General features: G+C 42.1%; 47 protein-coding genes (2 of these 47 running past the window's edge). 43 read left to right on the forward strand and 4 right to left on the reverse strand.

All coding sequences use genetic code 11. The features are described from left to right. From I2432_RS04355 to I2432_RS04365, 3 genes are all read left to right on the forward strand, one after another. Window positions 1-179: the 3' end of an ABC transporter permease gene (locus I2432_RS04355; protein WP_206159007.1), read on the forward strand. Its footprint begins 898 nt before the window's first position; the window shows 179 of its 1077 coding nt (coding positions 899-1077); its start codon lies beyond the left edge, outside the window; its stop codon occupies window positions 177-179. A gap of 9 nt (window positions 180-188) precedes the next feature. Further along, window positions 189-878: an ABC transporter ATP-binding protein gene (locus I2432_RS04360; protein WP_206159008.1), complete on the forward strand. Its 690-nt coding sequence runs from the start codon at window positions 189-191 to the stop codon at window positions 876-878. 339 nt (window positions 879-1217) lie between these two features. After that, window positions 1218-2366, forward strand: coding sequence for an albumin-binding GA domain-containing protein (locus I2432_RS04365; RefSeq protein WP_206159009.1), 1149 nt, complete (start codon window positions 1218-1220; stop codon window positions 2364-2366). A gap of 161 nt (window positions 2367-2527) precedes the next feature. On the opposite strand, the gene I2432_RS04370 is transcribed toward I2432_RS04365, so the two are convergent. Further along, window positions 2528-3103, reverse strand: a complete 576-nt coding sequence (locus tag I2432_RS04370) for a TetR/AcrR family transcriptional regulator (protein WP_249093370.1) — start codon at window positions 3101-3103, stop codon at window positions 2528-2530. Window positions 3104-3189: 86 nt separating this feature from the next. Between I2432_RS04370 and I2432_RS04375 the strand changes: the two genes are divergently transcribed. From I2432_RS04375 to addA, 16 genes are all read left to right on the forward strand, one after another. Beyond that, entirely contained in the window at window positions 3190-5160 is a 1971-nt protein-coding gene (locus I2432_RS04375; RefSeq protein WP_206159011.1) for a Cna B-type domain-containing protein, read from the forward strand. A 16-nt stretch (window positions 5161-5176) separates the two neighbouring features. Then, a complete protein-coding gene (locus I2432_RS04380) occupies window positions 5177-6607 on the forward strand; it encodes an isopeptide-forming domain-containing fimbrial protein (RefSeq protein WP_206159012.1) in 1431 nt (476 codons plus the stop codon). Window positions 6608-6686: 79 nt separating this feature from the next. Continuing rightward, window positions 6687-7496, forward strand: a complete 810-nt coding sequence (locus tag I2432_RS04385; RefSeq protein WP_115250853.1) for a class C sortase — start codon at window positions 6687-6689, stop codon at window positions 7494-7496. Between the two features lie 311 nt (window positions 7497-7807). Continuing rightward, entirely contained in the window at window positions 7808-8986 is a 1179-nt protein-coding gene (locus I2432_RS04390; protein ID WP_249093389.1) for an IdeS/Mac family cysteine endopeptidase, read from the forward strand. Window positions 8987-9564: 578 nt separating this feature from the next. Further along, window positions 9565-10665 (forward strand): LPXTG cell wall anchor domain-containing protein, encoded by a 1101-nt coding sequence (locus tag I2432_RS04395; RefSeq protein WP_206159013.1) that lies wholly within the window; start codon window positions 9565-9567, stop codon window positions 10663-10665. Between the two features lie 466 nt (window positions 10666-11131). After that, a complete protein-coding gene (locus tag I2432_RS04400; RefSeq protein WP_206159014.1) occupies window positions 11132-14854 on the forward strand; it encodes a pullulanase in 3723 nt (1240 codons plus the stop codon). Window positions 14855-15092: 238 nt separating this feature from the next. Further along, window positions 15093-15599 (forward strand): RNA polymerase sigma factor, encoded by a 507-nt coding sequence (locus I2432_RS04405; protein ID WP_229297579.1) that lies wholly within the window; start codon window positions 15093-15095, stop codon window positions 15597-15599. Continuing rightward, window positions 15589-16224 carry a zf-HC2 domain-containing protein gene (locus I2432_RS04410; RefSeq protein ID WP_206159015.1) on the forward strand — a complete coding sequence of 212 codons (636 nt, stop codon included), beginning with the start codon at window positions 15589-15591 and terminating at the stop codon, window positions 16222-16224. The genes I2432_RS04405 and I2432_RS04410 overlap by 11 nt, the downstream gene beginning before the upstream one ends. A gap of 127 nt (window positions 16225-16351) precedes the next feature. Beyond that, window positions 16352-17047 carry a polyphosphate polymerase domain-containing protein gene (locus tag I2432_RS04415; protein WP_206159016.1) on the forward strand — a complete coding sequence of 232 codons (696 nt, stop codon included), beginning with the start codon at window positions 16352-16354 and terminating at the stop codon, window positions 17045-17047. Between the two features lie 13 nt (window positions 17048-17060). Then, entirely contained in the window at window positions 17061-17738 is a 678-nt protein-coding gene (locus I2432_RS04420; RefSeq protein WP_206159017.1) for a DUF4956 domain-containing protein, read from the forward strand. 5 nt (window positions 17739-17743) lie between these two features. Beyond that, window positions 17744-19177 carry a CotH kinase family protein gene (locus I2432_RS04425; protein ID WP_206159018.1) on the forward strand — a complete coding sequence of 478 codons (1434 nt, stop codon included), beginning with the start codon at window positions 17744-17746 and terminating at the stop codon, window positions 19175-19177. Window positions 19178-19183: 6 nt separating this feature from the next. After that, a complete protein-coding gene (locus I2432_RS04430; protein WP_206159019.1) occupies window positions 19184-21325 on the forward strand; it encodes a hypothetical protein in 2142 nt (713 codons plus the stop codon). Next, window positions 21326-21448 carry a hypothetical protein gene (locus tag I2432_RS10415; RefSeq protein ID WP_256605726.1) on the forward strand — a complete coding sequence of 41 codons (123 nt, stop codon included), beginning with the start codon at window positions 21326-21328 and terminating at the stop codon, window positions 21446-21448. It begins immediately after the preceding gene. Window positions 21449-21471: 23 nt separating this feature from the next. Then, the gene (locus I2432_RS04435) at window positions 21472-22866 is read left to right on the forward strand and encodes a glycosyltransferase family 2 protein (protein ID WP_428843969.1); all 1395 of its coding nucleotides are present in this window, start codon (window positions 21472-21474) and stop codon (window positions 22864-22866) included. A 208-nt stretch (window positions 22867-23074) separates the two neighbouring features. Then, on the forward strand, window positions 23075-26296 hold the full coding sequence (rexB, locus tag I2432_RS04440; RefSeq protein WP_206159021.1) for an ATP-dependent nuclease subunit B: 3222 nt from the start codon (window positions 23075-23077) through the stop codon (window positions 26294-26296). Further along, window positions 26286-29927, forward strand: a complete 3642-nt coding sequence (addA, locus tag I2432_RS04445; protein WP_206159022.1) for a helicase-exonuclease AddAB subunit AddA — start codon at window positions 26286-26288, stop codon at window positions 29925-29927. Before rexB ends, addA begins: the two co-directional genes overlap by 11 nt. 188 nt (window positions 29928-30115) lie before the next feature. Here the strand turns inward: addA and I2432_RS04450 are convergent, their stop codons facing one another. Further along, window positions 30116-31069 carry an IS30 family transposase gene (locus tag I2432_RS04450; RefSeq protein ID WP_206158876.1) on the reverse strand — a complete coding sequence of 318 codons (954 nt, stop codon included), beginning with the start codon at window positions 31067-31069 and terminating at the stop codon, window positions 30116-30118. Between the two features lie 205 nt (window positions 31070-31274). Here I2432_RS04450 and I2432_RS04455 point away from each other — a divergent pair, with 205 nt between their 5' ends. The 3 genes from I2432_RS04455 (at window position 31275) to rpsU (ending at window position 33612) form a co-directional block, all read left to right on the forward strand. Beyond that, the gene (locus I2432_RS04455; protein WP_043038906.1) at window positions 31275-32390 is read left to right on the forward strand and encodes an aminotransferase; all 1116 of its coding nucleotides are present in this window, start codon (window positions 31275-31277) and stop codon (window positions 32388-32390) included. Window positions 32391-32457: 67 nt separating this feature from the next. Further along, window positions 32458-33270 (forward strand): transporter substrate-binding domain-containing protein, encoded by an 813-nt coding sequence (locus I2432_RS04460; protein ID WP_206159023.1) that lies wholly within the window; start codon window positions 32458-32460, stop codon window positions 33268-33270. Between the two features lie 165 nt (window positions 33271-33435). After that, window positions 33436-33612, forward strand: a complete 177-nt coding sequence (rpsU, locus tag I2432_RS04465) for a 30S ribosomal protein S21 (RefSeq protein ID WP_000048058.1) — start codon at window positions 33436-33438, stop codon at window positions 33610-33612. Window positions 33613-33837: 225 nt separating this feature from the next. Here rpsU and mscL read toward each other — a convergent pair whose 3' ends face one another. Then, window positions 33838-34212, reverse strand: a complete 375-nt coding sequence (gene mscL / locus I2432_RS04470; RefSeq protein ID WP_037578608.1) for a large conductance mechanosensitive channel protein MscL — start codon at window positions 34210-34212, stop codon at window positions 33838-33840. 246 nt (window positions 34213-34458) lie between these two features. Between mscL and dnaG the strand changes: the two genes are divergently transcribed. The 19 genes from dnaG to I2432_RS04565 all read left to right on the forward strand — a co-directional run bounded on the left by dnaG (window position 34459) and on the right by I2432_RS04565 (window position 56534). Beyond that, on the forward strand, window positions 34459-36273 hold the full coding sequence (dnaG, locus tag I2432_RS04475; RefSeq protein ID WP_206159076.1) for a DNA primase: 1815 nt from the start codon (window positions 34459-34461) through the stop codon (window positions 36271-36273). An 8-nt stretch (window positions 36274-36281) separates the two neighbouring features. Then, a complete protein-coding gene (rpoD, locus tag I2432_RS04480; RefSeq protein WP_012678079.1) occupies window positions 36282-37391 on the forward strand; it encodes an RNA polymerase sigma factor RpoD in 1110 nt (369 codons plus the stop codon). A gap of 398 nt (window positions 37392-37789) precedes the next feature. After that, window positions 37790-38128, forward strand: a complete 339-nt coding sequence (locus tag I2432_RS04485; protein WP_042670527.1) for a metal-sulfur cluster assembly factor — start codon at window positions 37790-37792, stop codon at window positions 38126-38128. A 140-nt stretch (window positions 38129-38268) separates the two neighbouring features. Continuing rightward, window positions 38269-39117, forward strand: coding sequence for a dTDP-4-dehydrorhamnose reductase (gene rfbD / locus I2432_RS04490; RefSeq protein ID WP_206159024.1), 849 nt, complete (start codon window positions 38269-38271; stop codon window positions 39115-39117). 124 nt (window positions 39118-39241) lie between these two features. Beyond that, entirely contained in the window at window positions 39242-40396 is a 1155-nt protein-coding gene (gene cps2T / locus I2432_RS04495; protein WP_165622540.1) for a beta 1-4 rhamnosyltransferase Cps2T, read from the forward strand. After that, window positions 40386-41321, forward strand: a complete 936-nt coding sequence (locus I2432_RS04500) for a glycosyltransferase family 2 protein (protein WP_206159025.1) — start codon at window positions 40386-40388, stop codon at window positions 41319-41321. Before cps2T ends, I2432_RS04500 begins: the two co-directional genes overlap by 11 nt. Beyond that, on the forward strand, window positions 41321-42124 hold the full coding sequence (locus tag I2432_RS04505) for an ABC transporter permease (protein WP_012678074.1): 804 nt from the start codon (window positions 41321-41323) through the stop codon (window positions 42122-42124). The genes I2432_RS04500 and I2432_RS04505 overlap by 1 nt, the downstream gene beginning before the upstream one ends. Further along, window positions 42124-43332 (forward strand): ABC transporter ATP-binding protein, encoded by a 1209-nt coding sequence (locus I2432_RS04510; protein WP_206159026.1) that lies wholly within the window; start codon window positions 42124-42126, stop codon window positions 43330-43332. The genes I2432_RS04505 and I2432_RS04510 overlap by 1 nt, the downstream gene beginning before the upstream one ends. A 20-nt stretch (window positions 43333-43352) precedes the next feature. Beyond that, window positions 43353-44360, forward strand: coding sequence for a glycosyltransferase family 2 protein (locus tag I2432_RS04515; RefSeq protein ID WP_206159027.1), 1008 nt, complete (start codon window positions 43353-43355; stop codon window positions 44358-44360). Continuing rightward, complete coding sequence (locus tag I2432_RS04520; protein ID WP_206159028.1) at window positions 44357-46102, forward strand: rhamnan synthesis F family protein; 1746 nt, start codon at window positions 44357-44359, stop codon at window positions 46100-46102. The genes I2432_RS04515 and I2432_RS04520 overlap by 4 nt, the downstream gene beginning before the upstream one ends. Before the next feature lie 29 nt (window positions 46103-46131). Then, window positions 46132-46821: a glycosyltransferase family 2 protein gene (locus tag I2432_RS04525; protein WP_012515476.1), complete on the forward strand. Its 690-nt coding sequence runs from the start codon at window positions 46132-46134 to the stop codon at window positions 46819-46821. Window positions 46822-46825: 4 nt separating this feature from the next. Continuing rightward, window positions 46826-47182, forward strand: a complete 357-nt coding sequence (locus tag I2432_RS04530; RefSeq protein WP_014622762.1) for a DUF2304 domain-containing protein — start codon at window positions 46826-46828, stop codon at window positions 47180-47182. After that, window positions 47166-48407: a lipopolysaccharide biosynthesis protein gene (locus tag I2432_RS04535; RefSeq protein WP_206159029.1), complete on the forward strand. Its 1242-nt coding sequence runs from the start codon at window positions 47166-47168 to the stop codon at window positions 48405-48407. Before I2432_RS04530 ends, I2432_RS04535 begins: the two co-directional genes overlap by 17 nt. Window positions 48408-48410: 3 nt before the next feature. Further along, a complete protein-coding gene (locus I2432_RS04540) occupies window positions 48411-49895 on the forward strand; it encodes a DUF2142 domain-containing protein (RefSeq protein WP_206159030.1) in 1485 nt (494 codons plus the stop codon). 13 nt (window positions 49896-49908) lie between these two features. Beyond that, a complete protein-coding gene (locus tag I2432_RS04545) occupies window positions 49909-51072 on the forward strand; it encodes a glycosyltransferase family 4 protein (protein ID WP_206159031.1) in 1164 nt (387 codons plus the stop codon). Window positions 51073-51160: 88 nt separating this feature from the next. Continuing rightward, complete coding sequence (locus I2432_RS04550) at window positions 51161-53521, forward strand: LTA synthase family protein (protein WP_282957534.1); 2361 nt, start codon at window positions 51161-51163, stop codon at window positions 53519-53521. 67 nt (window positions 53522-53588) lie between these two features. Continuing rightward, window positions 53589-54608, forward strand: coding sequence for a UDP-glucose 4-epimerase GalE (gene galE / locus I2432_RS04555; protein WP_115250875.1), 1020 nt, complete (start codon window positions 53589-53591; stop codon window positions 54606-54608). Between the two features lie 169 nt (window positions 54609-54777). Beyond that, window positions 54778-56001, forward strand: a complete 1224-nt coding sequence (gene pepT / locus I2432_RS04560) for a peptidase T (RefSeq protein WP_206159032.1) — start codon at window positions 54778-54780, stop codon at window positions 55999-56001. A 44-nt stretch (window positions 56002-56045) separates the two neighbouring features. Further along, a complete protein-coding gene (locus I2432_RS04565) occupies window positions 56046-56534 on the forward strand; it encodes an EbsA family protein (RefSeq protein ID WP_012678063.1) in 489 nt (162 codons plus the stop codon). On the opposite strand, the gene I2432_RS04570 is transcribed toward I2432_RS04565, so the two are convergent. Beyond that, window positions 56521-56718 (reverse strand): ferredoxin, encoded by a 198-nt coding sequence (locus tag I2432_RS04570; protein WP_206159033.1) that lies wholly within the window; start codon window positions 56716-56718, stop codon window positions 56521-56523. The two genes, I2432_RS04565 and I2432_RS04570, sit on opposite strands and share 14 nt — an antisense overlap. A 48-nt stretch (window positions 56719-56766) precedes the next feature. Between I2432_RS04570 and I2432_RS04575 the strand changes: the two genes are divergently transcribed. Together I2432_RS04575 and cmk are read left to right on the forward strand one after the other, a co-directional pair. Further along, window positions 56767-57276, forward strand: a complete 510-nt coding sequence (locus I2432_RS04575) for an SAG1386/EF1546 family surface-associated protein (protein WP_042670543.1) — start codon at window positions 56767-56769, stop codon at window positions 57274-57276. 14 nt (window positions 57277-57290) lie between these two features. Beyond that, a protein-coding gene (gene cmk / locus I2432_RS04580) for a (d)CMP kinase (protein WP_012515488.1) crosses the window boundary here: on the forward strand, window positions 57291-57671 show its 5' portion. Its footprint extends 300 nt past the window's final position; only the first 381 of its 681 coding nucleotides appear in the window; it begins with the start codon at window positions 57291-57293; its stop codon lies beyond the right edge, outside the window.

Genomic DNA, 57671 nt, shown 5'->3' on the forward strand with positions numbered 1-57671 from the left:
GTCTTGGCCTACTAGGCACCTGGCTAAGCTCGCTTGTCTTACCAGCAACAGTTCCCTTTCAAAGCAATTGGTACCTATATGCGCTTATCTTAGCTGCTATGGTAATCTTTGCAGTATTAGGCACCTTCTTTTCAGTCTTTACGATTGTCAGGATTGACCCTCTAGAGGCTATCGGTTAGGAGAAGAACATGACAGTATTAGCATTTAAACAGGTCACAAAGTCCTTTAAGGACGGTGATCAGACCATTGAAGCCCTAAAAAAGACGGATTTTTCCATTGAAGCAGGCGAATTTGTAGCCCTCATAGGTCCCTCAGGCTCAGGCAAATCAACCTTTCTGACCATTGCAGGTGGTCTGCAAACACCAAGTTCAGGACAATTTTTAGTCAATGGCAAGGATTACACCAACCTATCTGAAAAGGAACGATCAAGGCTACGCTTTAAGGATATTGGCTTTATCCTGCAGACTTCTAATTTGATTCCATTTTTAACCGTCAAGCAGCAGCTAGAATTGGTTGATAAATTGACCAAGAACAAGCAAAAAGCAAAGCGTCAGCAGCTCTTTGAGGACTTAGGAATCGCTAAGCTGGCTAATAAGTTGCCCCAAGATTTATCCGGTGGCGAGCGCCAGCGCGTTGCGATCGCCAGAGCCCTATACCATGATCCTGTGATCATTTTAGCAGATGAGCCGACTGCCAGCCTGGATACTGAAAAAGCCTTCGAGGTCGTTGAGCTTCTAGCTAAGGAAAGCAAGGAAAAAAATAAGGCAATCATCATGGTGACACATGATAACCGCATGATTGACTATTGTGATAAGGTCTATCGCATGCAGGACGGCCAATTGAGTCAAGACAGTCATCATACCCACCCTCAAAACTAATCAGATAAGAAAGTTCCTGCTGTAAGCGATATAGCAGGATTTTTTAGCTGCTCTAAGTCATCTCAAAAATGCCTTTTATTGGAATTTAATATTTTCTGTATTTTTAATTTATAGGAAAATAAAGAAACCTGCTGATAGCTGATCAAAACACTTGCTATACCTAAGATGACAAGTAATTTGCTAAAGTAATGGTTGACATATAATTGTAAAAAAACAGAAATAAATAAAAACCGGTTTAATATTGATTTAATTGGCAATAACGTTTACAATAGAGGTATAATTATCTGCCGTTGATAATTAGGAGACATCATGTCTAGATAAAAACAAAAGGGGAATAAAATGGCAAAAAAAGAAATGAAGTTTTACCTTCGTAAATCAGCCTTTGGGCTAGCTTCAGTATCAGCAGCCCTCTTGGTTGGTGCGGCAGCTGTTTCAGCAGATTCTGTTGAGTCAGCTGGGCCTGTAGCAGTTGCTGTTACAGATAGTTTAGATATTGAAGCTGCAGCTACAAAGGCAGAGGCAGACCTAGCTACTGCCAAAGCAGACCTAGCAGCAGCAGAAGCAGCAATCACAGCTGCAAAGGCTGAATACGACACAGCTCAAGCAGACCTAGCTACCGCTGATGCTACTATAGCAAGCCTTGAGCAAAAAATGGCTGAGTTAGAAAGCAAAATTCAAGAGACTCAGAAAAAGTTAGACTATGAAAACATGCCATCAGGTGGAGGTTTACATAGTGATGATGAAGATGATACAGTAGCTAGACAGCTTATGTCAGAAAAAGAGGCTCTTAAGGCTGAACTTCAAAAGACTAAAGAAGCGTTAGATACAGCTAAAAGAGCTTATGCTGGTATCGAAGAAAGAAAACAAGTAGCAGCAGCTAAGCTAGATGCAGCTAACAAGGCTTTTGCTGGAGTTGAAGAAAAGCATGCTCAAGCAATGGCTGCATTTGCAGAAGCATTCGCAGCATACAAGGAAGCTGTTAAGGCTGAATTGAAGGCAGCAGGTGCTAGCGACTTCTACACCAAGAAGATTGACTCTGCAAACACTGTTGCTGGTGTTAACACACTCAGAGAGATGATCTTAGACTCAATTGCTAAGCCAGAGATTGAACCTGAGGTTAAACCTGAGCCTAAGCCAGAACCAAAACCTGAGCCTAAGCCAGAACCAAAACCTGAGCCTAAGCCAGAACCAAAACCTGAGCCTAAGCCAGAGCCAAAACCTGAGCCTAAGCCAGAGCCAAAACCAGAACCTAAGCCTGAGCCTAAGCCAGAACCAAAACCAGAACCTAAGCCAAAACCTCAACCTAAACCAGCTCCAGCTCCAAAACCTGAAGCTAAGAAGGAAGAGAAGAAAGCAGCGCCTAAGCAAGACACCAACAAATTGCCATCAACAGGTGAAGCTACAAATCCATTCTTCACCGCGGCAGCTCTTGCAGTTATGGCAGGTGCAGGCGTGGCTGCAGTGTCAACAAGACGCAAAGAAAACTAAGCCTTATCCCCCAGTGGTAAAGCTTGAGCGAGAACAATTTGTTCTCGCTTTTTTAGTGTCTTAAAAGCACCTATGCTTGCTATAGGTGCTTGAAAAGATCTGTTTAACGATTGCTATCAGCTGTAGAGAATAAAAAGGAGAGACTAAGCCTTGCTCACAAACTACTTAGACCGAAGGAGCTTTAGGACCTCTATGATTTGCTGAGGGGATTCCTTACAGCCGCAACTGATCCACTTAATGATGATAACCTCAATAGAAGCAATATATAGCTCAAAAACATATTTTTGAGTGATTTCAGGATAATCTTGCGATTCTGCACAATCCATGAGATTGGAATAAGAAATAATATCCCTAATATAATGATTAAAAATTTTATAAATGTTAGGGTAATGCAGGATTAAGCTTTGCATGACCTCCTGATTGTCAGAGAGGTAGTTTAGGATTTTTAAAGTAACATCTGTATCAAGTGATGGGGATTGGTAAATAATAGAGGTGATATCATCTAGGTAAACCCCGATCATTTCTCTATCTAAGTCCTTCTTAGAGTTGAAATAATGGTAAAAGGTTGTTCGACTAATATTAGAAGCCTTGCTAATATCTGATACAGTAATGCTGTCTTTATCCTTGTATTGTAGTAATCGACAGTAGTTTTTAATTATTTTTTTACAAGTTTGTTTATTTTTATCCATTGTATCATTAACTCCTAAAAATTGAACATTAATGTTAATTTTGTACATAATATTTTTCGCTAACATTATACAATGATGGACGTGATTTGTAAAATTAAATTTTGCAAATCAATAATATAACAGGAGGATTTTGTTTGAAACAACTGACAAAAATTGTTGGTGTGGTCTTATTGCTGGTCTTTACCCTTAGTGCTAGCCTACACAAGGTTCAGGCAACTAATCTTAGTGACAATATCACATCGTTGACGGTTGCTTCTTCATCACTCCGAGATGGAGAGAGAACGACGGTAAAGGTCGCGTTTGATGACAAAAAACAGAAAATCAAAGCAGGAGACACGATAGAGGTCACTTGGCCCACAAGTGGTAATATCTATATTCAGGGCTTTACCAAAACCATACCACTCATGATTAATAGCATTAATGTGGGTACTCTAGACGTCACACTAGACAAGGCTGTTTTCACATTTAACAAAAACATTGAAACAATGCAAAATGTAACTGGTTGGGGAGAGTTTGAGATTACTGTCAGAAATGTGACACAAACCACCACTGAAACAACAGGGACAACCACTGTAACAGTCGGAAATCACACTGCAACCATCAATGTTACCAAGCCTGAGGCGGGCACTGGCACCAGCTCATTTTATTATAAGACTGGTGATATGCAGCCTAATGACACTGACCATGTGAGATGGTTCTTGTTGATTAATAACAACAAGGAGTGGGTGGCAGATACTGTTACAGTTGAAGACGACATTCAGGGCGGTCAGACCTTGGATATGACTAGCTTTGACATCACCGTATCTGGTTATCGTAATGAGCGTTTTGTTGGGGAAAAGGCGCTGGAGGAATTTCGACAAAAATTTCCATATTCGACTATTACAGCAGATGATAAGACTGGTCATATACATGTCAGCCTAGCTAAAGACGACGCTTCGAAAAACACTGTTAACGTTGCCTACAAAACTAAGATAACAGATTATGACCAAAAAGAATTTGCTAACAACAGTCAAATTTGGTACCAGATTTTGTACAAGGATCAGGTATTGGGTCAAGAGTCAAACCACCAAGTAGCCAATGTCAATGCCAACAGTGGGGTTGATGGCAGTCGCTATACCAGCTTTACTGTCAAGAAAATTTGGAATGACAAGGAAAATCAAGATGGTAAGCGTCCAAAGACTATTACTGTTCAGCTTTACGCCAATGATCAGAAAGTTAATGATAAGACCATTGAATTGAGTGATACTAATAGCTGGCAAGCAAGTTTTGGTAAGCTGGATAAGTATGACAGTCAGAACCAAAAAATTACCTACAGTGTCAAGGAAGTGACGGTTCCTGCTGGCTACCAATCGCAGGTTGAGGGTGATAGTGGAGTAGGCTTTACCATTACCAATACCTATACGCCAGAGGTCATTAGCATTACCGGTCAAAAAACTTGGGACGACAAGGAAAACCAAGACGGTAAACGTCCTAAGGAGATTACGGTTCGTTTATTGGCAAATGACGCTGCAACTGACAAGGTAGCAACTGCTTCAGAGCAAACCGGCTGGAAGTATACATTTACCAATCTACCGAAATACAAAGATGGTAAACAGATCACCTATACAATCCAAGAGGATCCTGTGGCAGATTACACCACAACCATTCAGGGCTTTGATATTACCAATCATCATGAGGTAGCCTTGACCAGCCTAAAGGTCATCAAGGCTTGGAATGATAAGGACGATTACTATCATAAACGTCCCAAGGAGATTACCATCTTGCTAAAGGCAGATGGCAAGGTGATTCGTGAACATCAGATGACACCGGATCAGCAAGGAAAATGGGAATACACCTTTGACCAGTTGCCGGTCTATCAGGCAGGCAAGAAAATCAGCTACAGCATTGAGGAAAAGCAGGTTGCTGGCTATCAAGCCCCTGTCTATGAGGTTGATGAAGGCTTGAAGCAGGTCACTGTAACCAACACCCTTAATCCAAGCTACAAGCTGCCTGACACCGGAGGACAAGGAGTGAAATGGTACCTGTTAATCGGTGGCGGTTTTATCATCGTCGCAATCCTTGTACTGATCAGCCTTTATCAAAAACACAAGCGCCATAACATGTAATAGAGGAGAGAGAGCCATGAAAACAATCAAATTAATCTTGACGAGCTTGCTTGTCACCTTCCTAACAATGCTGTCAGGAAAGGCATTTGCTGATACAGCAAGCTATACCATCACTGTTGAGGGAGCTACAGCAGGTCACACCTATGAGGCTTACCAGATTTTCAAGGGAGACTTGTTTGACAGTACCCTATCAAACATCACATGGGGAAGTGGTGTTACGCAGTTTTCATTTAATAACTCAACTGACGCTGCTAAGATTGCAGAAGGCTTGAAGGAAGCAAATGCAGTTGACTTTGCCAAGGAAGCAGGCAAGCACTTGACGACAGCAGCTGGGCAAGGTGAGCAGACAATCAACGTTAGCGAAGCCGGCTACTACCTCATCAAGGATAAAAATGATTCTCAAACAGGCAAGCATGATGCCTACACCTCATTTGTCTTAAAGGTTGTTAAAAATACCAGCTTCAAACCAAAATCTGCTATCCCAACAGTCCTTAAAAAGGTCAAGGACCGTAACGACAAGACAGGTCTTGAGACAGACTGGCAAGATTCAGCTGACTATGACAAAAATGACAAGGTGCCATTCCAGCTAACTGCAATTCTACCGTCAAATTACGACGTCTTTCAAGAATATTACCTTGAATTTGTAGATACCTTATCAAAAGGGCTAAGCTACAACAAAGACGCCAAGGTCTATGTGGTTAATGGAGATACTCGTCAAGATATTACTAATTCATTTACAGTTAGTGAAGATGGTTCATCTTTTAAAATCAATAACCTAAAGGCTGTTCAGGGAGTAACAGCTACCAGTAAAATCGTTGTCGAATACACCGCTACCCTCAATGACCAAGCGGCCATCGGCAAAAAAGGAAATCCAAATGAAGTTGCTTTGAAATACTCAAACGATCCAAACCATCTTGGAAAAGGAGAGGAGTCTCCAAAAGGGGAAACACCAAAAGACAAGGTTATCGTTTTCACCTATAAAACTATCATCAATAAGGTTGATCAAGATCAAAAAGCCCTAAAAGGTGCAGGCTTTACCCTTTATAAGCTGGTCAAAACTGCTGACAAGGAAGAATACCAAAAGGTTCAAGAAATTAAAGCAGGAGATACAACTAGCTTTGAGTTTGTTGGACTTGACGCTGGTGATTACAAGCTCAGCGAAACAACAACACCTGGCGGTTACAACACTATTGCAGATGTCATGTTCAGCATTGTAGCGCAGCATGAAACCGAGTCAGACGATCCTCAGTTGACTAGTCTAACCGTTGACAAAGCAACTGGCTTCACTGCTGATACAGAAGCTGGTACCGTATCCGCAACTATTGTTAATAAAAAAGGGTCTATCCTCCCTTCGACAGGAAGTATCGGAACAACCATGCTCTATGTGTTTGGAGTAATGCTGATGACAATATCAACGCTGTTTATCTTTCGTCAGAAACAGCAATAAGATCGTGTGAGTAGGTAAAAGAAGTGAGTAGACGTCTTACCAAGACCTATTCACCTCTTTTTTTGATAGAGGCTATAGAATGAAGAAAAGTGTCATTTTTTGGAGTGTGATTTTGATGGTAGGCTGTCTGATTGTCCTTTACCCCACCCTTAGTAACTACTGGAATGCACAGCACCAATCACAGCTTATCGCTGACTATGTCTCAAGCACGCAAGCCTTGAGCCATAAGGATAGTCAGCTCATGCTAGAAGCAGCCAATCAGTACAATCAGCAGCTAAAGGTCGCCCATGACCCTGATTTAACCTTGACCGATAGTGAGACAGAAGCCTATCAGCAGCAGCTGGATATCACAAATACAGGTATCATGGGCTATATAGAGATTCCAAAGGTGCATGAGCGGCTGCCGATTTATCATGGCACCGATGAGGAGATCCTACAGGTGGCTATAGGCCATCTTGCAGGCACCTCTTTGCCTGTGGGTGGCAAGGGGACCCATGCTGTCATCTCAGGACATCGAGGGCTTCCCTCTGCCAAGCTATTTACCAATATTGACAAGCTGAGGGTTAACGACACCTTCACCATCACCAGTCTTAATAGGACTCTGACCTATCAGGTGGATCATATCGCTACCGTTTTGCCTGATGATGTCAGCCTGTTAAGGATAGAGGAGGGAAAGGATCTGGTAACCTTGGTAACCTGTACCCCCTATGGTGTCAACACGCACCGGCTCTTAGTCAGAGGGCATCGTATCAAAACAGCGACACCAACCGCTACAAGAGGATCTCAAAAGCCTAGCAAGCTCAACCTCTGGCTCTTGCTGGTCAGTGCCATAGGGCTATCTCTCATACTGGTAGGCACTTGGCGCTGGCGTAGGAGGTCTAAAGCATGAGCTGCTTAGCTAAGCTTAATCATTACCCCTTGATAGGTTACTGAGGATCTATCAGGGGCTTTTTTAGTGCTAAAGCATGTGAATGTTGTTAAAAATACAGAAATCGTTTTTTTTTCTTAGTTTCCGAAAACGCTTTAAAAGAGCGAGAAATTGAAGCTTTCAAAAGTGACATCTGAGCGTGACATGATAAAATAGACCTATAAAACCTAATAAAATGATAAAAGGAGGAGAAAACAAAATAAATAATTAGAGGTTTATTTAATTAATTGTTTTTGGAAGCGTTTTATATGTTTTATATCAGAAAGGATAGCATGATGAAAAAACAATCATTCACACACTCACGTAAACCTAAATTCGGCATGAGAAAATTATCTATTGGCCTAGCCTCATGTATGCTAGGAATGATGTTCCTAACAACAGGCCATGTTAACGCTGATGATGTTGATTCCGAGGGAGGAACTCTTATGCTTGTTCCTGAACAGCGAGGTAATTGGTACTCCTATAGATCAGATATAGAGGATTTTCAAGCTGATAAGACTAAGGAACATGTTATGTATACCAAATGGTTAGATGGTGTTACTGTTGATGATAGTCAGTTTAAAAAGCTTACAGATAAGGACGGAACAGAATATTGGGCAACACCTTTGTTAAACGGTTTGGGTTATTATGATATCAACAAAGATTTTAATGAAGACAGTGATAAATGTAGTGGTGCTGTAGCAGCTAATATGTTTCACTATTGGTTTGATAGGAATAGAGGCAACATTGATCGTTTCTTGAAACAATTTCCAGAAGAAAATGGCGTTATTAAGATCGCGGGCGAGACTATAAGATTGTCAGAGTTTTTAGAAACTTATCATAGTAATGACAATGGCGATGTTACTTATCGAGATAAAAGTCCATTTTTTGACTACATTAGTAAGAATTTTAGAGGGCCTGTTTGGACAGATAAGTTATTAGATGCTTGGATTAATGGCTATGGTTACAATCACAAATGGGGAAGAAATATTGAAGATGCCTCAAAAAATACTAGCGGTATTAATTTCTTTAAAAAAGTCTTTAACGAAAAGTTGTTGACAGATGTCCATCAAATTTTTAATCATGATACTTTGTCATATTGGTTGCGTGATGGTCTTTATACCGGTAAAGCGATTGGCTTGTCTTATGGACCTGCAGGTTTGCGTCATTCGTTAGGTCATATTATCTCTATCTGGGGAGCTGACTTTGATGAACAGCATCGTGTTGTAGCTATTTATGTAACAGATTCGGATGATAAACAGTTAACTGTAGGAGAGAGTGGACCAAGAATTGGTTTGAAACGATACAGAGTATTTAGTGATGATCAAGGTCGCGCTCGTCTAACAGCTTATGCTAAAGACAATACAGATGGTGAAGCCAAAGATAATGCAGGTGGCGAAGTTAGAGAAGTTTATACTTTAGATATGGGTAGACAAGGCTGGGAAAATTACTTTAATAGTAAACCACAATGATTTACAACAAATATGATTACTCCAGATAAAGCACACAGCAATAGACTCAATCAGTAGTAAAGGGCTGGAAGTGGGAGTGTTTGTCTCTCCAACCTCTATCTCAGCTGATAGTCCTCCTACATAATAATCATGACTACCTATCAAACAGGTGATTTGAACAAGGGTTATAAGCCTCAAATCATCAGCCAGCGTCTTTAGGCGCTGGCTTTCGTGTTAGTGTTATGTGATTTTTAGTTCGTCTCATACTTTACGGAGCGTAATGGGTCAAAGGTCATATAAATCATTAACCTCTTGACAGATTACTGATGACCTATCAAGGCTTTTTAAATGCTAAATTATGTGAATGTTGTTAAAAATAAAGAAATTGTTTTTTTTCTTAGTTTCCGAAAACACTTAAAAAGAGCAAGGATTTGAAGCTTTCAAAAGTGATATCTGAGTATTACATGATAAAATTGAATTATAAAAATTAATAAAGTTATAAAATAAGGAGGAAATAGAAATAAACGATTAGAATTTTACTTAATTTATTGTTTTTAGAAGTGTTTTATGTAAAAAAGGAAAGGACAATAAAGAAAACAATGCTAGCAAACCAAATGAGGTACAAGCATAGACTTAGTAAGCAGAAGCTACCTATCAGCATGGTTTCCTGCTTGCTAGGAGTAGGGGTACTTGCCTCTACGACTTCTGTCTCAGCTGATAATATTCCGACTATTACTATTAAATCGGGAGCAGGTACAACAATTGACCCTCGACTACCGAAAACCCTCCTTTCTAAGCCCGAAGAGAAACCAGAGGAAACACCTAAACTTCCAGATGAAAAAGGTTACGGTAATGATATTAGAGATCTTGAAAAACCTGAGGACTTACCTAAACTTCCAGATGAAAAAGGCTACGGTAATGATATCAGAAAACCTGAGGATACTCCAAAGCCGCCTAATGAAAAGGGGCAAGGTGACGATCTAAAGAAAGAGGAAGATCTTAAAAAGCAACGTAAAGAGCTTACAGAGCAGCTTCGTGGCTTAAAGACTGTTGAGGAAGTTTTAGAGTTCTTGAGAAAGCCAATTCCTGGATTCGTAACAGATGAGGATTGGAACTTCTTGGTATCATTTGTGGAAAAAGGCCCAGAAAATAAAACTTTTGAAGTAGATAAATTAAAATTACTAGAAATTTACTCAACCTCAAAAGGTCACAGAGTTTGGTTGGGTTATCTTATTCTGGAAGAGCCTAAACCAGAACCAATGCCTAAGCCAGAGCCAATGCCTAAACCAGAAGCTAAACCAATGCCAGAGGCTAAGCCAAAACCAGAGGCTAAGCCAAAACCAGAGGCTAAGCCAAAACCAGAGGCTAAGCCAAAACCAGAGGTTAAACCTAAACCAGAGGTTAAACCTAAACCAGAAGCTAAACCAATGCCAGAGGCTAAGCCAAAACCAGAGGCTAAGCCAAAACCAGAGGTTAAACCTAAACCAGAGGTTAAACCTAAACCAGAGGTTAAACCAATGCCTAAGCCAATGCCTAAGCCAGAAGTACAGAAAGGAGATAAACCAGCGGTACCTAAAGCAATGGAACACAAGCTTCCGTCAACAGGAGAAGCAACAGCTCCATTCTTTACAGCAGCAGCCCTTGCCGTATTGGCAAGCCTAGGTGTAGCTGTGGTATCACGCAAACGCAAGAAACATTAAATTTTTATTCCCTCTTTGTAATGATTGATGTTAGCCTAATTATCACATACATTACAGTAAAAGCAGCTTACTCCCAGCCGGAGCTAAGCTGTTTTTTGCTTATAGGGATCAAAAGGTTATAAGTTGACGTTTTTTTTAAAATAGGTTTGTTTTGCAGGAGCGAAACAACAAACCATCAGTTCATGATAGATGACACCTCAAGCGTTAGACACCAGATCTAATGCTTGGGGTGTTTGTTATTAAGCTCATTCATCTGTTACTAAGGCTCTTTAGGTTACTTTTCTGCTTTGCAGTGGGCTGGTCTTAGTGAGGGGAGCAGGTATTTATCAGTAAGGAAATCGCTTGCACTGTTTCTTGTCTGATTTTCTTATAAATAACATTATTTGCAATAAAGAAAACGATTGCACTATTATGGTTTCTTTTGTATACTTAAGGTGTTAATAACTATCAGGATAAGGACGGAGGAATGATGAAAAGATTAAGGGAAAATCAAGCGCTGTTTGAAGAGCGTCAATTATTTGGCATTCGTAAGCTTAAGCTTGGAGTGGCTTCGGTAGCTATTGCAACCGCTTTTTCTTTGGGGACAGCTAGCGGGCATACTACAGTAGCTGCTGAGAGTCTGACGAGTATTGAGCCTATTGATGGTGCGGTCATGGTCAAGTCAGGGGCTGCCGACCAAGAGCAAGGCTTAAAGGAACTGCCAGAAGCTACTGACATTACTGATGCTACTGGAACTTCTGATGTGACTAAGGTGTCAGCTGTTGTCAATGCTGATACTGTCAAGGAAGTTCAGCCAGTAGCTGTACCTCTTGTAGAGGATCAGGCGCATGAGGAAACTACAGACCAGTCTCAGCCTTCATCATCGATAGTGCCTGTTACGACAGACAGCTCTCTAGAGGCACCAGAAGCTACAAGCTCAGAGGAGCCGATAGCAGAGCAGACCCTGCGGCTGCATTTCAAGACCCTGCCAGCTCAAGACCTATCCTCGCTTGGTCTTTGGGTGTGGGACGATGTTGAGACACCATCTGATCAGCTGGGAGGCTGGCCGACTGGGGCTACCAATTTTAGTTTAGCTAAGACAGATGACTATGGCTATTACATGGACGTTAAGCTTTCAGCCAATCAAGCCAATAAGGTTAGCTTTTTGATCAATAACACTAAGGGAGACAATCTGACGGGCGATCGGACCATAGACTTGCTCAGCCCTAAGATGAATGAGGTCTGGATTGATGGTCAGGAGCTGTCTTATTACCCGCCGCTGGCTCAGGGCTATATCCGTATCAACTATTATCGAAGTGATGGCGATTATGATCAAAAGGCGCTCTGGCTTTGGGGAAGTGCTGATGCTTCAATGACCAGTCAGCAGGGAACTTGGCCAGATGGTATTGATTTTAAGCAGGTTGGTCGATATGGTGCTTATATAGACGTCAAGCTAGCTGACTTTAATGAGCTGGGCTTTCTCCTGCTAGATGAGCGTCAGACGGGTGACGCTGTTAAAATTCAACCCAAAGATTATATCTTTAAACATTTAAAGACGCACACGCAAATTTTCTTGAAAGACGAGGATCCAACCATTTACACGAACCCTTATTTTGTTAATCATGTCAGACTGATCGGCGCTAAACAGGTCAGCCCAAGCAGTATTGAGGTGAGCTTTACGACCCTAGCAGATGTGGATAAGGAAAGCCTTTTAAAAGAGCTTAAGGTTAGCACTGACAGTAAGGAAGCAGTTGCTATTACTGATATCACCTTAGATGAAAAGACTCATAAGGCTGTCATCACAGGTGATTTTAGTCAAGCAATGGCCACTTATACGGTGACCTTTCATCATGAGAGCTTCCAGGCTAGGCCAAATTGGCAATACAAGGATAGCCTGTATGCTTATGACGGTGAGCTAGGAGCGCGTGTGAGAGAAGCAGGTGCTAAGGTTGATCTGACGATTTGGTCACCAAGTGCTGATAAGGTGTCACTTGTTTTGTATGATAAGGCTGATCAGACCAAGGTGATTGGTAACATTGCTCTAGCAAAGGGTGACAAGGGAGAGTGGTCAATCACTCTATCAGCTGATAGTGGCTTTGGGATTTCAGATTATAGAGGCTATTTCTATCATTATGAGATTACTAGAGATGGCAAGTCTGTTCTTGTGTTGGATCCTTATGCTAAATCGCTAGCGGCATGGAACAGCGAGCTTGCTAAGACAGATCCGTCCTATAAGGTGGCTAAGGCGGCCATTGTTGATCCTGCTGCTATTGGAAATCAAGAGCTGGCCTTTGCTGATATTAAGGGCTTTCACAAGCGTGAGGACGCGATTATCTATGAGGCACATGTGCGTGATTTTACCTCGGATCAGGCTATTGCTGGTGAGCTAAAGGCTCAATTTGGAACCTTTGCTGCCTTTGTTGAAAGGCTGGATTATCTCAAGGAGCTTGGTATTACCCATATTCAGTTGCTGCCTGTGATGAGCTATTATTTTGTCAACGAATTGGCCAACAAGGAGCGTATGCTGACCTACAGCTCAAGTAATAATAATTACAACTGGGGCTATGATCCACAAAGCTATTTTGCCTTGACTGGTATGTATTCGACAGATCCGGCTGATCCAGCTAAGCGCATTGAGGAATTTAAACAACTTGTTAATGAAATCCATAAGCGTGGTATGGGGGTTATCCTTGATGTGGTCTACAATCATACAGCTAATGTTGATATTTTTGAGGATCTAGAGCCGAATTATTACCACTTTATGAATGCTGATGGCACTGCTAGGACCTCATTTGGCGGTGGACGACTTGGGACAACGCATTACATGAGTCGTCGTGTCTTGGTGGATTCGATTAAGTATCTAGTTGATGAGTATAAGGTTGATGGTTTTCGCTTTGACATGATGGGGGACCATGATGCAGCAGCTATTGAAGCAGCCTACCTGGCAGCTAAGGAGCTCAATCCGAATATCATCATGCTTGGTGAGGGCTGGGTCACCTATCAGGGTGATGAGCACATGCCTGAGCAGCCTGCGGACCAAAGCTGGATGTCACAGACAGATACCGTTGCCTCCTTCTCAGATGATTTTCGCAATCAGCTTAAGTCAGGCTTTCCAAATGAAGGCTCTCCTGCCTTTATTACAGGTGGTGCTAGGGATATCATGACCATTTTTCATAATATCAAGGCTCAGCCGACTAACTTTTTGGCTGATGATCCGGGTGATGTGATTCAGTATATCGCTGCACATGATAACCTGACCTTGTTTGATATTATCGCCCAGTCTATTAAAAAGGATCCGTCTGTTGCAGCAAATGCGGCAGAAATTCATCGTCGCTTGCGTCTGGGGAACCTCTTGGTGCTAACCTCTCAAGGCACCCCTTTCCTACATGCTGGTCAGGAATATGGTCGTACAAAGCAATTCAAAGACGAAGCCTATAAGGGCAAGGTTTCTGATGACAAGGTTCCTAATAAATCACACCTCTTGGTCAATGAGGACGGAACACCGTTTGAATACCCATACTTTATCCATGATTCCTATGATTCAACTGATGCCATTAATCATTTTGACTGGGCAAAGGCAACGGATACAGAGCGCTACCCTGAAAGTACGAGAAGTCAGGCCTTTACTAAGGGATTGATTGCGCTGCGCCGTTCGACAGATGCCTTTCGCTTAGTAAGTAAGGCTGAGATAGACCAGAAGGTCAAGCTGATCACTGTTCCAAATGAGCATGGGATCAAGGCACAGGATTTGGTGATTGCTTATCAGACAACTGCTAGCAATGGTGATGTTTATGCTGTCTTTGTCAATGCTGATAGCTATGACCGTACCATTAGGCTAACTGGTGAGTTTCAGGCTCTTCTTGCTGGTGAGGTCATCGTTGATGCTAAGCAAGCAGGTACTGAGGCTTTGATAAGTCCTGAGGGGGTTGTCCTAACCAAGGACGGGGTCAAGCTATCAGGCCTAACAGCTACCATTATCCGTCTTAGGGCGTCTCAGTCTGATAAGGAGACTTTAGGGGCAAAGACTGATCAAGCAGCCCCTCATCAGGAGAAACTAGCAGTTGCTCAGACTGGTGGAGAGGGCTCTCAGGGCTCAGCTAAGGCTCTCCCTAAAACAGGCACTAGTCAGCTAGATGCCTTACTGGCTCTTGCTGGCAGTGGTATTCTGGCAGGGCTTGGTGGATTTGTCTCCAAATCCAAAAGACGGTAAGTCTTAGCCTGTTTAGCTATGTCGCTATGGATTAACCATCTAGTCAATATATACTGAGAAAGACTTGGTTCTGTATATTACAGAATCAGGTCTTTTTTGTCTTGACCAAATGTTAGGTGATATATCCCTGTTATTTACCTGACTTGATGACAGCTTATACTAAAAATTAAATTAATCTGTAACTTTTGGCGGATTGGACGGTCTAACAATTAAGGGTGTATTGAGAGGAGACAAGCTGTTGGAATTTGAGGACATATATTTAGAATATAAAGATGATGTCTATAGGTTTGTAAATAAGCTGTGCTGTTATCAAAATAGTTTATCAGATGATATTACTCAAGAGACTTTTCTAAAGGCTTATCGTAATATTGCTAAATTTCGTGGGGATAGCTCAATCAAAACATGGTTATTTACCATTGCAAAGAATACCTTCTTTTCAGAAATTAAAAAGAAAAAATATGAGAATATGTCGATGGAAAGCTTAGAAATCGTTGATGCTAAAGGGCATGATGAACCACTTGATAAGATAGAAAGAAGGGAGCTGTTAGAGATTACACTAACGATTATTTTTAATCTTCCAGAGAAAATGCAGGCTGTCTTTCTGGCCAGGATTTATTCGGGAGATTCCTATGAAAAAATAGCTAAGGATATTGGCATAACAGTATCCTCTGCAAAGGTTCTTGTCTTTAGGGCAAGAAAACATATAAAAAGACAATTACGAGAGGAGTATGGCTATGAGGTATGATTGTGAGTTGATTCAGGATTTGCTACCGCTGTATGTAGATGATACGTTAAGTGATTATAGTAGAGCGATTGTTGAGGCTCATCTGACAAGCTGCAAGGATTGTCAGGCTGACTTAGATGACATTAGACAGGATTATGGCAAGGCTGAAGAAGAGCTTCAGGAGTATCAGGCGGAGGTATGTGCTTTTTCAAGGTTTATTCGTAAGCAACGTCAGCAGATGATAGTGGCTACGATAGGTATTTGCCTTGCAACGGGGATAATGTCCTCAATATTAACAGCACATCGGATACGGGCACCCTTTGACTATGTTGCTATTGATGTGGGAGAGCATGCTCAGCTCAAAAAAGGAGGGCTCTTATCGACTGCTAAGACAACAGCGAAGGACCATGTTGCACTGGTCTACAAGCACAAGGCGCAAAAGGTTAATGGTAGCTTTAAGCTTTCTGAGCTGCAAGCCAGAAAAATCCAGCAGCAGCTCAAGCAGGCCATGCTCAACAAGACTAATACGAGTGACGCTAGCAGCAGACAGCTAGACCAGTCACAAAAGCGCCTGTCCTGTAACCAAGCTGATCAGCTGGTCTACGTTGTTTCAACAGATGGTAGGATTTATTATTTTGGCAGGTGATTGCCCCTTGTAGAGAAAATAACCATTTCATCTGCTCCGATTTACTTATGAGACAGGCTTGTTGGCTGCTGTTATGGTCAGCTTGGTGTTGGGGCATTGCTTACAGACAAAAAAGGAGGACACTGGCGTGAATGAGGTATTGCGTCAAGAAAAAAAGTATTTGATCACCATTGAGGATTATTATCGCTTATCGCATGAATTCTCCAAGCTATTACGACTAGATGCCCATAGCTCTAGTGAGGGGTACGTGATTAGATCCCTATATTTTGATTCCTTGGAGGATATTGATTGGCAGGAAAAAGAGGACGGCATTGAGCTCAGACGAAAAATTCGCCTGCGCAATTATGGTAGCCAGAGCTCATTTGCTAAGTTGGAGATGAAGCAAAAGCAAGGGAGTCATCAAAAAAAGCGGTCCCTGAGGTTAACCAGAGCAGACGCTCAATTGTTGATCAAGGGAGACAGGTCTATATTGCTGACTTATCCTGATCGCTTTGCTGCTGAATGCTATAGTCGTATGACAATGCAGCTCTATCAGCCTAAAACGGTGATTGAATACCAGCGCAAGGCGTTTGTGGCAAAGGAAAACAATATTCGTATTACCTTTGATCATCATATTATCGGGTCTGAGGCCAATGCTGATATTTTTTCAGACCAACTGCCTCAAAATTACCTGCTGGATCCCTATTTGGTCATCTTGGAGGTCAAGTACAATGGCTTTTTGTTGTCCTATATCAAGAAGCTGTTGGAGTCTGTTAATGGTAGCGAGCTAAGTGCAAGCAAGTATTGCATGGGGAGAGCTATCAGCAAGCATTATCGTTTTTAGGAGAGGTATTAAGATGAAACAGTTATTAAGACATGTCTTTGAACAGCGTGGGACCTTGAGCTTTCAAGATGTTTTGCTGCATATTGTGGCTGCAGCCCTGTTAAGTGTTGTGATTTATATTTCCTATGCCTATACCCACACTGGGACTGTCTATAGCAAGAAGTTTAACGTTTCCTTGATGACCTTGACGGTCTTAACAGCAACCGTCATGACAGTTATCGGAAATAATGTTGCTCTATCTCTTGGTATGGTCGGTGCGCTGTCGGTTGTGCGTTTTCGGACAGCGATCAAGGATTCTAGAGATACGGTCTATATTTTTTGGACGATTGTGGTTGGGATTTGCTGTGGTGTTGGTGATTATACTGTCGCTGCCACTGGCAGCAGTGTGATCTTTTTGTTGTTGCTGCTTATGGGAGCTGTTAGAAATGACAATAGACTGTTGTTGATTGTGCGTTGTGATAAGCAAATGGAAGTTGAGCTGGAGCGGTTAGTGTTTAACTACTTTTCGGGCAAGGCGATCCAGCGCGTGAAAAACACCACGTCTGATGATATTGAGATGATATTTGAGCTGTCAAAAAAGGATTACGACAGCACCTATCAGCAGGATAATCAGTTAACTGAGGCTGTTTATCAGCTGGGGCGAGTTGATTATTTTAATATTGTTAGTCAAAGCGATGACATCACTGGTTAATATATATGAAAGAAAAGACGATTTATGTGATTGTGCTGGTGTGTCTCTTGCTCGCTGCTATTTGTGGTATCGGCTTTCCTAAAACGTCTACAAAGCGTATTCATCACCATTTGCAGACAGTCAAAAAGGGCTCCAGAGGCACTGGGTATTTTAGCTCCCATTTGCCTATTATTAGCATTGACACTCACCATCAGCAGATTCCAGAGCAAAGAGAATACGAGGCGCAGACAAAGCGGCAAAAAACCATTAAAACGACGGTCTCGCTTCGTGATCAGCTAGATAGGGAGCACAGCCTGTCTGAGTCTCCTCGCCTGTCCTTGACAGCCTTGATTGCTTATAGGGGAAATTCGTCACGTCATTTTGACAAGAAATCCTTAAAGCTAAGATTTATCAACAAAAGCGCTAAGCCAAAGGCAGTCTCGCTGGCTGGCATGTCCAAGGAGTCTGAGTGGGTGCTGCATGGTCCTTTTTTAGATCGGACCCTAATCCGAAATTACCTTAGCTACAATATTGCCGGCGAGATCATGACTTATGCGCCTAATGTCAGGTATTGTGAGCTAGTGGTGGATCATCAGTATCGTGGCCTGTATTTGGCTGTGGAGAGTATTGAGCAGGGGAGATATCGTGTGAATATCGAAAAAAGTGATCGGAAGTCTGACAAAACACCCTATATCCTTGTTTGGGATAGAAAGCATAAGGCTAAGCAGGCTCTTGATCATTATGTGTCCTATACCAATCAAGCAGGCCTGTCCTCTTTAGACATTAAATACCCAAGCCTGCACCGTCTGACGCCCAAGCAAAAGCAGTTTATTGAACAGGACATCAGTCATATCGAAAAGCTCCTATACTCTTATGATTTAAAGAAATACACTGACTATTTGGATCAAGAGTCCTTTGCAGACTATTTTATTATCAATGAATTTTTTAGAAATATTGATGCGGGGAAGTTTTCAACCTATCTTTACAAGGATTTGCGCGATAAGCTCAAGCTGGTGGTGTGGGATTTTAACAATGCCTTTGATAATCAGATTGAGGCTCCTTATGATGAGGCGGACTTTACTCTATCAGATGCTCCTTGGTTTTGCATGCTGCTAAAGGATCCTAGCTTTGTTAAGCTGGTGGTCACAAGGTACCATCAGCTCCGACAGAACGTTTTATCAACGGATTATTTGATCAAGTATATTGATGCTACGGTTACTTTTTTAGGTCCGGCTATTCAGCGTAATAATCATAAGTGGGGCTACGTGTTTACGGTGCCATCAAGAAGTGATGCCACTAATTACCTTGTGCCAGCTAGTCGTAACTACAGGAGCTATGAGGCCTCTGTTAAGCAGCTAAAGGACTTTATTAGACGTCGTGGGCGATGGCTGGATAAGCACATTGAGACACTTTATCAGTATAGTGCAGCGTCTAAAAATACCAATACATTATTAGAGTAGGTAGTGATGAAGAAATATTTAATCTTTGTTGGTTTGCTCTTGTCTGTGATTGGCTTGAGCTATTATTGTTGTGATATTGATGGTCGCTTGTACCTGCCGGTTTCTAACCAGTCAGCTATTCGAACAAGCTTTTATGCCAAGGACAAGCGCATATATGACCAAAAAGGGTCTCCTTATCTCATCAAGGGGGTTGATGTGGAGAGCTCTATAGCTGGCTATCGTCAACGAGACCTTAGCGTTGATGAGAAAACCTATTACAGGTGGTTCAAGCAAATAGCAGCTATGGGTGCCAATACGATCAGGGTAAGGGTTATTATGCCTGCTGCTTTTTACCATGCCTTGAGCCGCTATAATGACAGAGCAAGTCATTCTCTGTATCTATTACAGGGCTTTAGAATAGACGCTTATCATGATAATGCTTCTATCAGCGCCTTGGATAAGGCTTATTTAGGGACTTTGTTAAGAGAGGCCAGGTCCAGTGTTGATGTGATTCATGGGAGAAAACGGATCTGGCATTCAGATTTAGGGCTTCAGCATTACGATCAGGATATGAGTAAATGGCTGCTTGGCTATATTGTTGGTGATGATTGGCACAGTGGGACGATAGCCTATACCAATCATCAAAATCAGTCCAAGCCTGTAGGCTTTAAGGGAAGGTATTATGCAACGACACCTCAGGCCAATCGGTTTGAGGCTGTACTGGCTGAAATCATGGAGGAAATCACGTCATACGAGAGCTACAAATATGGCTGGCAGCATTTGGTGAGCTTTTCAAATGCACCCCAATCAGATCCCTTTGTCTATCAAGAGTCCTTTGCTTCTCAGGCAGCAAAATATGTTCAACTGACGATTGAAAACATTAGACCTAGCGCTAAGGTTAAGGCCGGTCTTTTTGCTTCCTATAAGCTCTTGGATTGTCACCCGGCTTATAGGGATTACCTGCTGTTTGACCGTCTAGGGCTTGCTCATAGGCTTGTTGGGGATATTAAGCGCATGCCCTTATATCAGGGATATGTCAAGCTGCTTGCAAGCTATCATCGTGTCCCAGTGGTTATGACGGGCTATGGCTATTCGACAGCAAGAGGTGTGGACCAAATGACATCGACTTTCAGGCCCTTGACAGAAAAGGATCAGGGAGAGCACTTGATGGCAGACTACACAGCCTTTGTTGCGTCTGGCTGTTGTGGAGCAACAATCCATAGCTGGCAGGACGATTGGACTGCTAGGAGCTGGAATACCTCCTTTGCAACCAATAGACATCAAGGCTTTCTTTGGGGTGATGTTCAGTCTAAGGCTCAAGGTTATGGTCTCTTAACCTTTGAGCATGCTCCAAGGACGCATGCTATTGACGGGCAAAAGGCAGCAGGTGAGTGGTCTAGAGCTCTGACCTACAGGAAAAATGGGCATCAGCTCCTCGTTGATCAGGACGAAAAATACCTCTATATTGCTATTGAATCAACAAAAAAGCAGCCCTTACAAAGACAATGGCTCATTCCCTTAGACATTACGCCCAAAACAGGCAGCAGGGTTATTGAAGGCTTGAGCGCTCGGTTTGCTCGCTTTGCTGATTTTGCCCTTGTTGTTGATGACCACAAAGGCAGTCGCTTATTGGTGCAGGAGCGCTACCATGCTACTGATGCCAATTACCTTAGGCAGATTAATGGAAAGGACTTTTATGTCTTTCCCCCTAACAAGCATACGCCAAGATTTACTATGGTTGATATGGTGGTGAGAAATGATGGTATTTTTGCAGCCATTGATCAGGTTCCGATCGCAAAAAGAGGACTGAAGCGCTACCCTACCGGCCAATTAAAACAGGGCAATGGCAAACGAGGCTCGGCTCATTTTGATTCGCAGACCGATATTTCCTTTGGAGAGCGTCTGATTGAGCTTAGGATTCCCTGGCAGCTGCTCAATTTTTCTGATCCAGCTTCAAACAAAATACACGATGATTATTTTGAGCACTATGGTGTTGAGGAATTAGCCATTGAGGCGATAGCTATTGGCTTTGCCCCGCTAAAGGAATCAAAGGTCATTACAATGGTAGAGTATCCATTGTTGAGCTGGGAGCGTCCAAGGGTAAGAGAGGTTTTGAAGACCTCCTATCGGCAGGTGCAGGCTGTCTGGCAGGAAAAGAGGAGAAAATAGATGATTTATTACTTGTTGTTTTTTTATATAATCGTTTGCTTAGCAATCCTTGTCTTTAACATTGGGTATTTGATGAAGCAGGCCTTGAGACGCTTTTGTCAGGCGAATGGTAAGCACAAGTGATTGCATGTTAAAGGAGAATGATAGTGCAGCTACTGTTTTTAGTATTGAAATACTCCCAGTATCTTTTTTTAGCGTTTTTGATTGCTTATGCGAGCTTTTTATTGCTGTCCTTAATTGTTGGGGCTATTCATCTTTATGAAAGGCGACAGCAAGTGCCTCTTGGTGATGCTGTCTCTTTACCGCCAGTGTCTATTTTGGTGCCGGCCTATAATGAAGCGCTAACCATTATCGAAACAGTGGAGTCCTTGCTGATGCTTGATTATGGCTGCTATGAGATTATTGTCATTGATGATGGGTCAACAGATCATACCGCCAAGCTCTTGAAGGAACGGTTTCACTTAGAAGCGGTGACCTGCTCTATTAACCAGCGGATCCCAACGCGTCCTCTAAAGGCTGTGAGTCAAAAGCAGCTCAAGCATGTCAGGCTGACCCTGCTTGAAAAGGAAAATGGCGGCAAGGGAGATAGCCTCAATCTAGGGATTAACGCTGCTCAATACGATTATTTCTTGTGCATGGACGCTGATTCGATGCTACAGGAGGATTCGCTTAAGCGTATTGCAAAGACTGCTGCAAAGGATCCGTCTGTCATTGCTGTTGGGGGTATGGTCAAGGTTTCGCAGGGAGTAGAATTAGCAGCTGGAAGGATCGTAGACTACCATTTACCGCGGCAGCTCATTCCTTGTGCGCAGGCAATTGAGTATGATTGTGCTTTTTTTGGAGCTCGCATTTTATTAGACCAGGCTGCTGGGAATTTGATCATATCAGGAGCGTTTGGCTTGTTTAAAAAGGAGCTTGCGATTGCTGTTGATGGCTATGATACTGGGACTTTGGGAGAGGATATGGAGCTGGTGATGAAATTACATTTTTTCTGCCAGAACAACAAGATTCCCTATCGTATCGGCTATGAGACAGACGCTATTTGCTGGAGCCAAGCGCCCAGTCGCTTGAAGGATTTGTGTCAGCAAAGGCGTCGCTGGTTTTTAGGGCTGTATCAATGCTTGAAAAAGTATCTCCAGTTTTTTGTGAGCGGTCGGTTTAAGGTGACGGTACTCATCTCCTATGTGCTGTACCTTTTGTTTGAGCTTTTATCTCCTTTTATTGAGGCATTTGGTGTTATTATCATTGTGCTGTCTTTGCTATGCCATCAATTAAACACAACCTTTTTTGTGTCACTGATGCTGCTCTATATTTGCTATTGTGTGCTTATTGCGTTGACATCGTTTTTAAATAGGGTTTATTTTCAAAACTATCGTAGTATTACTCTTTTTGATATGGCTTGGGTAATCTATGCTGCCATCTACCAATGCCTTGTTCTTCATACGGTATTAACCCTTATCAAGGTGAGCAGCTTTATTGGCTATCAGCGTAAGAAGAATGCCTGGGGACAGATCACAAGAGACAAGCACAGGGCAGCTTAACTAGGAGTTCCTAGCCTGTTTTTTGAGCCTATACAAGACAAAGCCTTATCATTTCTTGCGTAAAGCAGCAGATGTGAAATGGTAGGCTTTTTTCATGCTGTGAGCGCTTCTTGTGGCGTTTGAAAGATCATTAACGATGGGAAAAGCAAGGCTGATTTGTTATAATGGAGGCATAGACGTTGTATCAGGTCCAAATAAAAGGAGTTTTATGAAATTACTATACACAGAGATTAGCTATTCCATGACAGAGATTTTAGTCAAAGAGGCAAGAGCTTATGCTGATAAGGGCTATCGTGTCTTTTATATTGCTCCTAACTCCCTATCCTTTGAAAAGGAACGCTCTGTCCTAGCCTTATTGCCAGAGCAGGGCTCCTTTGCTATTACGGTGACCCGTTTTGAGCAGATGGCGCGTTATTTTACCTTAACCAAGGCAGCTAATCGAAAAGCTCTAGATGATAATGGCTTAGCCATGATTTTTTATCGTGTGCTCATGCAGCTGCAAGAAGAGGAGCTAAAGGTTTTTCATCGTCTACGGACAGATCAGGCCTTTATTGCCCAGTTAGTTGAGCTATATAAGGAATTGCAAGCAGCTAATCTGACAGCCTTTGATTTAACGACGCTTGATAGACCAGAAAAAAAAGAGGACCTGATCACGATTATGACCAAGGCTGAGCAGCTGATTGAACAAGGAGATTACGATCGGTCAAGTAGGCTGGCTCAGCTTGCTTGGGCTATCAGAACTAAGAGTCTAGATGCCGAGCTAAGACAGACCGTACTAGTGATTGATGGCTTTACCCGCTTTTCAGCTGAGGAGGAGCAGCTGCTAGCGCTCTTAAACGAAGCCTGTGAAGAAATCGTTATTGGGGCTTATATCAGTCAAAAGGCTTATCGATTAGCCTTTACCAAGGGAAATCTCTATGAGGCGAGCCTTGCGTTTATACAACAGCTGGCACAGCAATTTCAAACCAAGCCGATCTATACAACATCAGAAAAGGTCTTTGATGTGTCATTTTCTCGCCTGACACAGCTTCTTGAGGCCAATCATGACTACTCACAGCTTGATTGGCAGCTCAGCGCCAAGGACAAGAGCAAGGTTGTGATCTGGCAAGCGCTCAATCAAAAAGAGGAGCTTGAGCATGTTGCAAAGGCCATTCGTGAGAAGCTCTATCAGGGTTATCGCTATAAGGACATGCTTGTCCTTTTAGGTGATGTAGCGTCTTATCAGCTACAGATTGGTCCTATCTTTGAGAAATTTGAGATCCCTTATTATATCGGCAAGCAAGAGCCCATGTCTGCTCACCCCTTGGTTCAATTTGTCGAATCCTTAGAAAGAGGCCGCAGATACAATTGGCGACGTGAGGATATTGTTAACTTACTAAAATCAGGACTCTTTGGGCGCTTTCAAGAGGGAGAGCTGGATCAGCTTGAGCAGTACTTGACCTTTGCTGATATTCAAGGCTTCACCAAATTTTCAAGACCCTTTACCCTAAATTCCTCACGTCAGTATCCCTTGCCCCTTTTGAATCAGCTGCGGCTTGCTGTGGTAACCCCGCTCCAGCAGCTTTTTAAGAGTCAAAAGCAGCTAGGGACTTCTCTGCTTGATAAGCTAATGACCTTTTTTAAGACCATTCAGCTGGCTGACAATTTTGAGGCACTAGCAGGCAGTAGAAGAGAAGCTGACAGGGAAAAGGACGAGGAGGTTTGGAAGACCTTCACAGGTATTTTAGAGACCTTTTATCAGGTGTTTGGTCAGGAAAAAATGACCCTTGCAGACTGTCTAGCTCTAATCAAGATGGGCATGCAGACAGCACATTATCGGACAGTGCCTGCGACCCTAGATGTTGTGTCTATCAAATCCTATGATCTGGTGGAGCCGCATTCCAAGCCCTTTGTGTTTGCGATTGGCCTGAGTCGCTCTCATTTTCCTAAGCAGACAAAAAACACCAGTCTCATCTCAGATCAGGAAAGAGCAAGCATCAATGAGCAGACTGCCTCTTACCAACGCCTTGATGTGCCGAGCTTTGAAAATATCAAGAAAAATCACCAAACAGCACTTTCTCTGTTTAATTCAGCGACGCAGGAGCTGGTGCTAAGCCTGCCTACAAGCTCAACGAATGGCTCAGATGATGTCTCTCCTTACCTGAAGGAGCTGATTGCCCTTGGTGTTTCCGTCATTGAAAAAGGGAAGAACCGTTTGTCACATTCAGCAGCAGATATTGGCAACTATAAGGCTCTCTTGTCTCGCTTGGTGGCTATTAATCGGCAGGGCATTGCAGATGAGATGATCGATGAGGATAGAAACTTTTGGACGGTTGCTCTTCGTTATCTGAAGCGCAGACTAGCCAATGAGCAGTTAAGTCTTCCAGCTCCTGAGCATCATCTGGCTACTAAGCCAGTAGCGCCTGAGGTTATCGAGACCCGCTTTCCGAGTCATCAGCCTTTGAGCCTATCCTCATCAGCTTTGACTGTATTTTATAACAATCAATACAAGTATTTCTTGAAATATGTCCTAGGGCTGCAAGAGCCGGAGTCTATTCATCCAGATGCTCGCATTCATGGTCAATACCTGCACCGTATTTTTGAGCTGGTGACTAAGGATAGGACTGATGCTGCCTTTGATAAAAAGCTAGGCGCAGCTATTGCAGCAGTTAATCAGCAAAGCGCTTTTCAGCAGGTTTATCAGGCTGATGCTGAAGGGCGATATAGCTTAGAGGTCCTAAAGGGGATTGCTTACTCAACAGCTCCTGTCCTAAACCTTAATCAAGGCATGCAGGTGGCCAAGCAAGAGGAGGCCTTTGAGCTGGCGCTGGGTCATCAGGCGCTTATTCGAGGGGTTATTGACCGTATTGACCAGCTAGCTGACGGTAGACTGGGTATTGTAGACTACAAATCCAGTGCAAGGGTATTTGACATTGGTGCCTTTTATAATGGCTTGAGCCCTCAGCTTGTGACCTATCTTGCTGCCTTAAAGAATAAGGGTCAAGGTCTGTTTGGCGCCATGTACCTGCACATGCAAGAGCCAAGGCTAAGCCTATCTGACTTTAAGGTGCTTGATGATCAGCTAGTGGCTGCGGCTTACAAGGAATTAACCTATAAGGGCATTTTTTTAGCTCAGGCCAAGGAATATCTGGCTAATGGCAGCTATCACCTTAACAACACACTTTATGAGACTGATGAGCTAGAAACCTTGCTGGCTTATAATGAGCAGCTATATCTGTCTGCTGTGAAGCAGATTAAAACAGGGCATTTCCTAATAAACCCTTATACCGCAGACGGCAAGTCTGTTCAGGGTGACCAGCTCAAGGCCATCACGCGCTTTGAGGCGGATTTAGATCTAGGGTACGCAAGACGCCTAGTCGTCCTACCGGCTAAAGAAAGGAGACAGGCTTTCTTGACACGAATGAATGAGGAGATAAAGCATGAGGATTGATGAAGGCTTTCTAACGCCAGAGGCTATTGCTCGTTTGCAGCAGGAGGAGGCCTTATCAGATAAGAGACACAAGCGGACAGCACAGCAGATTGAGGCTATTTATAGCAGTGGTCAAAATATCTTAGTATCAGCATCTGCTGGCTCAGGCAAGACCTTTGTCATGGTTGAGCGCATTTTGGATAAGATTCTAAGAGGGATTTCGGTTGATCGCTTGTTTATTTCGACCTTTACCGTAAAAGCAGCTACTGAGCTAATAGAGCGAATTGAAAAAAAGCTCCACACAGCTATAGCAGAGACTGAGGATTATCAGCTTAAGGCTTATCTTAATGACCAATTGCAGGCCTTATCACAGGCTGATATTGGTACAATGGATGCCTTTGCGCAGAAATTGGTTCATCAGCATGGTTATGTTTTAGGGATTTCACCACACTTTCGCATTATACAGGATAAGGCAGAGCAGGATATCTTAAAACGCGAGGTCTTTAGTCAGGTTTTTGAGGCCTATATGGCACAGGCAGACAACAAAGACTTTATACAGCTGGTGCAGAACTTTTCTGGACGTCGTAAGGATAGCTCAGCCTTTAGAGAGATTGTTAATAGCATTTATGCCTTCAGTCAATCAACTGCCAATCCTAGCAGCTGGTTGGCAGAGGTCTTTTTACGGGGGGCTAAGACCTATACCAGCTTTGCGGATATTCCAGACCAAGCTGTAGACGCTCTCTTAGCCTGTATGCAGGACACTGCTGATCAGCTGAGAGACCTGACAGATATGGAGGGCTATGCTCAAACGACCAAGGCCGGCAAGCTAACTGCCAAATACACTAAGCACCTCAAAGTGATTGACAGCTTATATGAGTGGGCTCTGCATTTTGACAGCCTTTATGGCAAGGAGCGACTAGGCCAGCTAGCACAGGAGCTAACAGCCTTGCTTCCTTCAGGAGCTGACATAACTGTGGCCGGTCACAAATACCCTATTTTTAAATCGCTACAGGAGCAGCTGGTAGGATTTAGGCACTTGGAGACTATCCTTGCTTATCAACAGGAGAGCCTACCACTTTTGGAGGTGCTGCAAGCCTTTGTGATCAGCTTTTCAGAGGCCTATTTGGCTGCAAAAATGCAAGAAAATGCCTTTGAATTTTCAGATATAGCTCATTTTGCCATTGAGATTTTACAACAGGCTCCAGATATTCGCCAAGCCTATCAACGCCATTATCATGAGGTGATGGTTGATGAATACCAGGATAACAATCACATGCAGGAATGCCTATTAGAGCTGCTGTCTAATGGCCACAACCGCTTTATGGTTGGGGATATCAAGCAATCCATTTATCGCTTTAGGCAGGCAGATCCTCAAATCTTCAACCAAAAGTTTAAGGATTATCAAAGCAATCCCGAGCATGGCAAGCTGATTTTACTAAAGGAAAATTTTCGCAGTCAGTCAGAGGTCCTCAATGTCACCAACGCTGTCTTTAGCCGCCTTATGGACGAGTCTTTAGGAGAGATTACCTATGATGACAAGCACCAGCTGGTAGCAGGCAGTGAGGCACAAAGGCAGCCATATCCTAATAATCGAGCCCAATTGCTGCTCTATAACACCGATCAAGCTCAAGAAGGCACCGAGGAAGCCTTAGCTAACGATGGTATCTCCTTTGGAGAGGTAGCCTTAGTGGCTAAGGAAATCATCAGGCTTTATAACGAAGAGAAGGTTGCTTTTGAGGATATCACCCTGCTTGTTTCATCACGTACCCGAAATGACACTATTTTCCAGGTCTTTAACCAGTATGGCATTCCTCTCGTTGCTGACGGTGGCCAAGAAAACTACCTCAAGTCAGTTGAGGTGATGGTCATGCTGGATACGCTCAGAAGCATCAACAATCCTTTGAATGATTATGCCCTAGTGGCCTTAATGCGCTCGCCAATGTTTTCCTTTGATGAGGATCAGCTGGCAAGAATCTCACTGCAAGGCAGCTCACAAAAGCAGCCTCAAGCCTTCTATGACAAGCTTAGCAATAGCTTGAGAGGACAAGGCGAGCACCCAGAGCTGATCGGTCAGGAGCTGATGACAAAGCTGGCTGATTTTGATGGGACCTTGAGAGACTGGCGTCAATTTGCAAAGCTTCATTCGCTTTACGAGCTGATTTGGAAGATTTTTAACGATCGCTTTTACTTTGACTTTGTAGCAAGCCAGCCAAAGGCAGAGCAGGCTCAGGCAAACCTTTACGCCCTTGCTATACGGGCTGACCAATTTGAGCAATCAGGCTACAAGGGACTCTCACGCTTTATTGGCATGATTGATAAGGTGCTGGAGACGCAAAATGATTTAGCAGATGTTGAGGTCGAAAGGCCTAAGCATGCTGTTAACCTCATGACAATTCATAAATCAAAGGGACTTGAATTTCATTACGTGTTCATTTTGAATTGCGACAAGCGCTTTGCGATGGCTGACCTACAAGCACCAATCATTCTAAATAGAGATGAGGGAATCGGTATCAAATATGTCGCCAATGTAAAGGAGCTTCTAAGAGAAGAAAAATTGGCGTCGCTCAAGGTTACGATGGAAACTCTTCCTTACCAGCTTAATAAGCAGCAGCTACGCTTGGTGACCCTATCAGAGCAAATGCGTCTCTTGTATGTGGCCATGACGCGAGCAGAAAAAAAGGTATACCTCATTGGTAAGGCTAGCAAGGAAAAGGTACAGGAAAAAACAGCCGACAATAGCTCAGAAGGACGCTTAGCCTTAGCTAGTCGAGAAAGATTGCTGAGCTTTCAAGACTGGCTGCTAGCGATAGCAGCAACATTTAGCAAGGAGGACTTGTTTGTTGATGTGCGATTTGTTGATGACGGTGACTTAACACCAGAAGCTGTTGGTCAGCTAAGGCCCTCAGGGCTGCTACAAGCAGATGATCTCAAGGACAACCGTCAAACAGAGGACATTGCGCGTGCCTTAGACATGCTGGATAAGGTGTCAGAGCTCAATGCAAGCTATCAGGCAGCCATTGAGCTGCCGACGGTGAGAACCCCTAGTCAGCTTAAAACCCTTTATGAGCCTCTAATGGATACTGATGGTGTTGATATCATAGATCAGCCTTATCATAGGCCCAAGACCTTTGAGCTTCCTGATTTTTCTAAGAAAAAGGCTGTTGAGCCTAGCCAGGTCGGCTCAAGCCTGCATGAGCTCATGCAGCGTATTCCAATGTCTGATCAGGTTACTGCTGGTGATATTGAACAGACCTTACAGCTTGTCTCGGCTGACGCAGAGGTCAAGGCAAGGCTTGATATTAAAAAGGTAACCTCTTTTTTTGCGACAACTGAATTGGGGCAGCTCCTGCAAGAGCATCACCAGTGTCTACATCGCGAGGCTCCTTTTGCGATGCTGAAAAAAGACAGCCTAAGTCAGGAGCAGTACGTAGTGCGTGGTATTATTGATGGCTACCTGCTTTTTGAGGATCGTATTGTTCTTTTTGACTATAAGACAGATCATTATCAGCATTCAGCTGAGCTGAAGCAGCGGTATCAGCAGCAAATGGACCTGTATGCCGAGGCTTTGAGCCAATCCTATGGGATTGCAAAGGTCGAAAAATATTTGGTATTAATGGGTGGACCACAGCTAGAGGTTGTCCGCCTAGCCTAGTCATTGGCTCATAGTAGAGTGATGATAGTCATTCTTATCTCAATTAATGATACGAGCTATCAGGCTCCTAATCCCACTGATTGGTGGGCTAGGAGCTTTTTTATGTGATTTTTGCTTTATTAAGTGGCCTTTTAGGCGATACAAATCAGGACTAACTGTTAGACAGAACGCCAAATTTCAAGTTCAAGTTAGCCAGTCTGTAAAAACTCTTTAGGAGATTTATAATTGAATAGTTTCTTTGGATAGTTGTTAATCCAGTTTTCAATAAATGCGACTTGTTGTTGAGTCGCATTTTTACTTCCCTTAGGTAACCAACGCCGGATGAGTCTGTTATGATTCTCGTTAGTTCCACGCTCCCAAGAAGAATACGGGTGGGCATAGTAGATATGATCAGGGTCAAAAACTTCTGCTAAACGACTGAATTCAGCTCCGTTATCAGCTGTGATGGAATTAATCTGATAATCTCTGAGGATAGTTTTCAGAGCTTTGTTCACTGAAGACGCAGACTTATCTGGAATGAGTCGGATGATTTGATAACGACTCTTTCTATCGATTAGAGTCAACAGACACTCGTTTTTTGCCCGAGTTTGAATAACCGTATCCATTTCAAAATCACCGATATTCTCACGCTTATTAATGCTTTCAGGTCGTTCCTCAATAGACTTTCCAGCTGGCTTAAAATTGGGACTGGCATGCTTTTTCTTAGCTTTCTCTTTTCGAGGATAAAGCATGTCAGCCTTGGTCAATCCTAAGTGGCCATGATGAATCCAGTAGTAAATGGTGGAGATGGGAACAGGTATCCCTTTTGCCTTAACCATCATCTCAGGAGAGTATTTTTGTTTGATGTAGTGAGTCATCTTTTCTTTGAGTTCCTTCGTTAGGGAGACCTGCTTAACAGAGCGTTTACGATTGTTTTGATAGGCTTTTTGAGCGAAGTCAGCTGAGTAAATCACTTCAAATTTTCCTTTACGCACTTGTTGTCTAACTTGACCACGTTTGACTTCGTTGTGAATGGTTTGAGGAGCTTTAGCCAATCTCCTAGCGATTTCACGATTTGAGAGCTCTTCTTGAAGCCAACGTTCAATCATTCTACGTTCAGTTAGTGTCAAATGTTTACTTTTTGGTGTATAATAGTGTTGCATCTCAGAGTCTTTCTAATTGTTGTTGTGGTGATTACAATTATATCTCTCTGAGATGTTTTTTGATACCCTTAGGTGGCTAACTTCATTTTAGAACTTTCCTGTTAGACAGAACATGATTCTTATCAAAAAAGAACAGTTTCTGACTTGACAACTGTATTTTTATGCGATATCGTAATAAATATTACGTAAGAAATAGGGTGATCTTATGAAACTACCGGTATTTGGTGTGGAAGAGTGGCTAAATCAGCATGAAAAAAGTGCTGTATACGATATTGCTGGCTCGTCTATTGCTTCATTAACTCTTGAGGAGCTCTTTGATTTAACACAAGAACAGCCTCAAGTCTTTTACCAGCAGCTGCATCAAAAGCCATTAGACTATGGCTGGATAGAAGGCTCTCCTGACTTTAAGCAGGCAGTGGCAGGGCTTTATCAGCAGCAGAAAGCTAGAAATATCTTGCAAACCAATGGGGCAACAGGTGCTAATTTTTTGGTTATTTATGCACTGCTTGAAGCAGGTGATCATGTGATTGCTCACTATCCTAGCTATCAGCAGCTATATGATATTCCAGCTTCTCTTGGAGTGGAGGTTGATTATTGGCAGATCAGAGAGGAGCAGGCTTGGCTGCCAGACCTTAATGAGCTAGGTGCCATGATTCGTCCCAACACAAAAATGATCATGATCAACAATGCCAACAACCCAACAGGTGCCTATATGACCAAGCCCTATTTAGAGGAGCTCATCAATATTGCTAGAGAGCATGATATTTACCTGCTAAGTGATGAGGTTTATCATTCCTTTGCCTCTGATCATCTTTTAGCGGTGGCAGATTTGTATGATAAGGGGATTACTGTTAATAGCATGTCAAAAACCTTTTCGATTCCGGGCATTCGGGTTGGCTGGGTGGCTGCTTCTGAGACCATCTGTGATCAGCTTAGGCTATATCGAGATTACACAATGATCTGTGCAGGTGTTTTTGATGATATGGTGGCTTCGCTAGCCTTGAAGCATGCTGACAAGCTATTGCAGCGCAATCAAGCCATTGTCAGGACTAACCTTGCTATCTTAGAGGACTGGATAACAGGTGAAGCTAAGGCCTCCTACCATAGACCGAATGAGGTCTCAACGGCCTTTGTTAGGCTAGATATAGATGAGGACATTGAAGCCTTTGCTTTGAGGCTGCTGGAGGATTACGGTACCTTGGTCGTTCCGGGAAATCGCTTTAATCAAGCAAATCATGTGAGAATCGGCTATTGCTGTCAGCCGCAGGTTCTACAGGCAGGATTAAGCAGACTATCGCAGTGCTTGAAAAATATTCAATAAAAACTTGACTGTTGAATAATAATGCAATATAATAAGGTTCATCAACAAGAAAAGGAATAATTATAATATGAACATGAAGCGATTATTAGTTGGAGCACTTGCTATGGTATCTATTTTTGCTTTGGCAGCTTGTGGCCAAGCTAACAAGACGAGCCTTCAAGACAGGATCCAGGAAAAGGGAAAGCTGGTGGTTGCTGTTAGTCCTGACTATGCCCCTTTTGAGTTTAAGGCCTTGGTTGATGGCAAGGATACTATTGTTGGGGCAGATATTGAGCTGGCCCAGGCCATTGCTGATGAGCTAGGGGTTAAGCTAGAGCTCTCTGCCATGAATTTTGATAATGTCTTATCCAGCCTGCAAACCGGTAAGGCAGATATAGCGATTTCTGGCTTGTCCTACACCAAAGAGCGCGCCAAGGTGTATGATTTTTCTGAGGCTTATTATGAAACAGAAAATGCTATTTTAGTGAAAGCATCAGATGCCAAGCGTTATGCTAATAAGGATAGCTTAGCTGGCAAAAAGGTAGCTGTTCAAAAAGGCAGCATCGAGGAGGGCCTAGTCAAGGAGCAACTTAATAAAGCCAACTGTGTTTCTCTAACTGTGATGGGCGAGGCTATTAACGAATTGAAATCTGGGCAGGTGCAGGCTGTTGATTTGGAAGCACCAGTAGCTGCAGGCTTTTTAGCTCAACATAAAGACCTGGCTTTAGCACCATTTAAATTGCAGACAAGTGATGGCGATGCTAAGGCTGTGGCTATGCCAAAGGGGAGTGATGACCTAAGGCAAACCATTAATAAGGTGATCAAGCAATTAAACAAGGATGACAAATACAAGGCCTTTATTCAAGAAGCAGCATTATTAACAGGAAATGCAGTAGAATAGCCTTGATAAGTGATCTATCTATTAGCCTAATGTAGTAGCTAATTTTAGGGTGTTTTTTTAAAGAATGACCTCAAAATCAAGAAAAGATCATTGACTTTTTCCGAAAAATCATGTAAGATAAGCTAGAACGTGAAAATGTTACAATATCTTGAGGAGGTGAAACATATGTCAAAAACAGTAGTACGTAAGAATGAATCGCTTGATGATGCTCTTCGTCGTTTCAAACGTTCTGTTACTAAAGCTGGTACTCTTCAAGAATCACGCAAGCGTGAATTCTACGAAAAACCTTCTGTAAAGCGTAAACGCAAATCAGAAGCAGCTCGCAAACGTAAAAAATTCTAATCATCATAAAAAAGGCGGCCCTTTATCGGCGGCCTTAATGTGAAGGCAAACCAGTACAAAGGTACTAGTTTGTCTTTTTTTACCTCAGCCTGCTGCTGATAAAAAGAGCAATAATATGCTAAAACAGCGAATAGAGCAAGCCTATTATGCTTTTGAACGCTAAGTGCTTTATGTTTGTATATCAAAAAGCAGCCGGACAGGTCCAGCTGCTATAAGAGCTTTGAGTTATTTTTTGGCTAATAAATCACGTATGTCAAGTAATAATTCTTCCTGGGTTGGTGTTTTTGGCTTAGCAGGCTCTTCTTCTACCTTTTTAGGCATTGCTTTTTGGGCGACCTTAACCACGAAGAAAAGGCTGGTACCGACAATTAAAAAGTTGATAATGGCACTTAGAAAGCTGCCATACTTAACACCATTCCAAGCGAGCTGAGCAATGTTTTCCACATTTGCGGCCTTCAAGGCTGGATTTAGGATCAGCGGTGTGATGATGTCGTTGACAAATGATGTGACAATAGCGCTAAAGGCACTCCCAACAATCACTGCAACTGCTAGGTCGATAATATTCCCTCTAAATAAAAATGCTTTTAATTCTTTGAGCATGATTGACTCCCCTTTTTTCAGATAATCTTATCATAGCACAAATAGGTCAAAAAGGCTAATAGAAGAGCTTATCAAGGACTGATGAGCTACTCAATATTGCACTGCTAGTCAAGCTAGTGATCATAAGAGACGTCAATGCTTTAGCATAGCTCATTGCTTGATGTAGTAGGCTTTAGATGATTAAGGATTGTGCTTTTACAATTTACAAAGCCCACTTTCAATGGTATAATGAAATGTAAATTTACAATGGGCTTTTTGTGGGGAGGTGACGGTTTGGCTATTGACAAAGAGATGATTTCTCAGATCAAGCATAATGTCAATATTGTTGATGTTATTGGAGAAGTTGTCCATCTATCGCGTGCTGGTCGGCACTACCTTGGATTGTGTCCCTTTCATAAAGAAAAAACCCCCTCTTTTAATGTCATCGAAGATAGACAGTTCTTTCACTGCTTTGGCTGCGGTAAGTCGGGGGATGTTTTTAAGTTTATTGAGGAATATCGGCAGGTTCCCTTTTTAGAAAGTGTTCAGATTGTGGCTGATAAGGCCGGTATGGCAGTTACTATTGCTCCAAGTCAGGCTAGCCTGGGCCAAAAGCAGCACCCCCACCAGGCTTTAATTGACCTTCATGAAGATGCTGCTAAGTTTTACCATGCGGTTTTGATGACCACAAAGATCGGCCATCAGGCTAAGGAGTACCTTTATCAAAGAGGGCTTGATGATCAGCTGATAGAGCATTTTCGGATTGGCTTGGCGCCTAACGAGATGGACTACCTTTATCAGGCTTTGTCAAAAAAGTATACTGAGGCGCAATTAACAGCCTCAGGCTTGTTTCATGTTTCTGAACAATCAAATGCTATTTATGATGCCTTTCGTCATCGAATCATGTTTCCCTTATGTGATGATAAGGGCAATATTATTGCTTTTTCAGGACGTATCTGGGCAAGAGAGGATATAGAAAAGCAGCAGGCCAAGTATAAAAATTCAAGGGCTACGGTCCTATTTAACAAGTCCTATGAGCTTTACCACCTTGATAAGGCCAAGCCGGTAATCGCTAAGACTCATGAGGTCTTTTTGATGGAAGGCTTTATGGACGTTATTGCAGCCTATCGGGCAGGCTATGGCAATACTGTTGCCTCTATGGGGACAGCCTTGACGCCAGAGCATGTTAGGCATCTCAAGCAGCTGACACAAAAGGTTGTATTGACCTATGATGGTGACGACGCCGGGCAAAATGCTATTGCCAAGTCTCTTGAGCTACTGACAGATTTTCAAGTGGAGATCGTGAAAATACCAAATAGAATGGATCCTGATGAATTTGTTCAGCAGCATTCACCAGAGGCTCTAGCAGAATTGCTCCAGCACTCGCGCATTAGCAGTGTTGAGTTTTTGATTGATCACCTGAAGCCTGAAAATATGGATAACCTGCAATCACAAATTGCTTATGTGGAGCATATATCACAGATTATTGCTCAAGCACCCTCAATCACCGCACAAAATTCGTATATTAATAAGGTGGCTGATTTGCTGCCGGATTTTGATTATTTTCAGGTGGAGCAATCGGTAAATGCTTTAAGGCTACAAGATAGGCAAAGCTTACAACAAGGACAGGCTAGTCAACCAAAGGCATCTCTAGTAACCTTACCGATTAACAAAAGTATGACAGCCTTGGCTAAAACAGAAAGTCACCTCCTGCATCGCCTGCTTCATCACGACTATTTGCTCAATGAATTTCGTCATCGGCCGGATTTTTATTTTGATACACCAGCCCTTCAGACGCTTTATGAGCAGCTAAAGGCCACAGGGCAGATTACCTCCTATGACCTATCGCAGCTTTCTGAAGAGGCTAACCAAGCCTATTACCGGGTTTTAGAGGAAAATCTCCCTGATGAGATAGCTAGCGGTGAGGTCGAGGATATTTTATCAAGGCAAATGACATTGCTAAAGCAAAGAGAGCTGCATAAGCAGAGAAAGCAGATTAGGGAATCTAGCAGTAAGGGTGACCACCAGATGGCTCTAGAGGCTTTAGAGCGTTTCATTGCTGAAAAAAGAAAAATGGAATAGAGGAAAATATGGCAAAAGAAAAAGAAATTACAACCTTTAATGTTCAAGTTGCAGAGTTTATTCGTCATCATAAAAAGGAAGGAACAGCGACTGATGATGAGGTCACAGAAAAACTCGTGATTCCATTTACCTTAGATGCTGACCAAATTGATGATTTGCTTGAGCGCTTGACAGATGGTGGCATTTCTATTACCGATAAGGAAGGAAATCCCTCATCTAAATACGTCGTTGAAGAGCCTAAGCCAGAGGAGCTGACAGATGAGGAGCTTATCGGAAGTAATTCAGCCAAGGTCAATGATCCTGTGCGCATGTATCTCAAGGAGATCGGTGTGGTGCCGCTGCTGACAAGTGATGAGGAAAAGGTTTTAGCGGTTGCAGTAGCCGCTGGCGACATGGAGGCTAAGCAGCGTCTTGCTGAGGCCAATCTGCGCTTGGTGGTGTCAATTGCAAAGCGTTATGTGGGGCGTGGCATGCAATTTCTTGATTTGATTCAAGAAGGTAACATGGGCTTGATGAAGGCTGTTGACAAGTTTGATTATTCCAAGGGCTTCAAGTTTTCGACCTATGCGACCTGGTGGATTCGTCAGGCCATTACTCGTGCCATTGCAGATCAGGCGCGTACGATTCGGATTCCTGTGCATATGGTGGAAACCATTAATAAGCTAGTGCGAGAGCAGCGCAACCTCCTTCAAGAATTGGGACAGGATCCTACTCCAGAGCAGATTGCAGAGCGTATGGAAATGACACCTGATAAGGTACGTGAAATTTTGAAAATCGCTCAGGAGCCAGTGTCTCTTGAAACACCAATCGGTGAAGAGGATGACAGTCATTTAGGTGATTTTATTGAAGATGAAGTGATTGAAAATCCTGTTGATTACACAACTCGTGTAGTTCTTCGTGAGCAATTAGACGAAGTGCTTGATACGCTGACAGATCGTGAGGAAAATGTTCTTCGCCTGCGCTTTGGGCTTGATGATGGGAAAATGCGTACATTAGAGGACGTTGGGAAGGTCTTCAATGTCACTCGTGAACGAATTCGTCAAATTGAGGCTAAGGCTTTGCGTAAGCTCCGCCACCCAAGCCGCAGCAAGCAGCTCAGAGACTTCATTGAGGATTAAAAAGGTCCAGTGGACCTTTTTAACGGCGAGCCAGAAACAAAAAACGAGCCCGAAATGACGTGGACCTTTTTAACGGCGAGCCAGAAACAAAAAACGAGCCCGAAATGACGTGGATCTTTCTAACGGCGAGCTAGAAACGAAAAACGAGTCTCAAAGGCAGCTGTTTTTTTACAGCGAGTGCTACGCTGCAAATGATTCCGACTCTAGTCGCTGGTTTACGATGCTTTTAATAATCAGTGACTAGGGGCAAGATCTGTGCAGGATTGGGTAAAAAGCTGCAAAGATCAGTCAGTTTTGGCTGTCATAGGGTGTATTGTGGGCTGTATGCGTTGGTTTTCTTGGGCTAGTGGCTGTTTTGGAGTCACATGAAGTCTTTGACAAAAGGGAAAGGAATGGCTATGACTGAAACACCAAAATACACAGAAGAACAGGTTACAGCAATCAAGGATCGGATTCTTGAAGCCTTGGAAACGGTTATTGATCCGGAGTTAGGTATTGACATTGTGAATTTAGGCTTGGTCTATGAGATTCGTTTTGATGACAATGGTCATACCGAGATTGATATGACCTTGACCACAATGGGCTGTCCTTTGGCAGATTTATTGACCGATCACATTCATGATGCGATGAGAGACGTTCCAGAGGTGACCAAGGTTGAGGTAAAGCTGGTCTGGTATCCTGTTTGGAGCGTCGAAAAGATGAGCCGCTATGCAAGAATTGCCCTAGGTATTCGGTAGCTAGATAAAAAGCAAGGCTGATACGATACCACAACAAAGGCCCTGCTAGGGTCAGCTGATCAAAAAAGCCTCTCTTAGGATTAGATGAGAGTGAGCTGTGTGATTGGCTCAAAGAGATAAGGCCTTTAAAAGGAGAAAAGATGATTTTAATTACGGGAAGCAATGGTCAATTAGGAACAGAGCTTCGTTATCTTTTAGACGAACGAAGCGTCGATTATGTTGCTGTTGATGTTGCTGAAATGGATATTACCAACGCAACTAAGGTAGAGGAGGTCTTTGCTCAGCTCAAGCCTAGCTTGGTTTATCACTGTGCAGCCTACACAGCAGTTGATGCTGCTGAAGAGGAAGGAAAAGCGCTGAATGAAGCCATCAACGTAACTGGTACTGAGCATATTGCCAAAGCTTGTGAGCGCTACGGGGCGACCTTGGTTTATATTTCAACGGATTATGTTTTTGATGGCAAAAAGCCAGCTGGTCAGGAATGGCTAGAAACAGATACTCCTGATCCTCAAACAGAGTATGGGCGTGCTAAGCGCTTAGGGGAGCTGGCTGTTGAGCGATATACCAAGCAATTTTACATTATTCGGACTGCATGGGTGTTTGGGCATTATGGTAAGAATTTTGTGTTTACCATGCAAAATCTTGCTAAGACCCACTCTCGCCTGACAGTCGTCAATGATCAGCATGGGCGTCCAACCTGGACGAGGACCTTGGCTGAGTTTATGTGCCATCTAGCAGACAATCGCAAGCCTTATGGCTATTATCATTTGTCAAATGATGCTAAAGAAGACACCACTTGGTATGATTTTGCTAGAGAAATCTTAAAAGAGACAGCTGTCGAGGTTGTGCCTGTGGATTCATCGGCTTTTCCTGCTAAAGCCAAAAGACCCTTTAACTCAACCATGAATCTTGATAAGGCTAAGGCAACTGGTTTTGTGATTCCTACCTGGCAAGAAGCCCTGGAGGCCTTTTACAAGCAACAGCAATGAATAAGTGATAGCACTAAGGAGCTGATCTAGGAGATTGGCTCTCTTTTCATGGATTTTATGTCGCATAAGACCTGTTTATATGGTATAATACTACTAATTATATTTTAGAATGGGGCAGTGTGCTATGCAGGATGTTTTCATCATTGGAAGTCGCGGGTTACCAGCAAAGTATGGTGGTTTTGAGACCTTTGTTGAAGAATTAGTCACTAATCAGACCAACAAAAGCATTACCTATCATATTGCCTGCTTGAGCGATAGCAAGCACAAGGAGCATTTTGTGTACAAGGGAGCAGATTGTTTTTATATCAATCCTCCTAAGCTCGGTCCAGCTAGAGTGATTGCTTATGATATGATGGCTATTAGTCACGCTTTAGCTTATATTGATAGGTATCATATTCAAAAGCCTATTTTTTATGTTCTAGGCAATACCATTGGAGGCTTTATTGCCCCCTTTGCAAAGCAGATTCACCAGCGTGGTGGGCGTTTGTTGATTAATCCTGATGGGCTGGAATGGAAGCGTTCCAAGTGGTCTAAGCCTGTTCAGCAATACCTGAAATACGCTGAAAAGCAAATGACAAAGCATGCTGATTTGGTCATCTCAGATAATATTGGCATTGAAGCCTACATCAAAAAGTCTTATCCTTGGGCAAAAACGACTTTTATTGCCTATGGGACAGAAATAGGGCGGTCTTGTTTGTCTACATCAGATGAAAAAGTCAGAACTTACTTTCAAACATTTGAGATAACAGAAAACCAATACTATTTGATTTTGGGGCGCTTTGTTCCTGAAAACAACTATGAAACAGCCATTAGAGAGTTTATGGCATCATCTACTCAGCGGGATTTGGTTATTATTTGCAACCATGACAAAAATCCTTATTTTGAGCGGCTGGTTAGTGCAACTGGCTGTGATAAGGACGCGCGTGTAAAATTTATTGGAACACAATATGACAAGCAGCTTTTAGCTTATATTCGTGAGCATGCTTTTGCTTATATTCATGGGCATGAGGTTGGAGGTACCAATCCAGGTCTTTTGGAGGCCCTAGCCCATACCCAGCTTAATTTGGTTTTGGGAGTGACCTTTAACCAATCGGTTGCTAAAACAGCAGCCCTTTATTGGACAAAAGAAAAGGGCAGCCTTACTGGACTGATCAACAGGGTTGATCAAAAGGAATCGTTTGCTGATTTGGGAGAAAAAGCTAAGCAAATCATTGCCAAAGAATATACCTGGGAGAAAATTGTAGGAGAGTATGAGGCCTTATTTTTAGATGAAGATTAATATTTTAATGTCTACCTACAACGGGGCGCGGTTTTTAGCAGAGCAAATGCAAAGCATTCAAAGGCAGACGGTTCAGGATTGGACCTTATTGGTCAGAGATGATGGGTCTACTGATAAAACGCTTGCCATCATTCAGGCTTTTGCTAAAAATGATCCGCGAATTCGCTTGATTAATGCTGATGTCCAAGAAAACCTCGGTGTGATTCAAAGCTTTTACACCCTTTTAACGTATGAAAAGGCAGATATTTATTTTTTCAGTGACCAAGATGATGTGTGGTTAGACAATAAATTAGAGTTCACTCTGGCAGAAGCGCAAAAGCACAAGGTAAGTGAGCCTTTACTGGTCTACACAGACCTAAAGGTGGTCAATCAAGACTTAGAAGTATGTCATGAGAGCATGATCCAAACACAATCACATCATGCCAATACTCAGCTCGTTCAGGAGTTGACTGAAAACACCGTTACAGGCGGCACCATGATGATTAATCATGCCTTAGCAAAGCAGTGGCTGAGCTGTGAGCATGTAGTGATGCACGACTGGTATTTAGCCTTGATTGCAGCAGCGCAGGGAGAGCTTGTTTATCTAGATGTGGCAACAGAGCTCTATCGTCAGCATGATGCTAATGTTTTAGGGGCAAGAACCTGGTCTAAGCGACTGAAGCAGTGGCGTAAGCCCCATAAGCTCATAGAGAAGTATTGGTGGCTTATTGTTTCTAGTCAACATCAAGCAAGACAATTGCTGGACTTGCAGCTAAAGCCGACTGACAGAAGACTGATTGAGGCTTACGTCGGACTTTTGGATAAGCCTTTCTATCAGCGTCTATCTGATTTAAAGGCTTATGGCTTTCGGAAAAATCGTGCCTTTCATACCCTTGTTTTTATGGCATTGATAATGACCAAATTTGGCTATAGGAGAAAAGAATAATGGAATTATTGAGTAAAAAGAATCGTATTCTTTTGAAAGAGCTTGTTAAAACAGACTTTAAACTAAGGTATCAGGGCAGTGCTATTGGTTATTTGTGGTCTATCTTAAAGCCTTTGATGATGTTTACCATCATGTATTTGGTGTTTATCAGGTTTTTGCGAACTGGTGGTGACGTTCCTCATTTTCCGGTTGCTCTCTTACTTGCTAATGTGATTTGGTCCTTTTTCTCAGAAGCAACCAGTATGGGAATGGTCTCTATTGTATCGCGAGGAGACCTGCTTAGAAAATTGAATTTTTCAAAGCATACTATCGTTTTTTCAGCAGTTTTAGGAGCATTGATTAACTTTTCAATCAACCTATTAGTGGTTTTGGTTTTTGCAGCTATCAATGGAGTTACTTTATCTCCTCACGCTTATCTGGCCTTACCACTCTTTGTTGAGCTGGCTGTTCTTACAGTTGGTGTGGCCTTGATGCTTTCCACCGTCTTTGTTTATTATCGTGATTTGGCTCAGGTTTGGGAGGTTCTATTGCAGGCAGGTATGTACGTGACCCCCATCATCTACCCGATTACCTTTGTGTTTGACCGACACCCTCTTGCTGCCAAGATATTGATGCTTAATCCTTTAGCACAGATTATTCAAGACTTGCGGTATCTGCTGATTGACAGAGCGAATGTAACGATTTGGCAAATGTCTACAAATTGGTGCTATATCATCATTCCTTACCTCATTCCATTTGTCCTATTAGCACTTGGGGTAGCAGTGTTTAATAAAAATGCTAAGAAGTTTGCGGAGATTATCTAATGGCTAATAAAGAAATTGCAGTAACAGTTGATCATGTCAGTAAGTCCTTTAAGCTGCCAACAGAGGCAACCAAGAGCTTTCGTACTGCTCTTGTTAACCGATTTAAAGGCATTAAGGGCTATACCGAGCAGCATGTGCTAAGGGATATTAGCTTTGACGTGTATAAGGGTGATTTTTTTGGCATCGTTGGACGAAATGGCTCTGGAAAATCAACCTTATTAAAAATTATTTCTCAAATTTATGTTCCAGAAAAAGGACAGGTCACAGTTGAAGGGAAAATGGTGTCCTTCATCGAGCTTGGTGTTGGCTTTAATCCTGAGTTGACTGGGCGTGAAAATGTCTACATGAATGGCGCGATGCTGGGCTTTACCACAGAAGAGGTTGACGATATGTATGATGATATCGTTGACTTTGCTGAGCTGCATGATTTCATGAATCAAAAATTAAAAAATTATTCCTCAGGCATGCAGGTTCGTCTTGCTTTTTCTGTCGCTATCAAGGCACAGGGAGATGTGCTGATTCTTGATGAGGTGTTAGCTGTTGGTGATGAGGCCTTTCAGCGAAAATGCAATGACTACTTCATGGAGCGCAAGGAGAGTGGCAAGACTACTATACTAGTGACCCATGATATGGGTGCTGTCAAAAAATACTGCAATCGCGCAGTTCTCATCGAAAATGGCCTTGTCAAGGCTTATGGTGAGCCCTTTGATGTCGCTAACCAATACAGTGTTGATAATACTGAATTGAAAAATGCTGAGCAAGGAGCTGTTGCTGAGCCTGTGTCTGATTTGGCAAGCCAGCTAGAGGTGAGATTGACCTCTAAGCCAAGCCTTAGTCCAGATGAGCCCATTTCCTTTGAGATTTCCTATCATGTCTTAAAGGACGAGCCTACCTATGTTGCCTTTTCATTGACTGATATTGACCGCAATATTTGGGTATACAATGACAATTCACAGGATCAACCGACAAGTGGTCCTGGCCACAAGAATATATCCTACCAGTGTCAGCTCTCACAGCTAAATGATATCAAATTAAAGCTTGAGGTGACCGTTCGCGATCAAAATGGGCAAATGCTGCTTTTTTCAGCAGCTAATCATTCTCCACTAATCGTGCTTCAACGACATGATATTGCTCCAGATGACCTATCTGCTTTGGACTCAGCCAGCGGCTTATATCAAAGAAATGGCAGCTGGCTCATTAATCAATAATCGTCATTAGAAAGCATCATATGAAAAAAGTTTCCATTATTTGCACCAATTATAATAAAGGACCTTGGATCGCAGAGGCCTTAGACAGCTTTTTAGCCCAACAGACAACCTTTGACGTTGAGATTATTGTCATTGATGACGCTTCAACAGACCATTCCAGACAGATCCTCATGGACTATCAAGCGAGCTTTCCAGATAGCATTCGGCTCATCGTTAATGAGGTAAATCTTGGGATTGCAAGAACCTGGGTCAAGGCTTGTTTGGAGGCAAAGGGACAGTATATTGCCAGATGTGATGGTGATGACTATTGGACTGATACTCTCAAGCTACAAAAGCAGGTTGATTTGCTGGATAGCTCACCAGATTCAAAATGGTCTAATACTGACTTTGATTTTGTAGATACTGACGGTAAGCTTATTCAGGGCAATGCCTTTGAAAGTGGCTTTACTCCCTTAACAGATACCTATGAGAAAATGCTTGCTTTAAAGGGAATGACCATGTCGTCAACCTGGCTAGTGGAGACTGAGCTGATGAGGGCAGTTAATCAACGCATTGATTTGGAGACGTCAGACGACACTTTTGACATACAATTAGAGCTGTTTCAGTCAACCTCTCTAGCCTATTTGAAGGATTCGACCACTGTTTATCGAATGACGGATAATTCAGATTCAAGGCCGGCAGCAGAGGAAAAAATGCTGGGCCGTATTCAAGGCTTGTTGGAGACCCAGCTGTCCTATTTGTCTAAATACCCTACAGCCAATATGGAAGCTATTGCAAAAGCATTACTAAAGCAGGACGCTAAAAATGAAATTCGGATTCATCAATTAAGTCATACCATTCATCAATTACGACAGACGCTTGCAGATCAGGAGGCTCTACAGGCAGAGAAGATAGATCAGCTACAGCAGCAGCTTGATCATCAAAGGCAAGAGGTTGAAGCGCTAACCCATCAATACAATTGTGTGGTTACCTCACGTCGTTGGAGGTACCTATCAAAGCTGCTTGAGCTTTTTAGGAGGAAAAAATGAAGCGTATTTTATTGTATGTGCATTTCAATAAATATCATAAGGTAAGCGATCATGTTTATTACCAGCTCGAACAGATGAGAGCCTTGTTTTCAAAGATTGTCTTAATTTCAAATAGTGATATCCATCAAGAGGACCTTGAGCAGCTTGAACAGCGGCATTTGATGGATCAGTTTATTCAACGACACAATAAAGGCTATGATTTTGCAGCTTGGCATGATGGTATGAAGGCCTTAGGCTGTGAGCACCTTGTTGATTTTGACTCAATCACGATTATGAACGATACCTGCTTTGGTCCGCTTTGGGATATGGAGCCTTATTATCTCAAATATGAAGCAGATGAAGCAGTTGATTTCTGGGGCATGACCAACAATCGAGCGACCAAGGCCTTTAAAGAGCATATTCAGAGCTATTTTATCAGCTTCAAAAAATCCCTCGTTCATAGTAAGGAATTTAGGCAGTTTTGGGAAAATATCGTTGAGCTAACAGACGTTCAAGATGTGATCCACAATTATGAAACCAGAATAACCACTGTCTTTGTGGAGGCTGGCTTTCGATACAAGACGGTATTTGATACGACCAAGGAGGACTCGTCCTCTATGCTGCATGCGGATTTCTCTTATTACAATCCGACAGCCATCTTAAAGCACCATGTGCCCTTTATCAAGGTTAAGGCTATTGACGCTAACCAGCACATTGCTCCTTACCTTTTGGATTTTATTGACCAAAAAACGTCATACCCTGCCAGCTTGATTGTGGATCACATGTCGCAGGTCCACCTACCAGATGCTAAGTATCTTCTAGCGCATAAATACCTGTCCAATCAGCCGATAAGCATTGCTCCAAGCAAGAAAATTGCTGTTCATCTTCATGTTTTTTATGCTGATTTACTGTCAGAGTTTCTAGAAGCATTTAGCCATTTTCATTTTGATTATGACTTGCTCATAACGACCGATAGCAAGGCTAAAAAGGCTGAGATTAAAGGAATTCTACGAGAAAGCGGGGCAAGTGCTGACATATTGGTGACAGGAAATATCGGTCGAGATGTCTTGCCAATGCTGACATTAAAGGAACGATTGTCTCAATATGATTATATTGGGCATTTTCATACCAAAAAATCAAAGGAAGCAGACTTTTGGGCGGGGCAATCCTGGCGTACTGAATTGATTGATATGATGGTGAAGCCGGCTGACCAAATCCTAACAACACTGGCTGCTGATGCCATCGGTATTGTGATAGCAGATATTCCAAGTTTTTTCCGTTTTAATAAAATTGTTGACGCTTGGAATGAGCACCTTATTGCCCCTGAAATGAATCAGCTTTGGCAGGCAATGGGGCTTACAAAAAGTATTGATTTTCAGACGATGGATACCTTTGTCATGAGCTATGGCACTTTTGTTTGGTTTAAATACGATGCCTTAAAGCCCTTGTTTGACTTAGACCTAAGTGAGGCTGATATTCCAGCAGAGCCTCTGCCTCAAAATTCGATCCTGCATGCCATTGAACGTCTCTTAATTTATATTGCTTGGGATAGACACTATGATTTTAGAATCTCAAGAAATGAAAAGCTATTAACACCATTTATTGATAATAAGCTCTTAAACCTGCGTGAAGGCAGTGTGCCACACACCTATGTCGATTTTGACTATATGGGAGGTATAAAAGGAGCCTTAAAATATATTGTGATCGGGCCAGCTAAGGCTATCCGTTATATCATAAAGCGATTGCTAAAAAGACGCGTTTAGACGAATGAATAGAGAGAATACTTGACGATATGAAAAAAGACTTATTGGTAATGATTCCAGCATATAACGAAGAAGAGTCGATTGAAAAAGTAGTGGAAAATATCAAAAGACATTTTCCTCAATATGATTATGTGATTATCAATGATGGCTCTTCGGATCGGACATCAGAGATATGTCATCATAACCATTACAATATCATTGATTTGCCGGAAAATCTTGGCTTATCTGGTGCTATTCAGACGGGCTTTAAGTACGCCTTTAAAAAGGGCTATGCCAAAGCACTCCAGTTTGATGCAGATGGTCAGCACTTGCCAGAGTATATTGAGGCTTTGAGTGATTCAATCAAGGCCGGTGCTGATTGTGTCATTGGATCAAGGTTTGTCAGTGCTGAAAAGAATAGATCCTTGAGAATGATGGGCAATAGCCTTATTAGCTTTTTTATCAAGCTAACCACCGGAAAGCGTATTACCGATCCGACCTCTGGTATGAGAATGTTTAATCAGGAGCTGATCAGGATTTTTGCAACTAATATTAACTATACTCCAGAGCCTGATACGATCTCCTATCTTATCCGACAAGGCTATAGGGTGAGTGAGGTTCAGGTGCAAATGAATGATAGGCTGGCTGGTCAAAGCTACCTCACTCTTTCTAGATCTATTAAATACATGGTTCACATGTTTATCTCAATTATTTTAATTCAAAACTTTAGAAAGAGGTAAGAGGATGTTTATTGGGTTACAGCTGATTTTGATCATTGTTGCATTATTAACAGCCATGTTTATACTAGACAGCATTCGCAGATCCAAAATTTTAATTGAAGATAGCTTTTTTTGGCTCTTTTTCTCTTTGATAGTGCTTTTGCTGTCACTGTTTCCAAATGCTGCGGTTTATTTTTCAAGGCTGCTAGGCTTTGAATCACCGGCAAATTTTGTTTTTCTATCAATCATTTTTTTACTTATCATCAACCAATTTTTTATCACCCAAAAATTGTCTCGGACGGAGATTAAGCTTAAAAAAATGATTCAGTATTTAGCCCTTAATGAAAAGGAAAAGCAAGAACAAGATGAAAACCAGCAGTAGGATTCAATCGGATCAGTCGATTTTTATTTGGAATGTGTTGGGAACCAGCTCGACAGCACTAATATCAGTGATTTTACTGATGATTGTGTCTCGGGTCTTATCTAAATCAGCTTCAGATACCTTTAGCTTTGCCTATGCTATTGGAAATCAGCTGATTACCATTGGCTTATTTCAGGTTAGAAACTTCCAATCAACGGATATATTACATAAGTACCACTTCAAAGACTATTTTTATACAAGACTAGTCACCTGTTTCTTGATGATAGCCATTTCAGTGCTCTATATTTATTGGGGGCACTACAGTGGATTTAAGGGGCTAGTGATTTGGCTGATTTGCTTGTATCGCTGCACAGATGCCATTTCTGATGTGTTCCAAGGAATGTTTCAACAAAGAGAGCGCTTAGATATTGCAGGCAAATCCTTGTTTTATCGAAATATGCTGGTGATTCTTGGCTTTACGCTCTGTCTGGTTCTGACCAAGCAGCTAGTCCTGTCTTTGATCGTGATATGTCTTATTTCAGTGGCTTGTATTGTGCTATTTGACATAACCCCTTCAGTTTCCTTTACGAGCCTTGAGCGTCGTATTGATGCTCAAAGCATCTTAGGGTTATTGAAGGAGAGCTTTCCCCTCTTTTTAAATGGTTTTTTACTCATTTATATCTACAACCAGCCCAAGTTTGTTTTGGAGCAGCTTTACTCAAAGCAGCTGATCCCAGTCGGTGTTCAAACAGAATTTAATATTTTGTTTATGCCTATTTTTATGATTAACCTGATTTTCTTGTTTTTAAGGCCTATGATCACTCAGCTGGCCATTTACCATTCAAAAGAGGACAAGAAGAGCTTTGCACAATTAGAGCGTCGTCTCAGTCTAGTGCTGCTATTAGCAAGCCTAGCTATCTTGCTTGCTAGCTATTTTGTGGGGCTGCCGGTGCTATCGCTTGTTTATGGTATTGATTTAAGGCATTACCAGCTTGATTTTATGCTTCTTATTTTTGGAGGGATTATCAGCACCTTTGCCACTTATATTGATAATTTGATTACCATTATCAGAAAGCAGCACTTGCTTGTGATACCTTATGTTGTGTCCTTTATCTCCTCACTAGCCATCACTGGTTCTTTGGCTAGAAGCTTTGGGGTGATTGGAGTTACCTATGGTTTTGTGATCTCAATGCTGATTTGGCTGCTATTGTCATATGGCTTGTACATTATGGAAAAAAGGAAATAGGATATGTTAGATACCTTATTTGACAAATTGAAAAGGGCTAGTAAAGCTTTGCTTGTTTTGCTTGGTGCCTTTCTTGTTTTGCTGCTTTTATATACGCAATCAACGGATTTACCCATTAAATTTTTAGTGATATTAGTTGCAATTGCTGTGCTTTTGATTATCTTTTTACCTTCAAATATCGAATATGCGACAGTGCTTATTATTGTGGTTATGGGCTCTGTCTCTGCCTTCATCTCACCGATCAATGATATTCCTGATGAGAGGGTTCACTTTGCAAGAGCTTTATACCTATCTGAGGGAAATCTTAATTTAACCAATGATGACTCAAAGCTGCTGGTGACTGATGACATTAATCTCATGGACCACAACAATGGCAAGCCCTTACGCTTTCAGCTGTGGAGCAGGGATCATACAGATGAGGACATTTCATTTAAGGAAATTCGCTCAACAAATGGCTATTATAACTTTGCTTACATACCACAGGCAATAGGCCTGTTTATTGGAAAGAGCTTAGGCTTGACCATGGGCTTGTCTTATCTTTTAGGGAGGCTTTGTAATGTTCTTGCCTATGCCATTTTGGTCTATCTTGCCCTGAGCTTGCTGACAGCAGGAAAGCAGCTGCTTGCTGTGGGGAGTCTCCTTCCAATGAATATCTATCTTGCTGGTTCCTATAATCAGGATTGTGTCTCTATTGGATTGATTATTCTGACGATTTCTTTATTTGTTCAGATGGCTACAACTGAGAAGATTCCCTTATCCAAGCTCTTTTGGTATACCCTGCTGTGCTCAATCATTACCTTTACTAAGCTGCCTTATATTTTATTGATTTTTTTACTGCTTTTTATCCCTTCCCGTCAATTTGGAGCAAAAGTCTCTCGCACGTTTCTGCTAAAGCTGTTGTCAATTCTGACAGTGCTCGCTGTGACTGTTTTTTGGTTAAAGATATATGGCCAAATCAAGTCACCTCAGGTAGATATGGCTGACTTTCTCCAGAAGGTCAATGCTAAAGAGCAGCTGCTGACTGTCTTAAGACACCCTATAGTGTATGGCTTTATGTTGCTAAGACACACGCTGGCTCATATCCTTAATCCTTCAGGGATTTACATGTTTGGTCCTTTATCATACGGTATGGTAGAGCTTATGCCAATTAGCATGGTTTATTATTTTGCTGTTGTCATCACTAATGCCAACAAACTTCAGCTACCGGCCTTATCTCGCTTTGGTATGGGCTTGATGTCTTTAGGAATAATAGGCGGTATTACCTTTAGCCTTTATTTGACCTTTACGCCAGTTGGAGACCTTAATGTGCTAGGGGTTCAAGATAGGTACTTTTTGGGTGTGATCCCTTTAGTGTTGGTCTTGCTGGCCTCTAATAACAAATACCTTGAAAAGGCCCAAGGCCTATTAAGTAATAAACAGGTTCTTATTGGCTCGCTGCTATTGATCCTAGGTATGATTACTCGAACAATGCTGCAATATTATACATAAGAAGGGAAAAGCTTTGAAAACAATAGCCATTTTTAGCGGCTTTACAAGCCCTCATCTAGGAGGAGTAGAGCGGTATACAGAAAAAATAGCGCAACAATTAGTGAGCCTAGGCTACCGTATCATCATTGTAACCAGCAACAGCCACCAGCTGAGCCCTATTGAAAGAGATCAAGCCATTACTTATTACCGATTTCCTTCAAAGCAGCTATTTAAGCAGCGCTATCCGATTTTAGATAAGAATGATCTGTATCATAGCATGCTGGCAGAGCTGATGGAAGAAAGCATTGATTTTGTGATCTGCAATACACGATTTTATTTGACAAGCCTCATGGGCTTGAAGCTAGCCAAAAGAAAAGCCCTCCCTAGTATTGTGATCGAGCATGGTGGTGGCTATGTTCAGGTGGGCGAAAATGTTAAAGGTCACCAGCTACTAGATTTGTTTGCTAAAGTCTATGAGCATGTGATTACCTTTTTTGTCAAAGCCTATCAGCCTGACTTTTATGCGGTGTCTAAGCGCAGTATGGCATGGCTCAAGACCTTTGGAATAAAAGCCAAGGGCGTCATCTACAATTCAGTTGATTCTGATCTTTATGAGGTCTTTAAGTCAAAGGCTTATTTACCAGCTTTGCAGGATAAGGTCATTATTACCTTTGCAGGTCGAGTGATCAAGGAAAAGGGGATTCTTTTGCTGCTGGAGGCTTTTGAGCAGCTGACACATAAGGACAGGGCTGTCTTGGTGGTTGCTGGAGATGGTCCCTTGCTTGCCTCGCTAAGAGACAGCTATAAAGAGGATCAGTCTATCATTTTTACAGGCAAGCTGAATTTTGCTGAGACCATGTCTTTGTTGTCCCAGTCTGATATTTTTGTGAATCCGTCCATCTATGCTGAAGGGCTTCCGACAGCTGTATTAGAGGCAGGTATGTTGAAATGTGCTGTATTAGCAACAGATAGAGGTGGTGTCAAGGAAGTGATAACGAGCCCGTCACAGGGAATCATCATTGATGATACAGTCTCTGATATTAAAAGGCAGTTGGATCATTTGATTGAGCACAAAGAAAAACGGTGTGACCTGCAAGAAGCCATTCATCAGCAGGTGCTTTCAGGCTTTACCTGGGAGGTCACTGTTCGTCAATTAGTAACAGAGGTAATCGCTTCTGAGTCAGAGAGTAATGTCTAGCTTTTAGCAGTTAGGAAAGGGTGTGACCATTATAATAACGAAGATAATTTCAAAAGCTCGCCAGTTAGTTGATCTAGAAATGCTTGATATGATATTATTTAGCCTTTCATCTCTTTATTTATCTATTTTTGTGGTAAGCAAAAACACGTTAAATAAGGGAGCTTATGGTTCGTGGCTTGTCTTAGTGTTAATAGCTGGAATGGCATGTTTGCTGATCAAGCATGCCTCCTCAAAGCTGCTTATTGTTTCTGTAGCTGTCAGTAGCTACTATGCTGTTGCTAATAGCTATATCACCTTAGCCATCAATAAAAACAACAGCAGGTTTACCATCAGTAATCGTACGATTCAGGAAATGCTGCTAAGTCTGGCAGCTTTAGTCAGCCTGCTTATTTTAGGGGTTCTCTTAAAAAAATACCTGTTAAAGAAGGACTACCAATCAAACAGAGGAATCCAAGTCATTTTACTTAGTCAGGCTTTTTCAGTCTTAACGCTGAACAGCTCTTTATTTAAGACTGTGATTAAGCAAAATGATTATTGGCCTTTAGATAGTCAGTCAAACCTTGTTAGCCTGAATCTCTTTAAGTATAGCTTTTGCTCTTATATGCTGACGTTTGTGGTTTATTACCTCATTGTCACAGCCTTTATTGGGGCCTTGAGCAAGCGATGGGGTCTTAGATTAGCTCTAGTGACCAGCTTATTTTTAGGGATCATCTTTAATTACTATATCCAGGCTGGGATCACAGCATATGGTGATTTTCATGGGGCAGTGATTATTCCAGGTGCAACCCTGTTTCAGGTGCTTGTCCTGACCCTCTTTTTTGCGCTGGTGTTTTTGCTCATTAACAACTATATCATTGCTTTATTTGTCAATACGGTGATCGGAGCTTTAATCAGTATTGTTAATATTGAAAAATACAAGCAGCGAAGTGAGCCCTTATTATTCTCAGATTTGAAGTGGATCAAAGAGATTAAGTTTTTCTTGAATTACATTAGTCTGACTCAAATCATTAGTATTATTTTGATACTAGTCTTGTCAGGTCTACTGATCTATGTTTTGTATAAAAGATACTTTAGAGAAAAGATCCTATCAGCGCTTTATCTTAGACTGATGTCAATAGGCTCTATCCTTTTGGTATTTGCCTCTATCCTTTTTGTATTTAGCCAAAATAAAGATGGTGAAATCAAAAAAGGTATTCCAGTTCTGTCATCAGTCTACAATGTCTTTGATATTGACTGGTATGGTCTTACAACCAATGCAAGGTTTCAATCCTTGAGCTTTGTTTGGTTCAAGCAGGTTACCACCAGCACCATTAATCAGCCTTCAGGCTATAGCAAGAGCGCTATGCAAAAGATTTATCAGAAATATCAAGCTAGAGCTGCTGATATCAATAAGCAAAGGCATCAGCGTATTTCTGATCAAACAGTGATTTATATACTGAGTGAGAGCTTTGCTGACCCAGCTAGGATTTCTGGGGTTCAATTGGCCAAGGATCCTATTGCAGAGATCCATCATATCATGGAAACCACAACGAGTGGTCTAATGACCTCTGATGGCTATGGCGGCGGTACAGCTAATATGGAGTTTCAAAGCCTATTTGGCCTACCAAAATATAACCTCAATCCAACAGTTTCGATTTTGTATTCTGATGTCTTTCCTAAGTTGAAGTTTTCGCCTGCCATTAGTAATGCCTTTTCGCCTAAGGATAGGATTGCTTTGCACCTTGCAAGCGCCAACAATTACTCTCGGAAAATCGTTTACAACAAATTGGGATTTGATACCTTCATTGCCACAGAGGATTCAGCTGATAAGCCAAAGCACTTGATACGAATGAGCTCAAGCTATAGTGATGAGTCAACCTATGACAATATTTTAGACCAGCTCAACCCCAAAAGAAGTCAATTCTTTTCAGTGATTACCATGCAAAATCATGGCCCTTGGTACACAGAGCTAAGAGATGTTGATGTTAGCCTAGCAGGACTGGACCAGTCTGAGACGGATAGCCTGCAAAGCTATGTGAATTTATTAAGCATTACCGACAAGTCAACAAAGGCCTTTTTATCAGCACTGGAAAAGGTTGACAAGCCTATTACAGTTGTGTTTTATGGTGATCATTTACCTGGCTTTTATCCAGATCAGGTCTTTAAGAATGATGAGGAGGTCAAATATTTAACAGATTATTTCATCTGGAGCAATCATCAGACCAACAAATTGGCTAGACCTCGTGTTAATTCCAGTGATTTTACCTCTTTATTGCTAGAGCATACGGATTCCAAGGTGTCTCCTTACTACGCTCTTTTGACAGATGTCTTGGATACCAGAAATAGTGATGACAGCCAGCTAACTGCTGCTCAAAAGCAGGTGGCCTCTGACTTAAAGCTGTTAGAATATGATCTTATTGAAGGCAAGGGCTACATTAATGCCTATCCTGATTTCTTTAAAATGAAATGATAGATATACTTTTTGGGAGTAATCAGTTATAATATTAGTAATTATTAGAAAGTCAGGTATATAATCAATGTTAGGAAGTATTTTAGTTACTGGTGGTGCAGGCTATATCGGGTCACACACCTGTGTTGAGCTGCTAGCTGCTGGCTATGACGTTGTTGTGATTGATAATTTGTGCAATTCAAATCCTAAAAGCCTAGCTGCTGTTGCTTCGATAGCTGGAAGAGAAGTGACCTTTTATCAGGGAGATATTCGCGATCAACAGCTGCTAACAGATATTTTCAGTAAGCATCCTATTGTGAGTGTCATTCACTTTGCAGGGCTAAAAGCTGTTGGAGAGTCAAGCAGGATTCCACTTGATTACTACGACAATAATATCTCTGGAACATTGACCCTGCTAAAGGTAATGACAGCCTTTAACTGTAAAAATATCATTTTTAGCTCCTCAGCGACGGTCTATGGAGATCCGCATACCGTTCCTATTTTAGAAACCTTTCCACTGTCAGTGACCAACCCTTACGGTAGAACAAAGCTGATGCTAGAGGAAATCTTCAGGGACCTCTATGCATCAGATAATGAGTGGCATATTGTATTGTTGAGGTATTTTAATCCTATTGGTGCTCATGCGTCCGGTGATTTAGGAGAGGATCCTAAGGGCATACCTAACAACCTATTGCCTTATGTTTCTCAGGTAGCTGTTGGTAAGCTAGATTGTGTTGGCGTTTTTGGTGATGATTATGAGACCAAGGACGGCACTGGCGTTAGAGATTATATCCATGTTGTTGATCTGGCTAGGGGTCATGTCGCTGCGCTTGCAAAGCTTGCTGAAGAGCCAAGTCTGTCTATTTATAATTTAGGAACAGGTACAGGCTATTCTGTGCTAGATATTATCGAAGCCTTTTCTCAGGTGGTTGGCAGGGCTATTCCTTACAAGATATTGCCAAGGCGTCAAGGAGACATCGCAGCCTGCTATGCTGATGCTACCAAGGCTAAAAAAGAGCTTAACTGGACTGCTGAGTATGGCTTAGAAAGAATGTGTACAGATACTTGGAGATGGCAAAGCAAGCACCCAAATGGTTATGAGGAATAAGGCATGAGCTGATGAATCATTAAGGCTGCCAAGAGCTTTCTTGGCAGCTGTCTTTTTATGAGAACACAACTGTAACAGAACAGATAAAGCACTGTAAAAAACTAAGCTTAGGCAAGTATTTTAGGTCCTTTTATGCTATAATAGTAACGAAAACTTATCGAGGTGGTCTATGACATACGAAACTTTATTAGAACGATTTCTGAATTATGTAAAAATCAACACAAGGAGCAATCCAGCAAGCACTACAACTCCAAGCACCAAGAGTCAAGCTGACTTTGCTCTAACAGTGCTAAAGCCAGAGATGGAAGCTATTGGCCTACAGGACATTCATTACAATCCAGCTAATGGTTATCTCATTGGAAGCTTACCAGCTAACAGCAGCAAATTGACTCGGAAAATTGGTTTTATTGCGCATATGGATACTGCTGATTTTAATGCAGAAGGAGTAGCCCCTCAGATTATCGAGAGCTACCAGGGTGGGGAGATTAAGCTTGGTCAGTCAGGCTATTCTTTATGTCCAGAGGATTTTCCAAATCTCAACCAATATTTGGGACAGACCCTGATTACAACTGATGGCACAACCCTTTTGGGAGCTGACGATAAATCTGGAATTGCAGAAATCATGACGGCTATTGAGTTTCTTGTTGCCAACCCTCAGATTGAGCATTGCGATATTAAGGTTGCCTTTGGACCTGATGAAGAAATTGGTGTTGGTGCAGATAAGTTTGATGTTAATGCTTTTGATGTTGACTTTGCCTATACTATTGATGGAGGTCCGCTTGGCGAGCTACAATATGAAACCTTTAGCGCAGCAGCCCTAGAGCTCAAGGTGTTAGGCCGCAACGTTCACCCTGGTACAGCTAAAAATCAGATGATTAACGCCCTGCAGCTGGCAATGGATTTCCATAGTCAATTACCAATTGACGATCGTCCTGAAAAAACGGACGGCTATCAAGGCTTTTATCACTTATGCAGCATGTCTGGTACCGTAGAAGAAGCACAGGCCTCTTATATTATTCGTGATTTTGAGGATAGTTCCTTTGAAGCTAGAAAGGCCTTTGTAACACAGCTAGCTGAGGAGATGAATACTCAGCTTGGAGCAGAGCGTGTATTTGTAACAGTGACGGATCAGTACTACAACATGAAAAAGGTGATTGAAAAGGACATGACACCTGTGAATCTAGCTAAGGCTGTTATGGAGGACCTAGCTATTAAGCCAGTTATCGAGCCGATTCGTGGTGGTACTGATGGCTCAAAGATTTCCTTTATGGGAATTCCAACGCCAAATATTTTTGCAGGTGGTGAAAATATGCATGGCAGGTTTGAATTTGTAAGTCTGCAAACGATGGAAAAGGCAGTTGATGTGATTCTTGGCATTGTCCAAAAAGCTTAACATCACCCAAAATGCTCAGAACGGATTAGAGGTGATGGAAAAGCATGATTAAATTATTCGGTAAAGTAAGGTATCACTGGCAGCCAGAGCTGTCTTGGTCTATTATTTATTGGTCAATTGCTGTTGCGCCTATTTTTATTGGTCTGTCCTTGTTGTACGAGAGAACAGAAATACCGAGTCGTGTTTTTGTCTTGTTTGCTTTATTTGCTGTACTAGTGGGACTTGGCCTGCACCGTTATTTTGTAATTGAGAATAATGGTGTCTTGAAAATTGTATCTTTAAAGCTATTTGCTCCGCACAGACTGATGATTGCCTCAATTACTAAAATTGAGGTTACTAAGTCGACAGTTTGTCTATTTGTTGGTGATAAGAGTTACCTTTTTTACATGAGAAAGTGGCCTAAAAAATATTTTTTAGATGATCTAGCGATTAATCCTTATTTTAAGGGAGAGGTTATATTACTAGATAACTTCATCAAGCTGGATTATTTTGAAGCCTACCAATACGAAAAAAAGCCTCTTACTCGAGGGTAAGGGCTTTAGTAGGGCAGGATTTTACTGCTAAAATGGCATCATGATCATTAGGATCTATAAGCTGACTTGGCTCATCAGACTGAGCCAATTTGACGATACCATCATCATGATAGTCAAAAAGAGCAGAGTAGGTCTGGCAAAGACCACAAGCAATGCATTTTTCTGGAAGGATAGATACTTTCATAGGTATTATTCTAATATGATTTTGTTAAATTAACAAGGGGGAAGAATCATGGCTAAAGAACCATGGGAAGAAAAAATTGTTGATGACAATAAGACAACAAGAACAAGAAGATCAAGAGGGGCACTCATTAGTACACCTTGGTTGACTGCCTTGTTAAGTGTTTTCTTTGTCATTATTGTTGCCATACTTTTTATTTTCTTCTATACATCAAATAGCGGCAGTAACAAGCAAAATGAGACAACAGGATTTTACGGGGCATCAACTCAGAAAGAAACAGCAAAGAAGACCAGCTCGAAATCAAAAGCTAAGACAAAAGCAAAACCAAAAGTGAGCTCTAGTACTTCAGCAGCTAGTGATACAACAAGCCCTTCTAAGACTGAAACAGCACCTTCCACAGAGGCAGCAGGAAAGACAATTACAGTCTTAGCAGGGGAAGGAGCAACATCTATTGCGGCTCGTGCTGGTATTTCTGTTGAGCAATTACAAGCCCTAAACCCAGATCACATGACCCAAGGCTACTGGTATGCCAATCCAGGTGACGAGGTCAATATCAAATAGTTAAAGAGGAAAAGATGAAAGCAATTAGAATTGCGATTGATGGACCAGCCTCAAGTGGGAAAAGTACGGTAGCCAAGATTATTGCCAAAAATCTTGGCTACACCTATTTAGATACTGGTGCCATGTATCGCTCAGCGACTTATATCGCATTAAAAAATGGTTATCACAAAGAAGATGTCAATCTAATCCTGCAAGAATTGGCAGAGCGTCCGATTTCTTTTAAAAAAGCAGCTGATGGTTCACAGTTGGTTTTTCTTGGAGACCAAGATGTGACAATGGCAATCAGGCAAAATGATGTCACTAATAATGTTTCTTGGGTGTCTGCCTTGCCAGAGATTCGAGAAGAGTTGGTAAAGCAGCAGCGACGAATTGCTAGGACTGGTGCTATTATCATG

The organism is Streptococcus equi subsp. zooepidemicus (assembly GCF_015689395.1).
Taxonomy (GTDB): Bacteria; Bacillota; Bacilli; order Lactobacillales; family Streptococcaceae; genus Streptococcus; species Streptococcus equi.

Bases quoted from the DNA above. Each gene is read 5' to 3' on its own strand.
- I2432_RS04360 (WP_206159008.1), top strand. From the start codon at position 189: ATGACAGTATTAGCATTTAAACAGGTCACAAAGTCCTTTAAGGACGGT.
- I2432_RS04365 (WP_206159009.1), top strand. From the start codon at position 1,218: ATGGCAAAAAAAGAAATGAAGTTTTACCTTCGTAAATCAGCCTTTGGG.
- I2432_RS04370 (WP_249093370.1), bottom strand. From the start codon at position 3,103: ATGTACAAAATTAACATTAATGTTCAATTTTTAGGAGTTAATGATACA.
- I2432_RS04380 (WP_206159012.1), top strand. From the start codon at position 5,177: ATGAAAACAATCAAATTAATCTTGACGAGCTTGCTTGTCACCTTCCTA.
- I2432_RS04385 (WP_115250853.1), top strand. From the start codon at position 6,687: ATGAAGAAAAGTGTCATTTTTTGGAGTGTGATTTTGATGGTAGGCTGT.
- I2432_RS04390 (WP_249093389.1), top strand. From the start codon at position 7,808: ATGATGAAAAAACAATCATTCACACACTCACGTAAACCTAAATTCGGC.
- I2432_RS04395 (WP_206159013.1), top strand. From the start codon at position 9,565: ATGCTAGCAAACCAAATGAGGTACAAGCATAGACTTAGTAAGCAGAAG.
- I2432_RS04400 (WP_206159014.1), top strand. From the start codon at position 11,132: ATGATGAAAAGATTAAGGGAAAATCAAGCGCTGTTTGAAGAGCGTCAA.
- I2432_RS04410 (WP_206159015.1), top strand. From the start codon at position 15,589: ATGAGGTATGATTGTGAGTTGATTCAGGATTTGCTACCGCTGTATGTA.
- I2432_RS04420 (WP_206159017.1), top strand. From the start codon at position 17,061: ATGAAACAGTTATTAAGACATGTCTTTGAACAGCGTGGGACCTTGAGC.
- I2432_RS04425 (WP_206159018.1), top strand. From the start codon at position 17,744: ATGAAAGAAAAGACGATTTATGTGATTGTGCTGGTGTGTCTCTTGCTC.
- I2432_RS04430 (WP_206159019.1), top strand. From the start codon at position 19,184: ATGAAGAAATATTTAATCTTTGTTGGTTTGCTCTTGTCTGTGATTGGC.
- I2432_RS10415 (WP_256605726.1), top strand. From the start codon at position 21,326: ATGATTTATTACTTGTTGTTTTTTTATATAATCGTTTGCTTAGCAATC.
- rexB (WP_206159021.1), top strand. From the start codon at position 23,075: ATGAAATTACTATACACAGAGATTAGCTATTCCATGACAGAGATTTTA.
- addA (WP_206159022.1), top strand. From the start codon at position 26,286: ATGAGGATTGATGAAGGCTTTCTAACGCCAGAGGCTATTGCTCGTTTG.
- I2432_RS04450 (WP_206158876.1), bottom strand. From the start codon at position 31,069: ATGCAACACTATTATACACCAAAAAGTAAACATTTGACACTAACTGAA.
- I2432_RS04455 (WP_043038906.1), top strand. From the start codon at position 31,275: ATGAAACTACCGGTATTTGGTGTGGAAGAGTGGCTAAATCAGCATGAA.
- I2432_RS04460 (WP_206159023.1), top strand. From the start codon at position 32,458: ATGAACATGAAGCGATTATTAGTTGGAGCACTTGCTATGGTATCTATT.
- rpsU (WP_000048058.1), top strand. From the start codon at position 33,436: ATGTCAAAAACAGTAGTACGTAAGAATGAATCGCTTGATGATGCTCTT.
- mscL (WP_037578608.1), bottom strand. From the start codon at position 34,212: ATGCTCAAAGAATTAAAAGCATTTTTATTTAGAGGGAATATTATCGAC.
- dnaG (WP_206159076.1), top strand. From the start codon at position 34,459: ATGGGCTTTTTGTGGGGAGGTGACGGTTTGGCTATTGACAAAGAGATG.
- rpoD (WP_012678079.1), top strand. From the start codon at position 36,282: ATGGCAAAAGAAAAAGAAATTACAACCTTTAATGTTCAAGTTGCAGAG.
- I2432_RS04485 (WP_042670527.1), top strand. From the start codon at position 37,790: ATGACTGAAACACCAAAATACACAGAAGAACAGGTTACAGCAATCAAG.
- rfbD (WP_206159024.1), top strand. From the start codon at position 38,269: ATGATTTTAATTACGGGAAGCAATGGTCAATTAGGAACAGAGCTTCGT.
- cps2T (WP_165622540.1), top strand. From the start codon at position 39,242: ATGCAGGATGTTTTCATCATTGGAAGTCGCGGGTTACCAGCAAAGTAT.
- I2432_RS04500 (WP_206159025.1), top strand. From the start codon at position 40,386: ATGAAGATTAATATTTTAATGTCTACCTACAACGGGGCGCGGTTTTTA.
- I2432_RS04505 (WP_012678074.1), top strand. From the start codon at position 41,321: ATGGAATTATTGAGTAAAAAGAATCGTATTCTTTTGAAAGAGCTTGTT.
- I2432_RS04510 (WP_206159026.1), top strand. From the start codon at position 42,124: ATGGCTAATAAAGAAATTGCAGTAACAGTTGATCATGTCAGTAAGTCC.
- I2432_RS04515 (WP_206159027.1), top strand. From the start codon at position 43,353: ATGAAAAAAGTTTCCATTATTTGCACCAATTATAATAAAGGACCTTGG.
- I2432_RS04520 (WP_206159028.1), top strand. From the start codon at position 44,357: ATGAAGCGTATTTTATTGTATGTGCATTTCAATAAATATCATAAGGTA.
- I2432_RS04525 (WP_012515476.1), top strand. From the start codon at position 46,132: ATGAAAAAAGACTTATTGGTAATGATTCCAGCATATAACGAAGAAGAG.
- I2432_RS04530 (WP_014622762.1), top strand. From the start codon at position 46,826: ATGTTTATTGGGTTACAGCTGATTTTGATCATTGTTGCATTATTAACA.
- I2432_RS04535 (WP_206159029.1), top strand. From the start codon at position 47,166: ATGAAAACCAGCAGTAGGATTCAATCGGATCAGTCGATTTTTATTTGG.
- I2432_RS04540 (WP_206159030.1), top strand. From the start codon at position 48,411: ATGTTAGATACCTTATTTGACAAATTGAAAAGGGCTAGTAAAGCTTTG.
- I2432_RS04550 (WP_282957534.1), top strand. From the start codon at position 51,161: ATGATATTATTTAGCCTTTCATCTCTTTATTTATCTATTTTTGTGGTA.
- galE (WP_115250875.1), top strand. From the start codon at position 53,589: ATGTTAGGAAGTATTTTAGTTACTGGTGGTGCAGGCTATATCGGGTCA.
- pepT (WP_206159032.1), top strand. From the start codon at position 54,778: ATGACATACGAAACTTTATTAGAACGATTTCTGAATTATGTAAAAATC.
- I2432_RS04565 (WP_012678063.1), top strand. From the start codon at position 56,046: ATGATTAAATTATTCGGTAAAGTAAGGTATCACTGGCAGCCAGAGCTG.
- I2432_RS04570 (WP_206159033.1), bottom strand. From the start codon at position 56,718: ATGAAAGTATCTATCCTTCCAGAAAAATGCATTGCTTGTGGTCTTTGC.
- I2432_RS04575 (WP_042670543.1), top strand. From the start codon at position 56,767: ATGGCTAAAGAACCATGGGAAGAAAAAATTGTTGATGACAATAAGACA.